Source organism: Sphingomonas sp. SORGH_AS_0950 (assembly GCF_030818415.1).
Classification (GTDB): Bacteria; Pseudomonadota; Alphaproteobacteria; order Sphingomonadales; family Sphingomonadaceae; genus Sphingomonas.
Genome location: NZ_JAUTAE010000001.1, coordinates 3,556,585 through 3,610,121, shown reverse-complemented (window position 1 = coordinate 3,610,121; position 53,537 = coordinate 3,556,585). Strand labels below are relative to the sequence as shown.

Annotated in this window: 61 protein-coding genes and 5 pseudogenes (2 of these 66 only partly in view); 20 read left to right on the top strand and 46 right to left on the bottom strand. The window is 62.1% G+C overall.

Annotated elements, in window-relative coordinates; all coding sequences use genetic code 11:
- Window positions 1-1,892, bottom strand: the 5' portion of a protein-coding gene (locus QE385_RS16400; RefSeq protein WP_307103651.1) for a conjugal transfer protein TraG. Its footprint begins 145 nt before the window's first position; 1,892 of the gene's 2,037 nt are visible here — the first part of the coding sequence; it begins with the start codon at window positions 1,890-1,892; its stop codon lies beyond the left edge, outside the window.
- Window positions 1,893-2,123: 231 nt separating this feature from the next.
- Here QE385_RS16400 and QE385_RS16395 point away from each other — a divergent pair, with 231 nt between their 5' ends.
- From QE385_RS16395 to QE385_RS16380, 4 genes are all read left to right on the top strand, one after another.
- Window positions 2,124-2,795: a GntR family transcriptional regulator gene (locus QE385_RS16395; protein WP_307103649.1), complete on the top strand. Its 672-nt coding sequence runs from the start codon at window positions 2,124-2,126 to the stop codon at window positions 2,793-2,795.
- A gap of 175 nt (window positions 2,796-2,970) precedes the next feature.
- Window positions 2,971-3,090 carry a benenodin family lasso peptide gene (locus QE385_RS16390; protein ID WP_307103646.1) on the top strand — a complete coding sequence of 40 codons (120 nt, stop codon included), beginning with the start codon at window positions 2,971-2,973 and terminating at the stop codon, window positions 3,088-3,090.
- Between the two features lie 72 nt (window positions 3,091-3,162).
- Window positions 3,163-3,822, top strand: coding sequence for a lasso peptide biosynthesis B2 protein (locus tag QE385_RS16385; RefSeq protein ID WP_307103644.1), 660 nt, complete (start codon window positions 3,163-3,165; stop codon window positions 3,820-3,822).
- Window positions 3,822-5,582 carry an asparagine synthetase B family protein gene (locus tag QE385_RS16380; protein ID WP_307103642.1) on the top strand — a complete coding sequence of 587 codons (1,761 nt, stop codon included), beginning with the start codon at window positions 3,822-3,824 and terminating at the stop codon, window positions 5,580-5,582. The genes QE385_RS16385 and QE385_RS16380 overlap by 1 nt, the downstream gene beginning before the upstream one ends.
- Here the strand turns inward: QE385_RS16380 and QE385_RS16375 are convergent.
- From QE385_RS16375 to QE385_RS16360, 4 genes are all read right to left on the bottom strand, one after another.
- Window positions 5,530-7,668, bottom strand: a complete 2,139-nt coding sequence (locus QE385_RS16375) for an Atxe2 family lasso peptide isopeptidase (RefSeq protein ID WP_307104776.1) — start codon at window positions 7,666-7,668, stop codon at window positions 5,530-5,532. The genes QE385_RS16380 and QE385_RS16375 overlap by 53 nt on opposite strands.
- Window positions 7,669-7,679: 11 nt before the next feature.
- On the bottom strand, window positions 7,680-10,265 hold the full coding sequence (locus QE385_RS16370) for a TonB-dependent receptor (RefSeq protein WP_307103640.1): 2,586 nt from the start codon (window positions 10,263-10,265) through the stop codon (window positions 7,680-7,682).
- Between the two features lie 78 nt (window positions 10,266-10,343).
- Window positions 10,344-11,381 carry a FecR domain-containing protein gene (locus tag QE385_RS16365; protein ID WP_307103637.1) on the bottom strand — a complete coding sequence of 346 codons (1,038 nt, stop codon included), beginning with the start codon at window positions 11,379-11,381 and terminating at the stop codon, window positions 10,344-10,346.
- A complete protein-coding gene (locus QE385_RS16360; protein ID WP_307103636.1) occupies window positions 11,378-12,052 on the bottom strand; it encodes an RNA polymerase sigma factor in 675 nt (224 codons plus the stop codon). Before QE385_RS16360 ends, QE385_RS16365 begins: the two co-directional genes overlap by 4 nt.
- Here QE385_RS16360 and QE385_RS16355 point away from each other — a divergent pair.
- The 4 genes from QE385_RS16355 (at window position 12,044) to QE385_RS16340 (ending at window position 14,462) form a co-directional block, all read left to right on the top strand.
- Window positions 12,044-12,655 carry an antitoxin Xre/MbcA/ParS toxin-binding domain-containing protein gene (locus QE385_RS16355; protein WP_307103634.1) on the top strand — a complete coding sequence of 204 codons (612 nt, stop codon included), beginning with the start codon at window positions 12,044-12,046 and terminating at the stop codon, window positions 12,653-12,655. The genes QE385_RS16360 and QE385_RS16355 overlap by 9 nt on opposite strands.
- Complete coding sequence (locus QE385_RS16350) at window positions 12,652-13,098, top strand: RES family NAD+ phosphorylase (protein ID WP_307103632.1); 447 nt, start codon at window positions 12,652-12,654, stop codon at window positions 13,096-13,098. Before QE385_RS16355 ends, QE385_RS16350 begins: the two co-directional genes overlap by 4 nt.
- A gap of 473 nt (window positions 13,099-13,571) precedes the next feature.
- A complete protein-coding gene (locus QE385_RS16345; RefSeq protein ID WP_307103630.1) occupies window positions 13,572-14,027 on the top strand; it encodes a hypothetical protein in 456 nt (151 codons plus the stop codon).
- 129 nt (window positions 14,028-14,156) lie between these two features.
- Complete coding sequence (locus tag QE385_RS16340; protein ID WP_307103628.1) at window positions 14,157-14,462, top strand: hypothetical protein; 306 nt, start codon at window positions 14,157-14,159, stop codon at window positions 14,460-14,462.
- A 40-nt stretch (window positions 14,463-14,502) separates the two neighbouring features.
- Here QE385_RS16340 and QE385_RS16335 read toward each other — a convergent pair.
- From QE385_RS16335 to QE385_RS16310, 6 genes and pseudogenes are all read right to left on the bottom strand, one after another.
- Window positions 14,503-14,581: pseudogene (locus tag QE385_RS16335) on the bottom strand.
- A gap of 429 nt (window positions 14,582-15,010) precedes the next feature.
- A complete protein-coding gene (locus QE385_RS16330) occupies window positions 15,011-15,934 on the bottom strand; it encodes a HEPN domain-containing protein (protein WP_307103626.1) in 924 nt (307 codons plus the stop codon).
- 10 nt (window positions 15,935-15,944) lie between these two features.
- On the bottom strand, window positions 15,945-16,961 hold the full coding sequence (locus QE385_RS16325; RefSeq protein WP_307104774.1) for a nucleotidyltransferase and HEPN domain-containing protein: 1,017 nt from the start codon (window positions 16,959-16,961) through the stop codon (window positions 15,945-15,947).
- A 63-nt stretch (window positions 16,962-17,024) separates the two neighbouring features.
- Complete coding sequence (locus QE385_RS16320) at window positions 17,025-17,621, bottom strand: hypothetical protein (RefSeq protein ID WP_307103624.1); 597 nt, start codon at window positions 17,619-17,621, stop codon at window positions 17,025-17,027.
- Entirely contained in the window at window positions 17,618-18,049 is a 432-nt protein-coding gene (locus QE385_RS16315) for a PIN domain-containing protein (protein WP_307103621.1), read from the bottom strand. The genes QE385_RS16320 and QE385_RS16315 overlap by 4 nt, the downstream gene beginning before the upstream one ends.
- Window positions 18,039-18,269: an AbrB/MazE/SpoVT family DNA-binding domain-containing protein gene (locus tag QE385_RS16310; protein ID WP_307103619.1), complete on the bottom strand. Its 231-nt coding sequence runs from the start codon at window positions 18,267-18,269 to the stop codon at window positions 18,039-18,041. The genes QE385_RS16315 and QE385_RS16310 overlap by 11 nt, the downstream gene beginning before the upstream one ends.
- A gap of 134 nt (window positions 18,270-18,403) precedes the next feature.
- Here QE385_RS16310 and QE385_RS16305 point away from each other — a divergent pair, with 134 nt between their 5' ends.
- Both QE385_RS16305 and QE385_RS16300 read left to right on the top strand, forming a co-directional pair.
- On the top strand, window positions 18,404-18,661 hold the full coding sequence (locus QE385_RS16305; RefSeq protein ID WP_307103617.1) for a hypothetical protein: 258 nt from the start codon (window positions 18,404-18,406) through the stop codon (window positions 18,659-18,661).
- Window positions 18,662-18,820: 159 nt separating this feature from the next.
- Entirely contained in the window at window positions 18,821-19,495 is a 675-nt protein-coding gene (locus tag QE385_RS16300) for a hypothetical protein (protein WP_307103614.1), read from the top strand.
- On the opposite strand, the gene rlxS is transcribed toward QE385_RS16300, so the two are convergent.
- The 5 genes from rlxS to QE385_RS16275 all read right to left on the bottom strand — a co-directional run bounded on the left by rlxS (window position 19,490) and on the right by QE385_RS16275 (window position 23,709).
- Window positions 19,490-21,454: a relaxase/mobilization nuclease RlxS gene (gene rlxS / locus QE385_RS16295; RefSeq protein WP_307103612.1), complete on the bottom strand. Its 1,965-nt coding sequence runs from the start codon at window positions 21,452-21,454 to the stop codon at window positions 19,490-19,492. The genes QE385_RS16300 and rlxS overlap by 6 nt on opposite strands.
- Window positions 21,455-21,766: 312 nt before the next feature.
- Window positions 21,767-21,937 carry a hypothetical protein gene (locus QE385_RS16290; protein WP_307103610.1) on the bottom strand — a complete coding sequence of 57 codons (171 nt, stop codon included), beginning with the start codon at window positions 21,935-21,937 and terminating at the stop codon, window positions 21,767-21,769.
- A 255-nt stretch (window positions 21,938-22,192) separates the two neighbouring features.
- Window positions 22,193-22,849, bottom strand: coding sequence for a lytic transglycosylase domain-containing protein (locus QE385_RS16285; RefSeq protein WP_307103608.1), 657 nt, complete (start codon window positions 22,847-22,849; stop codon window positions 22,193-22,195).
- A 28-nt stretch (window positions 22,850-22,877) separates the two neighbouring features.
- Window positions 22,878-23,492 (bottom strand): S26 family signal peptidase, encoded by a 615-nt coding sequence (locus QE385_RS16280; RefSeq protein WP_307103606.1) that lies wholly within the window; start codon window positions 23,490-23,492, stop codon window positions 22,878-22,880.
- Window positions 23,485-23,709 carry a helix-turn-helix domain-containing protein gene (locus tag QE385_RS16275; protein ID WP_307103604.1) on the bottom strand — a complete coding sequence of 75 codons (225 nt, stop codon included), beginning with the start codon at window positions 23,707-23,709 and terminating at the stop codon, window positions 23,485-23,487. Before QE385_RS16275 ends, QE385_RS16280 begins: the two co-directional genes overlap by 8 nt.
- A gap of 247 nt (window positions 23,710-23,956) precedes the next feature.
- Here QE385_RS16275 and QE385_RS16270 point away from each other — a divergent pair, with 247 nt between their 5' ends.
- Entirely contained in the window at window positions 23,957-24,343 is a 387-nt protein-coding gene (locus QE385_RS16270; RefSeq protein WP_307103602.1) for a thermonuclease family protein, read from the top strand.
- A gap of 73 nt (window positions 24,344-24,416) precedes the next feature.
- Here the strand turns inward: QE385_RS16270 and QE385_RS16265 are convergent, their stop codons facing one another.
- The 5 genes from QE385_RS16265 to QE385_RS16245 all read right to left on the bottom strand — a co-directional run bounded on the left by QE385_RS16265 (window position 24,417) and on the right by QE385_RS16245 (window position 28,471).
- Window positions 24,417-24,602 (bottom strand): hypothetical protein, encoded by a 186-nt coding sequence (locus QE385_RS16265; protein WP_307103601.1) that lies wholly within the window; start codon window positions 24,600-24,602, stop codon window positions 24,417-24,419.
- 58 nt (window positions 24,603-24,660) lie between these two features.
- On the bottom strand, window positions 24,661-26,502 hold the full coding sequence (locus tag QE385_RS16260) for a ParB N-terminal domain-containing protein (RefSeq protein ID WP_307103599.1): 1,842 nt from the start codon (window positions 26,500-26,502) through the stop codon (window positions 24,661-24,663).
- Between the two features lie 93 nt (window positions 26,503-26,595).
- Window positions 26,596-27,012 carry a DUF2958 domain-containing protein gene (locus tag QE385_RS16255; protein ID WP_307103596.1) on the bottom strand — a complete coding sequence of 139 codons (417 nt, stop codon included), beginning with the start codon at window positions 27,010-27,012 and terminating at the stop codon, window positions 26,596-26,598.
- The gene (locus QE385_RS16250) at window positions 27,009-27,971 is read right to left on the bottom strand and encodes an ArdC family protein (protein ID WP_307103595.1); all 963 of its coding nucleotides are present in this window, start codon (window positions 27,969-27,971) and stop codon (window positions 27,009-27,011) included. The genes QE385_RS16255 and QE385_RS16250 overlap by 4 nt, the downstream gene beginning before the upstream one ends.
- 65 nt (window positions 27,972-28,036) lie before the next feature.
- Complete coding sequence (locus QE385_RS16245) at window positions 28,037-28,471, bottom strand: DUF736 family protein (protein ID WP_307103593.1); 435 nt, start codon at window positions 28,469-28,471, stop codon at window positions 28,037-28,039.
- Between the two features lie 998 nt (window positions 28,472-29,469).
- Here QE385_RS16245 and QE385_RS16240 point away from each other — a divergent pair.
- Complete coding sequence (locus QE385_RS16240) at window positions 29,470-29,961, top strand: MucR family transcriptional regulator (RefSeq protein ID WP_307103591.1); 492 nt, start codon at window positions 29,470-29,472, stop codon at window positions 29,959-29,961.
- 30 nt (window positions 29,962-29,991) lie between these two features.
- On the opposite strand, the pseudogene QE385_RS16235 reads toward QE385_RS16240, so the two are convergent.
- From QE385_RS16235 to QE385_RS16200, 8 genes and pseudogenes are all read right to left on the bottom strand, one after another.
- Window positions 29,992-30,357, bottom strand: a pseudogene (locus QE385_RS16235) (SOS response-associated peptidase family protein); the annotation flags it as partial.
- A gap of 289 nt (window positions 30,358-30,646) precedes the next feature.
- Complete coding sequence (locus QE385_RS16230) at window positions 30,647-30,985, bottom strand: hypothetical protein (protein WP_307103587.1); 339 nt, start codon at window positions 30,983-30,985, stop codon at window positions 30,647-30,649.
- Window positions 30,986-30,990: 5 nt separating this feature from the next.
- Entirely contained in the window at window positions 30,991-31,179 is a 189-nt protein-coding gene (locus tag QE385_RS16225) for a DUF6771 family protein (protein ID WP_307104773.1), read from the bottom strand.
- A 32-nt stretch (window positions 31,180-31,211) separates the two neighbouring features.
- Entirely contained in the window at window positions 31,212-31,808 is a 597-nt protein-coding gene (locus QE385_RS16220; RefSeq protein WP_307103585.1) for a hypothetical protein, read from the bottom strand.
- Window positions 31,798-32,049: a hypothetical protein gene (locus tag QE385_RS16215; protein ID WP_307103583.1), complete on the bottom strand. Its 252-nt coding sequence runs from the start codon at window positions 32,047-32,049 to the stop codon at window positions 31,798-31,800. The genes QE385_RS16220 and QE385_RS16215 overlap by 11 nt, the downstream gene beginning before the upstream one ends.
- Window positions 32,050-32,195: 146 nt before the next feature.
- Window positions 32,196-32,654 (bottom strand): helix-turn-helix domain-containing protein, encoded by a 459-nt coding sequence (locus tag QE385_RS16210; protein ID WP_307103581.1) that lies wholly within the window; start codon window positions 32,652-32,654, stop codon window positions 32,196-32,198.
- Window positions 32,655-33,133: 479 nt separating this feature from the next.
- Window positions 33,134-33,469, bottom strand: coding sequence for a hypothetical protein (locus QE385_RS16205; protein ID WP_307103579.1), 336 nt, complete (start codon window positions 33,467-33,469; stop codon window positions 33,134-33,136).
- A 26-nt stretch (window positions 33,470-33,495) separates the two neighbouring features.
- Window positions 33,496-33,936: a helix-turn-helix transcriptional regulator gene (locus tag QE385_RS16200; protein WP_307103577.1), complete on the bottom strand. Its 441-nt coding sequence runs from the start codon at window positions 33,934-33,936 to the stop codon at window positions 33,496-33,498.
- Window positions 33,937-34,022: 86 nt separating this feature from the next.
- Between QE385_RS16200 and QE385_RS16195 the strand changes: the two are divergent.
- A pseudogene (locus tag QE385_RS16195) lies at window positions 34,023-34,181 on the top strand (oxidoreductase); the annotation flags it as partial.
- Window positions 34,182-34,382: 201 nt separating this feature from the next.
- On the opposite strand, the gene QE385_RS19885 reads toward QE385_RS16195, so the two are convergent.
- The 9 genes from QE385_RS19885 to QE385_RS16150 form a co-directional block, all read right to left on the bottom strand.
- Window positions 34,383-34,610 (bottom strand): transposase, encoded by a 228-nt coding sequence (locus QE385_RS19885; protein WP_373424689.1) that lies wholly within the window; start codon window positions 34,608-34,610, stop codon window positions 34,383-34,385.
- A gap of 586 nt (window positions 34,611-35,196) precedes the next feature.
- Window positions 35,197-35,790, bottom strand: a complete 594-nt coding sequence (locus QE385_RS16185) for a hypothetical protein (RefSeq protein ID WP_307103576.1) — start codon at window positions 35,788-35,790, stop codon at window positions 35,197-35,199.
- 216 nt (window positions 35,791-36,006) lie between these two features.
- Window positions 36,007-36,204, bottom strand: coding sequence for a hypothetical protein (locus QE385_RS16180; RefSeq protein ID WP_307103574.1), 198 nt, complete (start codon window positions 36,202-36,204; stop codon window positions 36,007-36,009).
- Between the two features lie 179 nt (window positions 36,205-36,383).
- Window positions 36,384-36,782, bottom strand: a complete 399-nt coding sequence (locus tag QE385_RS16175) for a hypothetical protein (protein WP_307103572.1) — start codon at window positions 36,780-36,782, stop codon at window positions 36,384-36,386.
- A 327-nt stretch (window positions 36,783-37,109) separates the two neighbouring features.
- The gene (locus QE385_RS16170; protein ID WP_307103570.1) at window positions 37,110-38,024 is read right to left on the bottom strand and encodes an endonuclease/exonuclease/phosphatase family protein; all 915 of its coding nucleotides are present in this window, start codon (window positions 38,022-38,024) and stop codon (window positions 37,110-37,112) included.
- A 55-nt stretch (window positions 38,025-38,079) separates the two neighbouring features.
- The gene (locus tag QE385_RS16165) at window positions 38,080-38,529 is read right to left on the bottom strand and encodes a hypothetical protein (protein WP_307103567.1); all 450 of its coding nucleotides are present in this window, start codon (window positions 38,527-38,529) and stop codon (window positions 38,080-38,082) included.
- A gap of 28 nt (window positions 38,530-38,557) precedes the next feature.
- Window positions 38,558-39,016: a hypothetical protein gene (locus tag QE385_RS16160; protein WP_307103565.1), complete on the bottom strand. Its 459-nt coding sequence runs from the start codon at window positions 39,014-39,016 to the stop codon at window positions 38,558-38,560.
- A 45-nt stretch (window positions 39,017-39,061) separates the two neighbouring features.
- Complete coding sequence (locus tag QE385_RS16155; protein WP_307103563.1) at window positions 39,062-39,415, bottom strand: hypothetical protein; 354 nt, start codon at window positions 39,413-39,415, stop codon at window positions 39,062-39,064.
- 37 nt (window positions 39,416-39,452) lie between these two features.
- Window positions 39,453-39,956 carry a helix-turn-helix transcriptional regulator gene (locus QE385_RS16150; RefSeq protein WP_307103561.1) on the bottom strand — a complete coding sequence of 168 codons (504 nt, stop codon included), beginning with the start codon at window positions 39,954-39,956 and terminating at the stop codon, window positions 39,453-39,455.
- A 356-nt stretch (window positions 39,957-40,312) separates the two neighbouring features.
- On the opposite strand from QE385_RS16150, the pseudogene QE385_RS16145 reads away from it, so the two are divergent.
- Window positions 40,313-41,502: pseudogene (locus tag QE385_RS16145) on the top strand (IS3 family transposase).
- A gap of 29 nt (window positions 41,503-41,531) precedes the next feature.
- Window positions 41,532-41,753: pseudogene (locus QE385_RS16140) on the top strand (methionine synthase); the annotation flags it as partial.
- Between the two features lie 26 nt (window positions 41,754-41,779).
- Here QE385_RS16140 and QE385_RS16135 read toward each other — a convergent pair.
- A protein-coding gene (locus tag QE385_RS16135) for an IS3-like element ISGbe2 family transposase (RefSeq protein WP_307103557.1) occupies window positions 41,780-42,987 on the bottom strand; the annotation gives its coding sequence in 2 pieces (ribosomal slippage) (window positions 41,780-42,663 and window positions 42,663-42,987; 1,209 coding nt in all).
- A 289-nt stretch (window positions 42,988-43,276) separates the two neighbouring features.
- A complete protein-coding gene (locus tag QE385_RS16130; protein ID WP_307103555.1) occupies window positions 43,277-44,005 on the bottom strand; it encodes a UTRA domain-containing protein in 729 nt (242 codons plus the stop codon).
- A gap of 65 nt (window positions 44,006-44,070) precedes the next feature.
- Between QE385_RS16130 and QE385_RS16125 the strand changes: the two genes are divergently transcribed.
- Together QE385_RS16125 and QE385_RS16120 are read left to right on the top strand one after the other, a co-directional pair.
- On the top strand, window positions 44,071-44,991 hold the full coding sequence (locus QE385_RS16125) for an ornithine cyclodeaminase family protein (RefSeq protein ID WP_307103553.1): 921 nt from the start codon (window positions 44,071-44,073) through the stop codon (window positions 44,989-44,991).
- 42 nt (window positions 44,992-45,033) lie between these two features.
- The gene (locus QE385_RS16120; RefSeq protein ID WP_307103552.1) at window positions 45,034-46,014 is read left to right on the top strand and encodes a threonine/serine dehydratase; all 981 of its coding nucleotides are present in this window, start codon (window positions 45,034-45,036) and stop codon (window positions 46,012-46,014) included.
- Here the strand turns inward: QE385_RS16120 and QE385_RS19880 are convergent.
- Together QE385_RS19880 and QE385_RS16115 are read right to left on the bottom strand one after the other, a co-directional pair.
- Complete coding sequence (locus QE385_RS19880) at window positions 45,990-46,307, bottom strand: integrase core domain-containing protein (RefSeq protein WP_373424729.1); 318 nt, start codon at window positions 46,305-46,307, stop codon at window positions 45,990-45,992. The genes QE385_RS16120 and QE385_RS19880 overlap by 25 nt on opposite strands.
- On the bottom strand, window positions 46,217-47,116 hold the full coding sequence (locus tag QE385_RS16115) for a LysR family transcriptional regulator (protein ID WP_307103550.1): 900 nt from the start codon (window positions 47,114-47,116) through the stop codon (window positions 46,217-46,219). The genes QE385_RS19880 and QE385_RS16115 overlap by 91 nt, the downstream gene beginning before the upstream one ends.
- A gap of 167 nt (window positions 47,117-47,283) precedes the next feature.
- On the opposite strand from QE385_RS16115, the gene QE385_RS16110 reads away from it, so the two are divergent.
- Both QE385_RS16110 and QE385_RS16105 read left to right on the top strand, forming a co-directional pair.
- Window positions 47,284-48,498: an MFS transporter gene (locus QE385_RS16110; protein WP_307103548.1), complete on the top strand. Its 1,215-nt coding sequence runs from the start codon at window positions 47,284-47,286 to the stop codon at window positions 48,496-48,498.
- Window positions 48,499-48,524: 26 nt separating this feature from the next.
- Entirely contained in the window at window positions 48,525-49,718 is a 1,194-nt protein-coding gene (locus QE385_RS16105) for a serine hydrolase (RefSeq protein ID WP_307103547.1), read from the top strand.
- A 178-nt stretch (window positions 49,719-49,896) separates the two neighbouring features.
- Here the strand turns inward: QE385_RS16105 and epsC (QE385_RS16100) are convergent, their stop codons facing one another.
- Both epsC (QE385_RS16100) and QE385_RS16095 read right to left on the bottom strand, forming a co-directional pair.
- A complete protein-coding gene (gene epsC / locus QE385_RS16100; protein ID WP_307103546.1) occupies window positions 49,897-50,865 on the bottom strand; it encodes a serine O-acetyltransferase EpsC in 969 nt (322 codons plus the stop codon).
- Window positions 50,862-51,494 (bottom strand): peroxiredoxin, encoded by a 633-nt coding sequence (locus QE385_RS16095; RefSeq protein ID WP_307103543.1) that lies wholly within the window; start codon window positions 51,492-51,494, stop codon window positions 50,862-50,864. The genes epsC (QE385_RS16100) and QE385_RS16095 overlap by 4 nt, the downstream gene beginning before the upstream one ends.
- Window positions 51,495-51,673: 179 nt before the next feature.
- Here QE385_RS16095 and QE385_RS16090 point away from each other — a divergent pair, with 179 nt between their 5' ends.
- Window positions 51,674-52,846: an aminotransferase gene (locus tag QE385_RS16090; RefSeq protein WP_307103540.1), complete on the top strand. Its 1,173-nt coding sequence runs from the start codon at window positions 51,674-51,676 to the stop codon at window positions 52,844-52,846.
- Window positions 52,847-52,916: 70 nt separating this feature from the next.
- Here QE385_RS16090 and QE385_RS16085 read toward each other — a convergent pair whose 3' ends face one another.
- Window positions 52,917-53,510 (bottom strand): alpha/beta hydrolase, encoded by a 594-nt coding sequence (locus tag QE385_RS16085; protein WP_307103538.1) that lies wholly within the window; start codon window positions 53,508-53,510, stop codon window positions 52,917-52,919.
- A protein-coding gene (gene epsC, locus QE385_RS16080; RefSeq protein ID WP_307103536.1) for a serine O-acetyltransferase EpsC crosses the window boundary here: on the bottom strand, window positions 53,507-53,537 show its end. 935 nt of this gene lie beyond the right edge of the window; only the last 31 of its 966 coding nucleotides appear in the window; its start codon lies off the right edge, out of view; its stop codon occupies window positions 53,507-53,509. The genes QE385_RS16085 and epsC (QE385_RS16080) overlap by 4 nt, the downstream gene beginning before the upstream one ends.

The window sequence follows — 53,537 nt, the reverse complement described above, 5'->3', positions numbered from 1 at the left end:
ATGGGGGCCGCGTCCGGCTCAACTAGGCTGGCATGTTCGGCGAGGCCGGGATGACGCTGTTGCTGGAGCCCGCCTTCAGCTTCATCGAGCCCGAGGCTGTCGTCCTCACCGGCAAGTAGCGCTTCATGCGGACTGCGGGTCTCGGTGCCCCAGTCATCGGGCCGCGGGCGGGGACGATCGACATATACGCCGTTGTCCAGGCGGGGCGGCGGCATCACGCGCGACGTGAAATTGCGATCCTCGTAGTAACGCAGCTTCTTCGCCCGGATCGGTGCAAGGCCGGACACCAGCACCAGTTCGTCGGCGGGTGGTAGCTGCATCACCTCGCCGGGAGTCAGCAGCGGACGGGCCGTCTCCTGTCGGCTGACCATGACGTGGCTGAGCCACGGCGCAAGCCTGTGCCCGGCATAGTTGCGCTGCGCGCGCAGTTCGGTGGCGGTGCCGAGCGAGTCCGAGATCCGCTTCGCCGTGCGTTCGTCATTCGACGAAAACGCGATGCGGACATGGCAATTGTCGAGGATGGCGTTGTTCTCGCCGTAGGCTTTGCTGATCTGGTTCAGCGATTGCGCGATCAGGTAGGCGCGGATGCCGTACCCCGCCATGAAGGCGAGCGCCGTCTCAAAGAAGTCGAGCCTGCCCAACGCGGGAAACTCATCCAGCATCATGAGGAGCTGATGCTTGCGGCTCTTGCGCGGATCGCCTTCAAGCCGTTCGGTCAGGCGGCGACCGATCTGGTTAAGCACCAGGCGGACCAGCGGCTTGGTGCGCGAAATATCGCTGGGCGGAATGACCAGGTAGAGGCTTACCGGAACCGGGCTGTCGACAAGATCGGCGATGCGCCAGTCGCAACGCGATGTGACCTCCGCCACCGTCGGGTCACGATAGAGGCCGAGGAACGACATGGCGGTGGACAGCACGCCGCTGCGTTCATTCTCGCTCTTGTTGAGCACTTCCCGCGCGGCCGAGGCGACGACTGGATGCACTTGCGGATGCTCCGGGGTGCCGAGATGATTGGTCGCCATCATCCGGCGCAGCGTGTGCGCGAACGACCGCTGCGGATCGGAAAGGAAGGTGGCGACCCGTGCGAGGGTCTTTTCCTCCTCGGCGTAGAGGACATGGAGGATTGCGCCGACCAGCAGGGAGTGAGACGTTTTTTCCCAATGCGAGCGACGTTCCAACGCGCCCTCGGGGTCGACCAGAATGTCCGCGATATTCTGGACGTCGCGAACTTCATCCGGTCCTTTGCGGACCTCCAGCAGCGGATTGTAGCGGGCTGACCGCGGATCGGTCGGATTGAACAGCAGGCAGTGCGAGAACCGCGAGCGCCAGCCAGCGGTCAGCGTCCAGTTCTCGCCCTTGATATCATGAACGACGACCGAACCGATCCATGACAGGAGCGACGGCACGACAAGGCCGACGCCTTTGCCCGAGCGGGTCGGCGCAAACGCCATGACATGCTCCGGCCCGTCGTGACGCAGATAATCGTTGCCGAGGCGGCCGAGAAACACACCGGCGTCGCGGAACAGCCCCGCTTGCGCAATCTCGACCCGGGTGGCCCAGCGCGATGAGCCGTAGGTCGTGACATTTCGGGACTGGCGCGCGCGCCATATCGACCCGATGATCGCGGAGGCGCAGCCCAGGAAGCCGCTGGCCCCGGCGAGCGCTCCGGCCTTGTCGAACACCTTCGGCGCATAGGCGTCGTAGTGATACCACCAGTCGAAAAGCTGCCAGGGTCGATAGACAGGCACGCGGCCAATGACCGCCCATGGTGCTCCGAGTTGCGCCTGATAGCCGAGCATCGCAGCGGCCCATTGGGTCGCAGCCCACACACCCGCGATAACGATCCCGAAAACGACAATGATCTGGCCGACAAGCAGCTTGGTAGGGGTCATGGGTTCCGGTCCGACTCGCAATCCGCACGATGCGGAGCGACCGGACACAAGCTGCGTCGATCCGATACCTCACTGTTATGACCGTTATTGTCCCGGAAGGTCCCGGTATGTCCCGGCGGCAGGGCTATCTAAATAAGGTTCATCTCAGCGTAGCCATGGACCGATGTTGGACCGAAATTTCCGTGACCTGTCGGCACCGAAATCATATCTCGCCGACATACTCACCTCGTCATGTTCGCCGACATGGATAGTCAAAAGCTTGCAGACTGGCTCGAAGATTTTTTGCCGGATGTTGATGGTGTCGAGAACATAGCATCACGCGCGTTCGGCCGCGCCTACATCGCGCTACGGATGCAGCTATTGTCCGGGACGCTGAAGCCTGGACAGCATCTTGATATAAATGCGCTCGCCAAGTCGATCGGTGTCAGCAGTTCGCCCGTTCGGGAGGCTCTCTGCACACTAGCGGCCGAACGGATGTTGCGTTCGAACAAGGGCAGCGGCTTCCATGTACCGGATTTCCGCTTCGCATATACAAGCGATTTGCTGCATTGGAGCGAGCATTTGGCGCTTCAGTGCGTCAAAACTAGAAATGGCCGGCGGATCGAAGTCCGCGAGCACTTTCGAGGTGATCATCTGGCCCGCATGCTGTTTCTCTTTCGGGCTATCAGTGATATGCCGCCAAATCCCGAATTATCGCGCGCCCTAATGAGTGCCACAATGCGCTTGCACGTTCTCTATCGTGTCGAACCTACCGTTCTTCTCGATGGGGCGACCGAAATCGACAACATAGAGGATGCATTAAAGCATAATCGACCAACACTGACGAAAATGCTACGCACCTTCCATCGTCGTCGTATCAACGCTCTTCCGAAGATCATTCGAGTCGCACGCGACTCTCGATGAGGCCGTTCATTTTCAAGAATTTATGGCTGGCTGCAAGATAACAACTAGCTGCCTGCTGCCATGTAATTGTGATTATTCATTTCTCTTCAATAAGAAATATATTCTGAATGCACAATGCTTCCAGGTTATATTCGCGATGCGGCAATCCCGCAAATCAGTTGAAGGAGTGAAGATCATGGAACGTGAAGACGATGTGATCGACCTCGGCGTCGCCTCCGAGGACACCAAGGGTCCCTTCGGTGTGATCCCGGACGAGGCCAACGGTCTGTCGGCGATGGGGCTGACCGACGACTAACCTCGCAGGCGCACGCTTTTGCAGAGCGCCCACGCTTTACTTGAGCGTGCGCCTGACTCTTGGGAAGCAACGATGGGATACAAACTTCGATCCGACCTCACGTTTTGCAAGGTCGGTGATCGGGCCGTATTCTTAGATATCAATTACGATCGCTATTTTTGCCTAGGCGCTTCGGCCAATTCGGCTTTTCTGCGGCTTTGCGCCCGAGAAGCGCTGAATACAAGGGAGAAGCTGGCGCTATCGTCTCTTTGCGACCGTGGCATTTTGCTTGCTGACGATAGCCCTGGTGCGCCTCTTCCATGCCCGAGCTTACCACCTGCGGAGATCAGTTGCCTCGATGGTGACATGCCTTCGAAGGCAACTGCGGTCTTCATTGCGGCCGGATGGCTTCTTCGAACAAAATTCGAGTTGAGGCATCGCGGACTCAAGAAAATGGTGGAGCGCCTGATCAAAATACACTGTACCAAGAGCGAGGCGCAGGACTGCAATGATATTCGTACCGCCAGCCTCCCGTTCCATCGGGCCGGCTTATTGATGACCCCCCTCGACCAATGCCTCGTCCGGTCATTTGCACTCGCCTTAGCGCTCAGGCGGTTGGAGATAACGTGCAATCTGGTGATCGGTGTCAAGGTCCATCCATTTGCCGCACATAGCTGGGTCCAGAGTGGTTCGGTTCTACTGAACGACCGGATTGATACCGTGCGCGATTTCACTCCAATTTTAGTGATCTGATGATAAATCGCTATCTACTATCCGTCGCCAGCCATAGCAAGCAAGTCTTGTCACAGGCAGGTCTCTATCATCAAAAGCCCGCGCATTATGACAGCTTCACTTCAGATAGCGATCTGGCTTGGAACATTCTTCATATCTCCTCTCAAGGCTCCGATTCTATAATAAGGAGTCGGCATGGTATAATCATTGGGTCTATTTTTGATAGAGAAACAGGCAATCCAGTAAATTTGATAAGCGAAGCGATTTGGAGTGAGCTTTCTCGCTCACAGGGCGACTCAATTTTTACCTCGTTCTGGGGTAACTATGTTGCGCTACTTTTCTACGAAGAGGAACGATCAATTGCGGTTCTACGCTCTCCGCTGAGTGACTATTCGTGCTACTTTTGCGAGCTCGATGGCATCACGCATGTATTCTCCGATCTCAACACGCTGACAGAGCTTGTTGGTAAAAGACTCGAAATCGACTGGAATGCACTCACGCGTCAGTTGCTTTTCGGTGACTTACGAGAAGCTGCAACGTGCATTCTCGGTGTGTCGGAACTCCGGGGCGGCGAGCGATTGTTCATCGGCCCAAACAGCATACGGAAGGATATTGTTTGGACTCCATGGGATTGGGCCAAGCCGAACATAACGGACGCAGCCGAAGCCACGCAGTTACTAAAGTCCTCAATTATTTCGAGCATTGCTGCCCGTGCGTCCCAACATCCTCGGATCATTCTAAAGCTTTCGGGTGGTCTCGATTCGTCCATTGTTGCCGCAGGACTGGCGGCCGGTGGCAGCAGGTTCGGCTGCCTTGCCTTGACGACGGATGACCCTAGCGGCGACGAAACCCGTTATGCCCGACAGGTCACGGAAAGACTGGGTGTGCCGCTCATCGTTGCTCGGCGGAGGATTACGGATGTCGACGTGACTGCGTCGGCGGTGAGTCGTTCGTCCCGCCCATCCGCCCGATCGTTTCTCCAGGCGTCCGATAGGCTCGCGTTGAGCATGGCCTCCGACATGGGGGCAACGGCAATCTTCGACGGAGGCGGAGGTGATAATGTCTTCGGCGCGATGCAATCTGCGGCGCCACTTGCGGATTGCATTCTCGATAGTGCCGGAAGGCGAGAATTCTGGCGGTTGGCACGCGATATCGCTGAGCTAACGGATTCGAGCCTTTGGTTGGTGTTGCGACGAGCAGTTGGGCGCGCCCTTGACCGGCATAGACCTTTTCGGTGGCAGGTCGATTCTCGCTTCCTCCTGCCGGCGCAGGTGCAGTCGGTGGGCACGACGCCAGATCATACCTGGTTGACCCCTCGTTCTGGCACAATGCCTGGTCGGATGGCCCATGTCGCGCTCGTCGCGGCTGGCGAAAGCTATCTGGCCACATTGGACGCGCTGCGAGCTGCCCCAGCCGTTGCGCCCTTGCTTGCGCAGCCGGTCGTCGAGGTCAGCCTGCAGATTGCGAGTTGGCTGTGGTTTCAAGATGCGCGAAGCCGCTATATTGCCCGAGCGGCGTTCGCTTCCGATCTCCCGTCCGATGTCATTTGGCGTCGATCCAAGGGCACTCCCGGTTCATTCGTCGCGCAGTTGTTCGAGCATAATCGACCTGTGCTCCGTGATCTGCTTTGCCATGGCGTTTTGGCCCGTAGGGGGCTCGTCGATCGAGACTCGCTCGCACGAAAATTTGACGATCCTCGCCCAGTCATCGGGCACGACTATATCCGGATCATGTCCCTCGCTGACGCAGAGGTGTGGGTACGTTCCTGGCAAGACTACTAGTTTTGGGATCATTGGTCATTTTCCGCCACTCCTGGAATGCTGCGGCGCCCCGTCGCGGTTCGCGCCCCTCAGGCCGAAGCCAGTAAGAAAACCATTCGACGTTTCTCTTGTAGATAGAAAGTCGATGAACTGGCTGCCATTTGTAATGATACTCGTTTGGGTAAACATACATCTCGACTGGCGCGCCTTTCTCCCTCAGCGCTTCGAATGTTTCCAATGCAAGCACGTATTCATCGTCGGCAAGCTGCATAAGAAGTGGCACCGTAATAGACGAGGCGTTTGGGACGAACGAAAACGGCTTCCAGAAATCGGGACGATCTTCGCTTGCAAGCGGGAAGCCCATCCGGCGATTATATTCCGCCCAAGCGATTCCGCCGTAGGTCATCACTGTTTTGGGGTCGAGGCAACATGTGCTGATGGAGGCTGCAACAAATCGTCTCGGCTCGTCGATGATGGCGAATCTGGTGGCGGTTGCGCCATCGCTGAGGCCTGAAATTCCGATTCGATCGCCGTCGACGAACCCCGTTGCCAATGCGGCTGCGATCCCTGAATTGAGGGAGGACAGTAAACTGCGGCGCTCGGACCAATTGCGATACTGATAGGCCACGATGTCGTCCCAACTCGTGAGGTTCGGGACCGTCGACGTCACCAAAGGGGGCCGTTCGAGCGAAAGGACGGCTATGCCACGCGACGCAAGCGCATAGATCGGATATTCGTCGCCCGTGCCGCCTCTCAGAAAACCGTAGCTGCGGTACTGGACGATGACCATTGGTAGTGGCGCTGCTCCCCGGTATCCGGGCGGGAGAACGAGATCCCCCCACGCCTCCAACCCACGTTCGTTCTTCCACTTGATCCGGACTACCCTACCAAGCCGTATTTGACGGAACTCAGGGTTCGGGTCGAAGATGACGCTACTTCGTTGGTGGATCAGATCGAGCGCAATGATGTGGCGAGGTGTTGTTGAGTTTTCTGAAAGGCAAATGAGGCGACCCTTGGTTGGCTCGCACCCCTGGATCACATCGGTTGTTCGCCATAGAGGCTTAGGTGCTCCTTTGCCGGGACGCCATAGGTAGAAGGCGGACGCTTCACGGTTCCAGCCCTCTCGCCTTTGATAAAGGATCGACTCGCGATCATCATACCACCAGAGTCCGCTTATCCCGTCCTTACAGGAGGGATAGTCGCAAAGTATCTTCTTGCCGTTCGCATCAGCAAAGAGACGTAAGGCAGCATCGGGCCTGACTTCAATCCTCTCGGTCCATGCTCTCCGCCCACCCGGCGAAACCACGCTGACCGGCTGAGCGAGATACGCTGGCGGCGTCAGCGACGCGGCTTCGTCAGTCGACGCCCGACGCGTGATGCCGGATGCAACGTCCGACGACAGCACCACCAAAGGCGCGTCTGCCCGAATTTGAGGTCGTGGACCGGAGTTGGTGACTACCCGGTCATCATAATGATAACCGGAATCACCTTCCCGCTCGATCTCGATCTTCTGCGACACAATGCCGGGGCGCGTCGAATAGAGGATTCGGCGGCCGTCCTTTGTCCAGCCGACCGCCTCGACATCCCCCTGCAAGGGCGAAACCATCTCCGCGCGTGAACCGTCAATTCGAACGCGCCAAGCCTGGGTTTGGCCATTCATGCGCTTGAGATACGCGATCCACTTGCCATCAGGCGACCAAACAGGTGTCACAACGGCAGGGAAGCCGCCGGGAACGTACATTCCTCGCAAGATGTTTGGAAGGGTGATGAGTTCGCCGCCGCTGTCGATGATTGTGGCCGCTTCAGACGGCTGGGTCGGCGCGACGACGAGCGCGCGGCAGTATGCATTGGTCTCGGGGTCGGCCTGATTGATGAGAAACGCCACACTGCGCCCGTCGGGAGAGATCGCTAACGGACTTGAAGTAGCGATTGCTGCGTCCGGAACGCCTATGTCGCGAAGTGCCACAAGATCGCGCAACGTCAGGGCTCGCAGAACGCGCGTAGATACAGTCTGTCTAGGCAGCTTGGGGGCACATTCGGCGCGAACATCCGCGGACCAGGAGACGCATGTCACAATGGCCAGAAGTGCGCCGCAACGTGCGGCCATCCGTGCGACCGTCACCATGACTTCGACACCGACAGCGAAATATAGCGTCCGATTGGATTGTAGTTCGTCGAGTCGTAGGGTGTGTCAGTATAGAGGGAAGTCGCAATCATCGGTGGTTTGGTATTGAACGCATTCAGGACCGAGAGGCCGATTTCAAGACCTTTGAGCGGACCAGACCTGTCGCCCGTGCGGTAGCCTACCGAGAAGTCGAACGTAGCCGTAGAGGCGAGACCAAGGGGGGGCGTCTTGCGTATATCATCCAGAGGACCAACATAGTTCGCGATCGTGGTGACGCGGAATGCCTTATGTTTCCAGGTCAGACCTCCCCTCGCCCGAACATGCGGGGGATTGAACAGGGTGCCAGCAAGAACAACAATTGGCTGCGATGCACTAAGTTGCTGTTTGCTAACCAGATAGGTAGCATTCACGAAAATCGAAAGAGCATCCCCGGTTTCCGTTGCAAGCAGCTTGTAGGTCATTTGGCCATCGACGCCATGAAGAGTCTGCCGCCCGGCATTGACATTGTTGTTACGGATGATCGCTACGACCTTCGATGGGTCATAGGCTGCGCCTGCTGCGTTGATGAAAGTTCCTGCACTCGCGATAATTGCAGCCTGTTCCGTGCTGCTCGGGTAGCGGGTGATCTGGTCCGCATAGATGGGATTGCTGAGAGCGACCGAGGTCAGGCTGATCGGGGACACGATCCGGTCAACATAGCGTGTCTCGAAATAGCCGAGTTCCGCCCGCAATCGGGGAAGCGCCGCCGGGTGGAAAGCAACAGTCCCCGACCACGAACGCGCCCGTTCGGGTAGCAAATTCCCATTGCCGCCTGACAGATAGAGGGCCGTCGATCCAGCAGGTAGGCCAAGCCCTCCGAAGCTTGTTGCGCGTGCGAGCGCGACACTGTCCGGTTGATAGCGTTGTAGCAACGTCGGTGCCCGAAATGACCGGCCCCAACTGGCCTTCATATCAATATCCCTTGACAGCCCGACTATAATGCCGAGCTTCGGCGTTGTGATCGCACCGACGCCGGGGTAGCTCTCGTATCGCAGCGCCCCACTGACATTCACTCGATATAGGCGAGGCACATCCTGCTCGGGTGAGACGATCGGGATATTGATCTCCGCATATCCGTAGTAACTGCTCTGCGATTGAGTGAAGTTCTGAAAGCTTCCTAAGCCCTTATAACTGGTGAGACGGTTCGATCTAAAGCCTGTTCCGATCGCCAGTTTCGCCGCGCCTGCGGGAAGACTGAGCAGCGATCCGTTGCCCCCGACCTCGATAGCCGACACGCCATTCGTGTAGCGTCCATTGCCAGCGTTCGACGTTTTCCCTGATACTGTGGTTCTGGTTGCGTAATCGACTCGATCGTCCCCATAGGAACCTGTGAGAAACAACTCCCAAGTGCCCGTCGAGTAACGCACTGATGGTGCCAACAGCCAGGATTGCGCCTCTGAGGCGCTGTCGGCGCGGCTGACACCGAGATTTCCTGTTGCATTGAGCGGGAAGGTCGATTCTGACCAGCGCACATTGTAAAGAGCATCAAGATCAAATGACACGTTGGACGTGAGCTGTTGATAACCGCTTATGATCGCATTGTGATGCTTGAGCGCGGGAAAAAGAGTCAGTCCAGGTGATCGCCGAACAGCATAGGAGCGTTGATTGGCATCAATCGCAGTGCTGCGTGCGAACTCGTAAGCCGCGAAGACGCCACCATTACTCCATCGCTCACCAGCAATTGCGCCGTACCTTTGACTGAAGTTACCGCCGTCGGTGGAGCGGCCGATATTGGCACTTGTCTCCAATCCATTCAAATCGTGCCGAAGAATTATATTGGCAACGCCCGCGACAGCATCTGAGCCGTAAAGCGCGGATGCGCCATCAGCAACGATCTCGATCCGATCTACGGCATCTAACGGTATCGCCGAGACATCGACACTTTGCCGGGACGAACTGTAAGAAAGTCGGTGGCCGTTAAGCAAGGTAAGCGTTGCATCGCTGCCCAGACCACGTAAATTGATAGACGATCCGCCACCGACGTCGACGCCGCCGGCAGCAGGTACGTTATATCCGACACCGGGATTTTGACCACCACCGAAACTCTGCGGAATACCACGGACCACCTCGCCCAGCGTCGATTGGCCAGCATTACGCATGTCTTCGCGCTTGATCGAAATAATTGACGAAGCAACCGGGACGCCGGAGATTCTTGAACCCGTAATTACGATATCGCTCGGAAGAACGTACTCCTGCTCGCTTTCCGCTGCGGCCGTCTTGCGTCCCCTTCGTATGATAATCGCGCTTGCCGACTTCTCGGCAATCAGGTCGGTGCCAGCGACCAATCGCCGCACCGCTTCTTCCACCCCCAAGTCGCCTTGCATTCGCGGCGCTGACAGGCCGGACACATCGTCTGGCGAGAACATGATCTGTGCGCCGGTTTGTCGCGCTATCTGCCGCAACGCTCCTGCCATCGGCTGGGCCGGCATGTCGAAGTGAAAGGCTCTAGCCGTCTGCGCCACCAGCGGCGTCGGTAGCGCAATGGCAGCGCTTGCAAGAAACGTGGAACGCAGCCCGATAGCCAGTACGCGATTGTTCACCTCAATCCCCCTCGACAGTCTCATCAAGGGGTTCGACGTGAAACGGCCGCGTTCTCCTTAGGGGGCAGCTCGGGGATGCTACATTTTTCTTGCAAGAACGATCTTGTCCGGCTGGTCATGGTTGATCGTGAGGCCGAACAGGTCGGCTAGGTTGCGGGCGAGCATGTCGGGTTGATCGATTCGGAAGCGGCCCGACACTTTCAACGCGCCGATGTCCGGCGAACCCGCAGTCAGTGGAACAACGGCATAGCGGTTTGCCTGCGCCAAGAGGCTCGTCAAGGGCGTGCCTTCGACGTCCAGAACCCCGCTCGGCCAATCCGCCTTGGCTGCGGAGATCCTTTGTATCGGCACGCTGAAACCGGAGGGGGTGTAGGCCGTCTGCTCATTCACGCTCAGTCGCTTCACCACTCGGACGCGGTTCGTGCCCTCACGCACATCCACGTCGATTGCCCCACGCAGAAGCGCGACCTGAACCTGACCGCGATTGCTTGTATCGACGTCGAAGATGGTCCCCCGTGCCGTGATCTCACCATTACCGGCGGCAACGACGAACGGCCGCTTCTCATGAGCCACCTCGAACCGCGCTCGGCCGCTGGAGAGGGTCAGCCGCCGCTCGTTGGCACCAAAAGCGACGGCAAGCCGCGCGTTGGTGTCTAGAACCACCTTGGAACCGTCCGGCAGGGTGAAGGATTGAATCTCGCCGGTGCGAGTGCCAACGCGATAGGCTTTACGGTCTGCGAGACGGGCGCGCTCGGCGCCAGCGCCAGGGCGGGGCTTTTCGGTCAAGTTCTCGACGGCGTGTATGGCGGTAGAGACCGCCGCGATCATCACGGCTGTCGAACCTAGCCCGCCAGCGATCCCCAGGAGCGTCAGCTCGACCATGCCGAGCCTTTGCCATAGCCGCGGTCGAGCGGTCGGCTTGCGAAGCCCGGACCATGCCAGGATACCGGCGCGATCATAGCGGCGCATGATCCGCTCATAGGCGTCGCGATGCGTCCCGTCCCCTGCCAGCCATGCCTCCAGCTCGGCTCGGTGATCGTCCGCATCGGAACGCATCATGCGCGCGGACCACGCCGCGGCCTGATCGCGTATCGACTGTGAATCTGTCCCGCTCACATTTCCTCCAGAACGCGATCGAGATGGGCAAGGGCCCGCATCATGTGGTATTCGACGGTTGCGGTACTGATACGCAATTGAACGCTGATCTGTTCGTAGGTCAGCCCTTCGAGTCGTTGAAGAAGGAACACCTGCCGAGTCTTCTCACTGAGTCCGCGAATCGCCTCTTCGTATCGACTAATTTCCTCTTGGAACGGCGGAAAGACCAGATCGCATTCGTCTATGGGAACAGTCTTCTCATGCGCTTGCCTCCGCCGTGCCCGAAATAGGTCGACCAACAGGTTGCGCGCAATCCGTTGCAGATAAGCCGCTGGGTTCACAATGCGCGTGTTCGTGGAGGTGGTCATCTTGAGGAAGGTTTCTTGCACCAAGTCGGCCGCGACCTCGGTGTCCCCCGTCCTGCTCCTGAAATAGTGGCGCAGGCGCGGTGCTTCGGTTCGGAACAGGTGCTCCAGGGCATCGGCTTCGCGCGATGGCCTGCTGGCGGAGCGGCGACGCAGAGGAACCGTCATGGTGCGACGTGCCGCAGCCGGCACGCCGGATCGAACGGCAGATGTTTCAAGACAATCATGGACGCACGAACCGACGCGGCAGTACCAAACGCCCCGCCCATAGCGGAGGAACGGTTTTGCAAGGTAAGGCGCCAGACCCGAGGCGTCGGCGTGCATCATGCTTGGCAGGACAAGCCCTACGGTGTGGTGCCAGCTCTTCCAGACCGCACCGCCATTGTGCCGATCCGCGGGGCGGGATGCAACATGCTGTCGCCAGCATTGAACAATCGCCGCTCCGAGCATATCTTGCAATATGCCGAAGATGATTCGGCATATTGTCGAGGGGCGCTCATGACAGGAATGACGACGATCAGGGACCTTCTCGGCGGAGAGGCCGTCGTCGGTCCGCTGCGCGACGATGGCGATCTGGTGCGGCTCGTTCGCCGGGGCGTGCCGACCAGCGCGGTCGATCACTTCCTTGCAGCCGCCGGCCTGTCGTTCAACGCCATTGATCGTAGTGTCCTCAACCGCCGCACGTTCAAGCGCCGTCAGGACGCCGCCCAGCCGCTCGACCAGGGCGAATCCGACCGGCTCATCCGGCTGGTGAGCGTCGTGGCGACCGCGAACGACGTGTTCGGCGATGCCGACAAGGCGAATGGTTGGCTCGCCCGTCCCAGCCGCGCGCTCGACGGCGAAACCCCGCTAGCGATGGCGGATACCGATCGTGGCGCGCGAGCGGTGGAAGCACTGCTTGGCAGGATAGCGCACGGCATCGCCGCGTGATTTTCTATCGGTTGTGCAAGCGGGCGCATGTCGCGCTCGATGGCGAGGGCGCGCGCCTGTACGGCGGCCGGTGGAACAGTCCCGGCCGCCCGATGGTCTACGCGGCAGCGACTGCCAGCCTTGCCGTTCTGGAAGTGCTGGTCCACCTCGACCTGCCGCCCGAGCTGGTGCCGGACGATTATCGGCTGCTGTCGATTGATGTTCCTGACGCCATCGCGGGCGAGGCGCTGGATAGCGTACCGGAGGGGGACGCCGATTGCCGGGCGATCGGCGACCGCTTTCTCGATGATTGCCGCACCGTCGCGCTGCGCGTTCCCAGCATCGTCGTCCCGCAAGAACGCAATGTCCTGCTAAACCCCCGTCATGCCGATATGGCGCGGGTCAGTGTGGCCGCCGACGAACCGTTCCGTATCGATCCCCGTTTGCTCGGCTCGATTCACTAGGCATCGGTCGATCCATTCGGCAAACGGATCGCCAGGTTGTAAGGGCGGTACGCCCTCGACGATATCGATCGCCGTTTGAAGGTAGATCGCGCTGAGGTCCGCTTTGGCATCGTCGAGCAGTTGCAGGGCGGCGTGCATGTGGGTGAGCGCCTTGGTGATAGGCATGGTGGAGAGTCCGGTCGGGCGGCGATGACACGGAAACGGGGCAGCCGCCGCGATGCGGCGGCGCGCGATGGTTCCGATCCTCTACGGCCGATCGTCACGAGCTGCGCGCGTATGATGGCGCGCAGAGCCGTTCTGCACGCTCTGCGTCGTTGCTCGATCGGTTGGCACCCGGCAACGCCAGATGTACCCATTTCGGATCGACGTCACGGGCTGGCCGGAAGCAGAATGGCCGAAACGGGTGGAAAGCCGTCAAACATTCTGGCAGCGTCGATGCTCCCTCAGACGAGGAAAGCGCGGTGGAGAGGAAGATGCCGGCGATGATTCTGTTGCTAGGTGGTCTCTCCACAAGCGGCGGTACTGCTCCAAATCCAAGCCAGTCCTCCACGATCTGTCTGGCAGCTACAGCGGCAGCCCTCGCTGCCGGCCGCTTCACCGGGCCGCTCGTTTGCTCGAGAAAGCACGCCACGTTCGTGCTGGCTGGCCGCACCCGCGGCGCCCAATTCACGATCTTTGATTATCGCTACCGCTATCTCCCGGACGGCGGCAACGTCATGCACGGCGGCCAAAAGATTGTGGTGTTCCGTCGCGATAAATACGTCGGACAGTATGCGCTCTCTCCTCCGCCCTATGCGGGCGTGACTGTGAAGGGCGCACAGGTTCGAATTCGGATTGGCGAAAGTCCAAAAATCACGACATTGGATTTCTCGCGTGCGCCACCTCAGCAGGCTCTGCTCGACGGCTATGTCGTAGTGTTTCACCCATAATCGAGCAGTCCCTATTCAGAGGCAGGCTTCGGTCACTTCTTTCGCGAAAGAAGCTCTTATTGGGCGATAACGGACACTTTATGCGAGTGCCATCCGCGTCTATCGAGATCGGCTACGATGGAGGCTCATTTGGCGACGGTGAACATAGCCGGCGGTCTCGCGTGGGAAGCGCTGATGGCCACAATCGGCGACCAGCTACTCACGGGGTTCGGCAGCTTTGAAAATTTGGGACAGCTTGAGGAGGCGCTCTACATAGCGCTTGAGAGGGACGGCCCGTCGGAGATCATTCACACCGGGGCACTTGCCGTCACGAGTGACCAACTGGCCTTATACCTCGACGTGCTCGCATCCGTAGCCGAAGGGGAGCCGTTAAAAGTTAGCTTCATGGCCGGAGCGGTGGGAGCATTGCTGCCCCGGCATCATCAGCAGGATTAAGCTAAAAACCGACACGTGGCGTCCATAAGTGGGCGAAGATTGCCAACGGCAGGGGATCGAACCCGCACCCGTTTCCAGGACCGCTGTAGCGATACGTCTACCAATTCCGTCACGCTGGCTCAGGCGACGTATCGTGCGACCAGGCTGCGAGCAATGCCGCTATGGGACCATAGCCGAATGTTCGATTGGGGTGGATAACGGTCGGGCGGCTAGTAGCGCTCCCGCTCGGGAGCGGTCATTCGGCCCCGGCGGCGGACGACAACAAGTAAAAGCGGTGTGATGTAGAACCATGCCGCGAAGATCGCCCAGATCGCGATGCCTTTCCGTGTGCTCTCCGCCGAAAAGGTCGGCCAAAGCGGAAGTTCTAAGGTGAATAAGCTAAAGAGCGGGATCGGAACCGCTGTTGCCAGCCAGACGATGAACACGAGCCAAAACAGCCGGTTGCGAAGGGCAGGCGACCTATCAGACATGGTATGAGAATGTCCGCTACAAGCGTGTACGTCTAGATCGTCAAGCGTCCAAAGTTGGGGCGGAACCCGCCGCGTTGCCTATTGCCCTGCGGCAAGCGCCAGGGTGGTGAGGTGTTCGCGGCAGGATTGCTCTACGAGTTGCGTCAGGATCGCGGCGCGTTCGCCGAGCCATTCCAGTTGGTCGCGCTCGACGTGGAAGTCCTTGATGTAGCGGGCCTTCACATAGGCTTCCTGTAGCTTTTCATAGGCGTCGACGTCCCATTGGCGCTGGCGCGGCCATGCCTCGATCAGCCGGGGGTCGATCTGTTCCGCCTGACCGCGCAGCTTTACGAGGTCGTGACTGTGCGGCGTGTAGAAGGTTCGGACCAGCATCGTACCATGATACAAACGCTCGACGCACTGATGTAGTTGAAATGCCGCGTTCTTGAGCCGTTGCTTTCCCATCCCGAACTCGAAATTATCGTAAAACTCGCCGGCACTGGGAATCCATAGATCGTAGTATTCCTGCGCCATTTTGAGCGCCTGGGCAGGCGTCTTGGGCTGCGGGTCAGCCAGCGGGGTATCATCGGACTCGTAAAGAACGATCCCCTCACGGGCGATATCCATGAAGAAATAACGGCCATGCACGAGCATGTCATTCACCTGATCGAGCGAATGCACGAAGAACTGGACCGGGGCTAACAGCTTGTGCGTTATCAGATATTCCAGGTTGAGGCGCTTGCTGAGAGACGACCAGTAGGTTTCCCAATCGGTCAGCCGGTCGTCGTTGACGATGATAAGGATATCATAGTCGGAGTGCTTGCCGACCTTGGTATGCGGTTCATAGACCCAGGTGCCGCGCGCATGGCTACCGAACAGGATGATCTTGAGGATTTTGGCGCGCTTCCTCCAATCGGTCTCGGCGGTGGCGAGCGCATCCTCGAACTCCTCGAAGATGATCCGCACCGCACGATGGACCTCGTTCTGCTTCCAGCCCGGGAGATGGTCGATACCCGTCTTCATGATCGCTGCCCTATTCCGCGACTTTCGTTGGAGCCGTTGCGCCGGTGGACGGGGACGACTGACCCCCGCTCGTGGCCGCGGCCGCCGCTTCCAAGTCGGCGATATGCTCGCGGCACACTGTCTCGACCACGCGTGCCAGTTCCTGCGCCTGTTCGCCGAGCCAGCGGAGTTGCTCGGCGGAAATGGCATAGCGCTTGGAGTAGCGCGCCTTCACATACGCCTCGCGCAACAGATTGAACGCCGCGCGCTGCCAATGCTGGTCCTCGATCCAGACATGCACAAGCCGCCGGTCGATCTTGCCCGCTTCATCTCGGAGGTAGCGGATATTATGGACATGGGGCGTGTAGAGCGTCTTCGTCAGCAGCAGCGTATGATAGAGGTGTTCGACGCACTGATGTAACTGGAAGGCACCATTGTTGGCTCGCCCCTTCGTCAAATTGAACTCGAAATTGTCGAAAAATTCGCCAGCCGTGACATACCATTCAGAAAAATATTCCCGCGCCATGGCCAATTGTGATTGCGGCGTCTGTGGCCGGGGCTTGGGCAGCGGCTTGTCGTCATCCTGATAGAGCATCACGCCTTCGCGCGCGACGTCCACGAAGAAATAGCGGCCCTGCGTCAGCGACTGGTGCAAATCCTGCCGGGTGTGGACGATCATCCCGACCGGGGTTTTCAGGTGGCGCGCCGCGCGCATCCGGTTGAATTCGTCGCGCAGGCCGTGCCAGAAATCGCCGTGATCGGCGACCTGCTTGTGATTGACCACGATCATGAGGTCATAGTCGGAGCAATAGCCCTTGGCGGTATGCGGCTCGTACACCCAATCGCCGCGCGCATGGCTGCCGTACAGGATGATCTTGTGGATGCGCCCCTTCTTCTTCCACTGCGTGGCCTGGCGGGTGTGAGCTTCCTCGAAGCGGTCGAGGATGATCCGTACCACCTCGCGCAATTCGCGCTGTTTCCAGTCCGGCAGATGATCGATGGTGGTTCGCATCAGCCAGCCACTACGCGCTGCATCGCAGGCCCGCACCTGCAAAGGCGCAGGGTCTCCGGGCGGTCACGATATGGGGCCATGACGCGTTCCGGGGCTCGCTCAATAGCTGAAGCCCGACGGCAGGTTGAACATGGCGTCGAAGCGCTTGACGCCTTCCGTGCCCCGTTCGCGGCCCAATGTGACATGGTAGGTCTTGGGCTCCGTCGACAGGTCCGTCGGGTCGAGCACGCGCTTTTGAATGGCGGGTGTCCGCACCCAGGCGGCGACGGGCTTCTGGGCGATGGACAGCGTGACCGTCCATCCCTTGTCCGCGACCTGCCCGAGCTGGGCGTCGGGAATGGGGGCGACGTCGAGGACCTTCACGATCTGGTGGCCGGCCGAGTAGCAGAAGCCTTTCCGCTCCGGGTTGAACGCCGCCTTTCCGGCGGGCGTGAGCGCATAGACCTTGCCGGTCTTCGTCGCCAGACCGGCGGACACCAGCGCATCGAAATCCCGGTGGCCGTTGCCAAACAGCGCCGGAGGCGGTTCGACGGGGAAGGATGTGAACGCCACGTCCGTCATGCAGGACGGGCGATCAAGCGCATCGGCGAGCGCCTTGTGGATGTCATCTTCCGACAGGCCGGAGGAGCCGCCGGCCGAACAGCCCGCCAGCGCGATGGATACCGCGACACCTGCCATCATCAACTGCTTCGTCATACTCCTGCCTCGCTCCCATGATCTCCCTCCGGCGCGAACGGATTGCGGATCGTCAACCGCCCGTCCACGACAAGCCCGTCCTGCATGTCCTCCGACCAAAGCGTCTGGCACCGCGCCCGCAGCGCCGCCGCGACGATCATTCCGTCATAGACCGACAGGCGATACCGTTCGGCGATCCGCAGGCCCTCGTCATGCGTCTCGATGGTCAGCGGCGTGACCTTCGCAACGGCGCGCACCGTGGCGAGGAAATCGCGCACCTCGTCCCAGGTGAAGGCCATCTTGCGCCGGGCGACATGGGTGAACTCGTTGAGCACCTGCACGCTGATCGTGCAGCCGGTCGCCAGCACGCTTTCGGCCCGCGCGGCTTTCCGTGCGTCGCCGGACGCGAGGTAGATCAGGATATTGGTGTCGGCGAAACTACCGCTCATTCGCCTCGTCCCGATCGAACTTGAAGTCCGCGGGCAACCGGCCGCGATAGGCGCGCAGCCGTTCCAGCATCTCGGCTCGCCCGGCCTTGCGCGCGACGCCCATCGTCCGGGCGTCGGCGACGTGGAACTCGATATCGTCGCCCTCGCGCAATCCCAGCGCCTCCACGATCGACGTGGGCAACCGCACCGCGAGGCTGTTGCCCCATTTCGAAACCTGCATCGCCCGACTCCCGATGATAGCCACCGGAAATGTATATCTCCGGCCGGGCAGCGGCAAGCCTTCATCCCTTCAGCCAAGCCCGCATGTTGCGATCCACGCGACCGATGACGATATCATTTTCGAAGGAGACGGACATGGCAGTGGGTGACGTGATGGGGACCGATCCGGGGCCGTGGTGGTTCGACATGGACGGCAGCGGCACCAAGTCGCGCCGTTTCGCGACGAAGACGGCTGCCGAAGAGGCTGGGAAGGCCTTCAAGACAGAGTATGAGCGTGGTCCGGCCGCTCGGCAGGCCGCGATCGACGCAGAGAACGCCGCCAAGGCGGCCGATGGCCTGGACGCTTCCGTGCTGGCGGCTGCGTACGCGCAACGGACGGGGCAAGGCCGCTAGTGAACCTGCGGCTGTGCGGGGTTCCGGGACTTCCCGGCCCCGCCGACCCGCGCAATCGACCGACGCGCCCATCTCTTGAATCGACCGCATCGCTCGTTGCGTGGTGCGGTCGACCGTCAAGAGCTATACGCCGCCCATACAAGGGAGGCTCGCGGATCGATGGCATTGGAAACAGGCGGCGTGGTCGCCCTTCTACTGGGTTCGTCGGTGCTGTCGGCGGTGATAAACCAGGTGTGGACGGCCATTCGCGACCGCCTGAAGCTGACCAAGGATGCCGGCTTTTCCGCGCTCTACCTGGCGATTGCGCTGGAAGCCTATGCGGGGGAATGTGCAGCACTTGTTGGTGACAGTAGGAACTATCACGCCTCGGACGGCAACGCCGGTACGGTGCGCGGCAACATTGCTGAACTGCCCGACTTTCCGGCCTCGATCGACTGGAAGGCGCTGGGTCTGAAAGCAACGACGAAAATCCAGAGCTTTCGCGTCGAGGTCGAGACGACCAGGGCGATGTTCAAAGGACTCTGGGAGTTTGCCGATGGAGAAGAGATTTTTCCGCAGGTCCGCGAAGAGGCTGCGCGGCTCGGGCTTCTGGCCGGTGTGATCGCGGCTGAAACCCGCAAGGCCCACAAGATCACTGCCGTCGATTACGGGAGCGGCTGGAACGTGCCGGACTATCTGAAAGGCGAGTACGACCGGGAAGTCGCTAACCGAAGACGCTATGAAGAGCAGCAACGACGCCTGAGCGAAGAGATGTGGGCTGTTGCCGAACCGACCGAGCAGAGCGACACCGGGCCGACGCCGGATGCTCCAGCCTCGCCGCCGCAGACCTCATGAAATCGACGGCCCGGACCGCTCCCGCCCGATCGTCCAGTTGATCGCATCGCCGCGCATGATGCCGGAGACGGGTTTGTCGATGTGGCGGTCCAGCACCGGCCGCCACGGAACGAGGGTAAAGTCGCGCGACCGTTCGACCAGCGCGAACCGCCCCGAGGCGAGGTCCACCGGCCGCCGGTAGATGCCGTCGATCCGCTCGCCCGACCGGGCTTCGGCGTAATCCAGCCCGAGTTCGTCCGAGAGCTGGCCGGCCGCCCGATTCAATTCGCGCTGCCGGAGAACACCGAGCAGGTTCGCCCGCATCATCACGCGTCCCTGTTCCTCCTGTGCCAGTCCTTCCGCGATCAGCCATTGCCGCCGGCGGTCGAGCGCATCGCGCACCTCTCGGCCGAAACCGGCGTCTCGCAACGCCTCGCTTCCACCCGAAGCCAATTCCCGATCGAGCCAGGTCGCCCCCTCCGTGGCCAGTTGCCGATCGAGCGGGATCGCGGACAGGGTGTCGATCGTCATCGGCGCGGCGCGCGCACGGCGCGCCTCGAACGCCGCCGCCCGTTCGATATGGTCGGGCGCAATGATCCAGGTGCCGTCCGGTTCACGTTCGACATTGCCCATGGCCCTGCGAATGGCTTCGAGCCGGCGGACATGGGTTTCGGCAAAGGTCTGCGTCGCGCCGCGATCGTGCCGCAGATGAATGTCGATGCTGTACCGGCCACCATGGGCGGCGGCGATCTCCGCGACGGTGCGATCGGCGGCGCGCGGCTCGGTGGACCGGGGTGCAATGCGAAGGACGCTGCCATGGGGGAGGAATGGCGTGGCGTCGCCCTTGCCGATCTCGACATAGTGGCTGCGTCCGTCGGTGCCGTCCACGATGAGATAATGGCGGTCGTTGAGTTCGTCGGACAGGCCGCGGTCGACCAGGCGCCCCACGATCGGGGTCATGGTCGCCGGATCGGCCACGGCATAATCGAACGCCGCCCGGTCGAGGTCGCGCTTGGCGAACGCCTGCTGCATGGTGCGGATGATATCGCCGCGCGTTCCCATCGCCCGGAGCGTAGCTTCCATATCACCGGACAGACGCCAGCGGCCGGGTTCGGCCTCTTCCGCCAGGCCGAGTTGCGCCAGCTTCTGCAACCGGCCGGCGCGCACCGATTGCCGGAACGGATCGAGGGCCGCTGCCGACACGATATGGTCGGCGTCGTGCTCGCGCAGGAAATCGCGATCGATGCTGGTCAATCGCTCCTGGCCGACGTCGCGGGAAAGCTGCTCCTCGATCTCCTGCGCCGTGCGTGGCCCCAGGTCGAGCGATACGAGTTCGATCGCGCGTTCGCGCAAGCCCCGCGTCAGATAGTCGGGAGCGATGACCAGATCCTGCCCGCGATCGTTGCGCCCGCGCACGACGATATGGGTATGCGGATGGCCGGTGTTGTAGTGATCGACCGCGACCCAATCGAGCTTCGTCCCCAGGTCCTGCTCCATCTGCGTCATGAGCCGCCGGGTGAGCGGCTTGAGGTCGTCATATTGGTCGCCATCTTCGGGCGAGACGATGAAGCGGAATTGATGCCGATCGCCATCGGCGCGTTCGAGAAAGGCGCGACCATCCGCGCGATCACTATCCGCCGCGTAGAGTTGCCCCGGCTCGCCCTCGCGGGTCACACCGTCGCGCTGGATGTAACGCAGATGGGCGCGCGCGGCGTCCAGACCCTTCGCATTACGGATCGGCGTGAGGCGATATTTGACGACCACGCGACGATGCCGGAGCCCCGATCGATCGCGGATGCCGAGTTGCCGTCCGGCGACGGCCCCGCGTCCGATCCGCGCGCCCGTGAAGTGCCCGCGCGCGGGCTTGCCACCTCCGGCGAGGGATGCGGCGCGCAACACCTTCTGGACATAGCTGCGGGGTGCCTTGGGTGGCCTGGCGCGAATACGACCAAGTTTCGGTTCGAAATCATCGTCAAACATGATGATCCGTCTCTACGGGCTTGTTGCCGTTCCATTGAAACGCAAGCCTGCAGGATTATCAATAAATCTCCCGTTCGCGTGATTATTATCAAATGCTTACCTCATGGCAGCCTCTATCCTAGACCTTCCTATCTCCACAAAAATCGATGTGCAGACAATGTTATAACCTCAGTCGGGAGACTGAGCTTTAATCTTGCCCTCCAGCAGTACCCCGCCTCCCCGGCCTGCCCGACCATGCCCCCTCATTCCGGTCTGAAAGAGGCTGAATGCCAGCAGGAAGCGGCACCCGTCGGGCACCGCTTCCCTTGTCCGTCACCGGCCTTGGGCAGCCTCGGCCTGCGCCTTCCATTCAAGGCTGAGCAGCATCAGTTCGCAGAGCCGGAGTTCCTCCAGAATGCGTTTGCGTTCGCGCTTGCTGGTGGTGTTCAGGCCCTCGGCACGGAGTTCTGCCATGTGCTGTTCGATGGTGATGTGAGTCGTCATCGTCGCCTCCTTCTGGTGAAAGACAGAGGCGTCGCCCGCTATGGATCGGGCCGGGTCAAGGAGCGCGGAGCGACCGCGCCAGCGGCGATGCCGGGCGCGATTTTTTCCGGCGCGGGGCTGACCTGGCGGCAAGAAAGCCGACGCTCGATTGCCGGAAAAAATCGTGTCCGGCGTCGTCCTTGAGGCGACCCGATCCATAGCGGATACTGGGCGGGACTGAGCGGATATTTCCCCTCTCCGCACGCGCAATGCCCTTCAGCGGTCGCGGCTGGGAGCAGGCGTCAGAGGCACGAACAGCCCCGTTGACGGCCCATTATGCGGTTCGGTTTCGCCCGTTCGCGCATCGGGTTTCGTGTGACCGAGCGGGAAGAACAGGCGTTCGCCGAACAGCGTCGCGGGTGGCATCGCCGGGGTCGCGGGCCGGCTCGCCAGCCTTGCAACATAGGCGCGTGTCTCGGTGGGTAGCGGCGTTCGGGTCGCCAGATGATCGGCATAGCGACGCGGGCCTGCATTATAGGCACCGAACAGGCCGGGATATCCGAACCGATCGTACATCAGGCGGAGATAGGCGGTCCCGGCAAGGATATTGTCGTGTGGGTCATGCGGGTCGCCGCCCAAGCCATAACGGTTTCGCATGTCCGTCCACGTCGCGGGCATGAGTTGCATCAGCCCCATAGCGCCTGCGCGGCTGACGATCGGGCGGCCATCGCGCATGGTTTCGCCGCCGCTCTCGGCGGCCATGATGGCGGCGATCCAGTCGATGGGGACGCCGAACCGCTGCGCCGCCTCCTCGATATAGGGCTGCCAGCGCGCCACCCCGGACGGTATCGCGGTGGGGGGTGCCGCTGTGTCCGTTGCGCGAATGGGCGGCACTGGCACAGCGGCCCCGAGGGGCGAGGCCGCTAAGACCATGAGCGGCGTGACCCGATAAGTCGCCCGCCTAATCATCGCGGGAATCCTTAGCCGGATCGGTCCAGAGCGGGGCGGCGCGCCCAATGATGGCGGAGGCTTCGACCGGCCCGAAATAGCGGCTGTCGAACGCGTCATGCACGGGCGAAAGCAGGAATATCCGACCGTCGCGCAACGTCGTACAGCCACGCCACCACGGTAATGGGCGGTCGCTGCGATCGCGCGGCAGGCGGGTAGCGACCGGGCGGCCATTGATGGTGACCATCGCCCCGATGGCACAAATCCGGTCGCCCGGTACGGCCCCGACGCGTTTCACCAACGGCACCCCGATTGGGAGATAGCGGCGCTTCGCGGCGAGCATGGCGATGCCAACTGGCAAGCGCGCGACGACCATATCGCCGGTGCGGATCGGCGTGAACGGGGCGAGTGCATAGAGGCCGACCGGCGCGCTTGCGGAGGCATTCCATATCAGCCGGGGGGCGGGTTGCAGGACGTTTTGCAACAGGATTCCGCCGCCAGTGAAGGCAAGGCCCATCGTTGCGGCGATCAGGAGCGCGCGGCGATTGGTGCGGCGGGTTGCGGTGGATGGATGGCCTTCGTGCGGATGATCGGCGTAGCGGCGCGAAGCGGACAGGCGCTTACGCATCGTACTTTCTCCCGCTGTCTTGCGACCAGCGGTCGAGGTCATCGATATGGTAGCGCACGAAACGCCCATGCTTGCGGAAGGCCGGACCGACGCCATCCCAGCGCATGTTGCGCAGTGTCTTGGGGGTCAGTCCGAGGTAATGTGCGGCCTGTTTGGTATCCAGAAACGGACTGGCTTTCCGCGCGCGCTGGGCACGCACGGTCTCGTCGTCATCCATGGTGGTGGCTCCTGTCAGGATCGCGACAGGGCGGGGCCTGTCCGGGATCCAGGAGGACGATGGCGGGCTTTGGTGGGACGCGGAACGGATGAAACCGGCCTCTCCCGTGATTCGGGCATGAAAAATCCGGGGCGGCTTCTTAGAGCGCGGGAATGATGAATACAGGGTCGAGGACAAGCGGATTGGGATGGCGAGGGATGCCGGTCATGCTGCCGCGATGGTCGTGCCAAGCGGCGGGGCTTGGGCCATGCCTGAGCCCGAGACGGCGCGCATCGTCTTCGTGACGGATGGCGACACGGTACGGCTGGAGGGTGGCGAACGCATCCGCATCGCGGGGATCGATGCGCCGGAAACGCATGACGACCAGGCCCATGGCCGCGCCGAAATCGCGATGGGTCGGGCGGCGGCGCAAACCGCGCGGGCGATGCTGCTGGGCGAGGTCGTGACGATCGAGCGGGTGGGACGCAGCTATAACCGCACGGTCGCCCGGCTGACGTTGGGGGGGCATGACGTGGGCACGGAATTGGTGCGACAGGGCGCGGCGCGCTGGTGGCCGCGATGGGAGCGCAAGCCCGACTGGTGCGGCGCGGGCGAAGCGATGCGCCGCGCCAGACGCGGCATCAGGAACCCGTAAAAAAAAGGCCGCCCGCGTCCCGTGAGGGGCGCGGGCGGCGCGATTTTTCCCGCTGCCGCTTGCGGAGTGCAGGTCAGAAGCCGCCGACTTTATCTAGGGCAAGCGGAGCGAGATTGAGGGTCGCACCGTCTTGATGCTGGCGGATGATACCACCTTCGACCGGCTTGCATTCCGGGCCGAAGGTGACGGGAATGTCGGCGCTGCGCGGATTGAGAGCGACGATCATCCGAAGACGTTCGAGCAACTGTCCGATGGTCATGATCGATCCCTTTCCCGGGTGGAAAGGATCGGTGGCGATGCCACCGATCCCCGTTTCATCAGGCCGCCAGCGGATAGGCGGGGTGGTTCACCGCGCCGTCCGGCTCGGTGGCATCCGCCGCCGCAGCGGGCGGCGCGGCGTCGAGGGGAGCCGGCAATGTCTTCGCCAGCGTCGCCACCTCGCGCCAGCGGTCGAGCGTCGGCAAGGGCCGTCCGGCATAGGCGGCGGGCGGAAAGGCCAGCCATTTGGGCACCCAGTTATCGACCTTCTTGCGCTGGTTCGCGCCCGCCAGACAATCGCGGATGATCGCCTTTTGCGTCTTCACCTTCTCGATCAGATTGGCGTCGGATACCTTCTTGCCTGCCACCTGGCGCAACATGGCGTTGACGATTTTCCGGTCGCGAAGCTGGTCGAGAAAGGCGTCGTCGGCCTGCCAGAAGTCGGCCATATCGACCTTCAACCATGTGCCGAGCAGGTCCACCATCGGGCTGGTGACGGCAAGCGTCTCGCCCATGACGATCGCCGCCACGTCCAGCACCTGCGCGTCCTCCAGCGCCAGCAATCGGGCGAAGACCGTGGCAAGGTCGGTATCCCCGCCGCCGGTGACGGTGAGGTCGTCGGGCGAGAAACCGAGCAGACCCAGCACCGCGCGCCGCCGCGCATCGAACAGCGTTTCGGCAAGGCTGGTTTCAAGGCTTTCGTCGGTCGCATCGCTGCCGCTGCGCTGGTCGGCGGCCTTGACCGTCCAGAGCACCGACCCATTGATCGCGTGGGCGACCATGAGCCGCAAGGCCGCGCCCGGATGGTCGAGCAGCACGGCGCGAACGGCGGCGTGGCGGTGAAGATCGACATAGCGTTGCAGGCCGCTGGTCGTCTCCGGCCGGTCCGTGTCGGCGGGTTTGAGGTCGGCCCCCGCCGCCGTGCCGTTGATGCCGCTGGCGGTTTTGGCACGGGCTTTCTTCGCGTCCTTGCCGGTCAGATAGCCCTCGTGAAACTCCACCTCGCCATTGTGGTGGACGGTGACGAACACCTTGCCGCCATCGGCCTTTGCCACTTTCTCATGCTCGTAGCGATGGAAGTACCGGCCCGGTTCGAGCAGTTCGACGTCGCGCCAGCCATCGGCCTTGTAAGCGTCGATCCGCGCGGCGATGGCCTCATTCTGCGCCGTCCAGAAGTGTTCGGCATCTGCGAAATAGCCGTTCTCGCCGAACAGGTCGGCGATGATCTTGCCCTTGTAGCCGTCGAGCGGGAACAGCGCCGATGTGACCGGGATCGCCGCGCCGCCGCACACCCACGACTTGAGTTGCGGGCCGGTCGGGCAATAGTCGTCCTCGCTGTCGAACAACGCCAGCCACCGTTTTTGCTGTGCCTTGGTCGCGAGGGTCAGGTGACGGACGGAGGCCGCATCGATCTTCTCGGCGCGGTACAGGTCGCGGATGCGGGGCAAGAGATTGCCGAGCGCGAGGATGCGCCGGACATAGAGGTCGGTCAGGCCGAAGGTCTGGCCGATCTGTTCCACGCTGCGGCCCTCCTTCACCAACCGGGTAAAGGTGGTCCACTGCGTCACTTCGTCGGGGTCGAGCCGCGCGATATTCTCGATCAACGACGCTTCGAGCGCGGCGGCATCGTCGCCCGGCGCCATGATCGCGCACGGCACGGGGTCAGCTTCGCCGCTCTCCTCGGCGGCCAGCGTGGCGGCGCGAAAGCGGCGCGCGCCCGCGATGATCGCGAACGAGTCGGGCCTGCCCTCGTCGTCTCCGCGTCGCACGATCAGCGGCACGATGATGCCGCGCGCCTGCACGGTGGGGAGAATGTCGGACACATCCGGGGTCTTGTCGGCGTGGCGCATGTTGGTCTTGCTGACGAACAGCTTGCCAAGATCGATATTTGCGAGTTCCATGGTGGTTCACTCCGTTCGAGGGGTGGACCGGCTTCGCCCGGTGTATTGGAAAGCGGCGGGCGAAGCCGGGGTAGCGCCGAAAGAGCGGCGCGCTCATCCGTCCGTGGCGGGCGGAATGGGGTTGGCGCGTTCGATGCCGGCGATGACGGTTTCCGCGTCGCGGATCGAACCGAGACGGCGGGCGGTATCGGCCCAAACCGTCATGGGCGTATGCGACTCAAAGCAAAGGTCACGCTCGATGCGCAGCCCCCATGAGAGCCGGAGGCTTTCGATCTCGAACAGGCTGGCATAGCCCAATTCCGGGCAGCCAAAGCCGAGGTCGCAGAGGCCGAACAGGGCGTCGCCATCGGCGTCCAGTTCGCTGAAAAGCCATGTCGCCGCGCCGACCGGATTGAAGAATTTGACGACCGGGGCGGCATCGGGTTCGCGTCGGCCCTCGGCCTGTGCGGCGTGGTGGGCGTCGGCATTGGCTTGAAGCTGCGCGCGGATTTCGGGGGTCAGGAGGATCATGCTGCGATCCTCTCCGCCTGCGCATCGGCGTCCGCCTCGCGCGGATCGAACGCGAGGATGTAATCCGCCGCCTTGCTCGCCTGGCTGGCGGCGCGAAAGATGGCGCGGTTGTCCTCGCGCAACACCCCCAGCCATCCGCCGATATAGTCGGCGTGGCGCACGGTCGGGACGATCCCTAGCGATGCGCAGACAAAGGCGGTGGTCATTTCCGCCACCAATTCCTCGCGGGCATAATCCTTGCCGCCGCGTCCGGTCGTCAATTTGCGGTCTAGGCGCTTGGCGTGTCCGGTCCAGTGTCCCAGTTCGTGGAAACAGGTGCGATAATAGTTGATCTGGTCACGGAAGGCCGGTTGCGGTGGCACCCGGATGAAGTCGGGACCGGGCGCATAAAAGGCTTCACTGCCGCCAATACGGAAGTCCGCGCCGGTCGCCGCGATCAATGCCTCGGCGTGGGGGACGATCTCGCGTTCGGGGAGCGCGACGGGTTCGACCACGAGGCCGGGGCGCAACCCCTCGCACTGCTCGACCGCAAAGACGGTGTACGTCTTCAAGAAGGGGACGGCGCGGGCGTCCTCGCCGGTCTGTGCGGCGCGGGTCTTCTCCGCCTCGGGCACGAAGCGGTCGGCGTAGACGACGGTGGTGCCCTTTTCGCCCTTGCGAACGTTGCCGCCTGCCTCCAGCGCCTGTTTGAAGGTCAGCCAGTGTTGCGACGCATAGCCGCCGGTGATCGCCGCGCCCCAAAGGTAGAGGACGTTGATGCCCGAATAGTGACGGTGGGTCAGTGCGTTCATCGGCAAGGCGGGTGCCGGGCCATGGCAGGCATTGGCGTTCCACGGCTGCACCCATGGGAAGCGGCCCGCTTCGAGTTCGGCGATGATCTTGGCGGTTGTCTCGGCATAGATGTCGCGCGGACGTGACGGATCGCCACCGCGCGCGCGACGCGCAGTTTCCTTCGTCATCGCGAAGGCTCCTTCAAAGATGGTGGGGGGAAATGGGGGAGATTACGCGCTCCCCCGCGCGTGGTTCAGGCGGCCTGCTGGTCGTCGGTGGTGGCGCGCTGCCGCCGCTGCCGCCGGGGCGCTTGGGCTTCCTCCGGCTCGAAGGGTTCGGGCAGGTCGATCGCATCGCGCTCCTGCCGGCGGCGTGGATTGTGCCGCGCGACGACCCAGACATTGGTGTCCTGCGTGGACCGGAAGATGCGGATCGGCACCATACCGGATTGCACGGTGTCGATGTAGCCGCCGAAATAGACTTCGCCCGTCCCCTTCGCGGTGCGTTCCCAGATCGAGCCGATGCGGACGTCACGCCCGCGCGGGCTCTTGGCCATCAGGTTGAACCCCGGCGCATCGGGATTGTCGGACACGACGCGCTGAAAGAAAAAGTCGAAATCAAATGCTGCTTCGGCGACATAACCCGAAACCCTGCCATTCTCGCTGCGGATGATTTCACCGATATCCATCGTCTTTACTCCATCCTGTTGGTTCATGACTGTCGTCATTGGAGCGTTTATTCATCCCCTCTGACAGTTACACTTATACAGGCTTGACAGAAAACGGACCATGCCATTGTTTTCTTGACAGAAAACCCATCGTGCCTGGTGTGTCCGAGCACGCAAAAGGGACGCGACCAGCGGCCCAGCAAAGGACAAGGACGCATGGGCCGCACCAGCGGACCATTCCGCTTCAACAGGGAAAGGGAGCGTGCGCCGGCTCCGATCCCATCGCACCCGGAGCCGTCCTCGCAGCCTCCCAAGGGCCACGCGAGCGGACTTGGCGGCAACAGGCACGGGAGGGGCCTAGCGCAGCCTGGCGCGCGCGGGTCGGCGCTGCCGCGAAAGCGGCCAGACGCCGCCGACCCGCGCACGCCTGGCGGAGCTTGGCCCCGACGCAACTCGTTGCCGCCAAACCGCCGGGTGGCACGCCCGGGAGGCTGGGAGACGGTGGAGGGGGCGATGGATCGACCCGGCGCACGCTCCCCCATCGCGCGCCAGCGCGATGCCATAGCGAAGCTGCAACGACGGTCGCCGCGTGCGATGCAGATCGAGGATCGCGGGCCGGTCGCCGCGCACCCTGCGCCAGTCGATCGTCGCCGTCAGGGCGAGACGCCGCACGGCGGCTCGACGGAGCCTGCACAGCAGGCGGAGCAGAGCGCGGTCCGGCGAAGCCGGAGGCGCAATCAAGCCTCGACGATGGCGGCGGAAATAGCCGATCGCCGTCGCTCTTCCCCTGCCGTTTGTCGGGCTATTCACGAAGGGGGCCGTTACCGTTACTTGCTCCAACGATAACGGCCCCGCCGGTGGGAGTGGCGGGCGCGCCAGTTCCGTCGCAACCCTGCCATGGTCGATCATAATAGCGCACCACGCGCGTGCAAGGTTGGCGAATGGTGACAGACAGGGCAGAACAGGACCTTCGTCTGGCCGTGGCTGAACTGGCGCGGCTTCGAGAAGGGGGAAAACACATGGACGACACGTCGAGCGCGGTCGAACTGGCGACCGAACTGACGATGGCGTGGCTGAGCAATCCGAACACGCGCGCGGATGCCGATGCGGTGCCGGCGTTCCTGAACGCCATGCACGCGGCGGTGGTGGGTCTTACCGCGCCGGCGGCGGAGGCCAACGAGGAACCGACCACTGACCATATCCCGGCGGTGAGCGTCAGGAAGTCGCTTGCGTCTAAGGATCACATCATCTCGATGATCGACGGCAAGTCGTACAAGACGCTACGCCGCCATCTGGCGACGCACGGTCTGACGCCGGAGGAGTATCGGGCGCGCTACAACCTTAAGGCGGATTATCCAATGGTCGCCGAAGCCTATTCGGAAAGCCGCCGCACGATGGCGAAGAAGATCGGGCTGGGCCGCAAGCCCGGAACGGTGGTCGCACCGACGAAGCCGAAGGCAGAGCGCAAGCCGCGCGGGGGGAAGCGTTCGCAGACCGTGTCTGCTGATTAACAGGCAAGGGGAGATCGCTTCGGCTTCCCCTTAGTCCGACGACGGACGCAGGATTGTAGTGGTCGTGCCCGCCTGTAGCCATGTATCATAGTTCTCGGGGTGGAGGATCACCGGACAGGCTTTGGGATGCACGCGGCCGACGACATGGGCCGCCGCTGCGGCAGTTTCATCGTCGGGATTGCCACTGTCGCAGTAACCGGAGGTGAGAAAGGCATAAACGGCACCGCCCTCGGCCGGTCGCCAGATGCCGGCGAATGCGAAGATCGGCGCGGAAGGCAGCGAGAACCAGAAGGGCCGCTTCTTGCCCGATACGGGATCGGGTGTCGCCGACCGTTCCTGAAAGCGGGTGACGGGTACCAGGCAGCGTCGTGCCGGGTTCACCAGCGCGGAGCGCCAGAAGGGCGAGGTGTAGTTGCGGACATTGACGACCGCCTTGCCATCGGGTCGCGGAAATCCCCAGCCCCATCACGTCGACGACGCGCCGCCCCTCGGTCTCGCGCACGACATAGCCTGGATTGCCGGGTTTGCCCGGTGACGGCGCGGCGACATAATCCTTCTCGACCGCATGACCGGTAGCTGGCCCGTCATCGGTACCGAACGACTGAGGATTTCGGAACGCGCCGCCCGGATCGTATGGAGATTGCAGATGGTCGCCTCCTACGTGGCTGGACGTGCCGACGAACGGCTATCCTCGAAAGCGCGAAACGAGCCGCTTCCATTCAAGCTCCGGCGGATAGGGAAATTGCTGCCCCGCCGGGGCGGCATCGGTGATCGCGTATCGCGGTCGCGCCGCATGATAGCGCCCGTGCCAACACGGCGCGCAATAGAAGCGCCGGGCGGCTTTGGCCAAGCGATCGTCCCAGCCCTTGCGGCTCCAGAGCCACCAGAGCGGCACCGTGTCCAACAGCCGGGCACGCTGGCAAGTCGTGCAGGTCAGCTTGAGCGTCCGGCGCATCAGTGCGGCATGGGTGAGCGTCGCGATCTTCCGATTGAGGTGATCGCGTTCCGCACCGGAGAGGACCATGACGGTTATAGCGGGAGCGTGATCTGGCGAGCGTCGTGAGACGGAGGCGGCCGGTCCAGTCGAGCCGCGATGGTCTGTGCCATGTCACGGGCGGCGCGCTCACGCATGTCCGGGTCCGGCATGGTGATGCCGACGCGCGCAAAGCCGCTACTCGATAGTATCGCTTCCGCAATGATTTCAGGGTCGCAAGTCATGCTTAGAACAAAAACGGAACGAGCGAATCGTGTCAAGTACGGTTCCAGCGTACTCCGATCGGCGATCCAGGAGGATCGTCGAGAAAGCGGCGATGCGCCAATCCGACCCGGCGCGTTGCGAGGTCGAGCAACCGCGCAACCCGCTTGCGCATTCGGTCCATCGTTTCGGCATCGACGCTGGCGGCCCCGAACAGGGCGATGGCGATCTCGATCTGCGACGCTTGATCCTCTTTCAACGTCCACGCTTTCAGGGCGTTCATCCAGCGGAAGGCCAAAGGATCACGGTCGTAGAGGCCGGTTGGAAGGCGGCCCAACCGCACGACGGCTTCGAGACGGCTGAGGGCCACGAGACGCTCGCGCAAGCGGTGGAAGTCGCCAAGGTCGTAATGAAGCCGCACCGGGCCGCTGGTCAGGCTATCGCCTGTCGATTCGAGGCGTAGATGGCGCGGGCCGTCGGCGATGATGACATATTCGCGCGAACCTTCACGAAGGATGGTGGCGGCTACCGGGAGGTTCAGCAGGTCGAATGTGTCCGGCCTGCGGCACTCCGCGACAGTCGCGCGAACGGGCAGAATGGCCGGATCATCGGTTGCAGGCCAGAACAGACCGAGCAGCGGGTCAGCCTCCATCCCCTGTTCGGCGAAATCGGAGACGGGTGCCGTATGGGGGTGGTCGGGCGATATCTGCCACCAGCACGGTCAGCGGCGGATCGGCGCGCAGGATGCAGCGCTCAATCAACGGAACGGCATGGTGCCTGGTCATGCTGGCATGACGGGTGGCGAATAATGCGTCCAGGCCAGCGCGATCGATCCAGAGGCGTGCGTGACCGGCGTCGCGGTAGAAATCGAGGCGGTGCGAGATACGCGGCAAGGATCTGCCCATCGTCAGTCTCCGCCGGCGCTATCCGGGCGAGCGGCGCGTCGGCCAATCGGAGGGCAGCCGCCATTCACGAAGGAACGACGCTGCGAGGAGAGTCGGCGGGAGTGCTCGCCACTCGCGCCATATGGCGGGCCTGTTCAGGGTGGCCCGATCTCGACGGCCAGATTCATGGTATCCAGCCACCGTTCCGTCTGTTCGCGCAACGCGTCGTTCGGCAACACGTAGACGCGCCGTGTGTCCACGGTGTCCGGCTGGCGACGGACAAGCCCGCACTCTACCAGCCGGTCGAGGTGGCGTAACGCCGAGGTCTTGGGGATGCCGGTGGAGGCGCAAAGGCTCGACACGTCGACCGCCTGCCCAGCGTGATCGGCGACGTAGATCTGGAGGATCATATCCCAGGCCGGCTCGCCGAACGCGACCGCCGGGAACATTTCCTGTCGACGCTGCCTGTTCTTGAGGATGATGCGCGCCAGCCGGTTCCGCTGGTCTGCCCTGTCACCCGTGTCCCGCCGTGCGGAAAGGATTACGGCTTCGACGAAGGTTCGTGGCAGTTCGACTCTGACGCTGATTCGGTCCTGTTCGTCCGCGAGTGGCATGGTGGCCTCGCTCCCGATCGCGTAAGTTCATCGGCATCTGCCGGGAGCCGCGCGCAACCGAATACGAGGACGAACAGGGCGAGATAGGCCCAGAGGCCCAGCCCGTTCACGTAGCCGATTATGAAGCGGCCCGGCAGAAACTGACCTATGAAGCTGGCGTAAATGTCGATGAGAGCGAAGCTCATCGCCCAGATCGGCCAGAAGCGGGTTGTCGTCGTGGCAAGGCGATAGAAGCCGAACGCCACACCGATATCGATCACAAGGACCACCCATTCCATGGGTGCCCATGTCGCGACCCCGCATAACCTCGCCGCGCTCGTCAGCAACGAACCGGCGAGGTTGATGCAAGCCCCCCAGCGCTCCGGGCGGCCGCCCCGAACGAATGCGTAAGCACATACCGCTGCCAGCGTAACATCATAGACCATCGCAAGGAGAACCTGCCTTGTCACGACGGACTCAAGCTCCCCTGTGCTGGCTTGTCAGGCGGAGGCGTGCTCCGGCTCGATTCCTGCCGCTGGCTTGGGATCGCCCGCTCCCCAGTCGGTTTCGGTCAGGCCAAGCGCCTTTCCGGCCTTTTCGATCGCAAGATGCGCGCGCACGCCGAGATGATGCTGACTCTCGACCAACGCCGAAAGGGCATTCACCGTGGCCTTTGCGGTTGCATGGATGCTTCCCGGAGCAAGTCCGTGTCCTTCGGTGATATCGCATGTGGTCACGAGCAATTGCGCCGTGTCGCGCGTGGCCCGCACGATCGAGTGTTCGGCGCGACGCAGTTCGTCGGCTGCGATGCGGCTCGACTTCGACAAGATATTCATGAACCCTCCCTGGGCAAATCGCCCGGTTACACATGAGCGCCAAGGAGCAGGGCGATTGCCAGGATGAGCATGGCAACGACGGTCATGCCCATGGGGATTCCGATCGTTATGATTGCCCCCCAGATGACCACCTGCTGCCGCGACATGATGTTCAACGTCCCGAACCTGCTTGGCACGGGCCAGGGAAGCGGCCAGGGGTTGGAAAGTCGAGAGCCAGACTCTGGACCCCTGGGGTCCAAAAATTGGTCCTGCGCGATTCGTAACTCATAACCATGAAGCCGGCGGGCTGCTTCGGTACGCCCACTTGCCCCGATCTTCTGGTAAGCCTTCTTGATCTGGCCATCGATGGTCGTTTCGGATTCGCCTGTTTTAAAAGCGATTTCCTGCGTCGTGCAGAGGTCGTGGACCATACGAAGGTACATACGTTGCCGCTCGCTGAGCAACTCAAACCTGCTGTCGTCGTCCATCCCTGCCCCGTCGTCCCGCCAAATCCCCAAGCATTTTAGGCACGGACCAGTATCAATCCGAAGTTCGAGATTCGTAAAGGACGGATATCCGCGATGCCTTTGCCGATGCGGCATGGCGCGCCGCCCGGATCGGCCTGGACGCGATCCAGATCCACGCCGCGCACGGCTATCTCCTGCACGAATTCCTCTCGCCATTCTCCAACACGCGCGAAGATGAACATGGCGGCGATCTTGCCAATCGGATGTCCGTTCGCGTCGGCGACCGCATGGAGCTTGGTGTTCATGCCGCCCTTGGTGCGCCCGATGAGGCGGCCCAGATCCCCTTTTTAACCCGCAGGCTCGATGCCGTTCGGTGCATTTTCAGGTAAAGCCTGCCCCGGCGAAGGCCGGGGTCGCGTCGATCATGACCGTCTTCGGCTCGGCTTCCGCCGCAGCCAAGCCCTCCATCATCCGCGTGAACACGCCTGCCTCACCCCAGCGCTTCCAACGGTTATACAACGTCTTGTGCGGGCCGTAGTCCTTGGCGCATCTCGCCAGCGCAGCCCGTTGCGATTGACGAACACGATACCACTCAGCACCCGACGATCGTCCACGCGCGGCTTACCATGGCTCTTGGGAAAGAAAGGTCGCAGGCGTTCCATCTGATCGTCCGTCAGACAGTACAGGTCACTCATTCCAGTCTCCTCTCGAAGCCTGAATCAGATCGCACGCCTCATATCGATGGGTCCTGATCCTAGCTGGGGCGCAGTTCCGGCGGATGGGAGCGATTGCCGCGCGGTCGCTCGTCAAACAGCTTGGCGGCCGACTGGAATATCGTCTGCGGCTCGCGATCAAATCGTGCCCGGTTACACACTCGCCCATATCACCGCCGAGCTATTGCCAGCGTGGCAGAACGTGCCGGGCGAGCCCTTGTTTCCCCAGGGGCAGGATAACGCGCCTAGACCCCGTATCGCTTATTTCCCCCGCTGGTGATGCAATAGCGCCCACCACGGGGGCCAACGCAGACGTTGCCGCCATTGCACGGGCATGCCCCCTCGGTGGTGCCTCGGGCCGGATAGAAATTAAGCCCCCGGCTTCGTTTCACCCGCTTGGTAGAATGGGATGATCGGTAGCGCTTGGCATCAGCGTGATCGGCCGCAATGCCAGAGGCGACGAGCGCGAAGCATGAAAGAGCAGCAAGGATTTTCATTCGATCTTCCCTCGACCATGAGGCTGACGGTTGAGGGGGCCGGAGTGAATGAGCACCCCAGCCCCGCCCACTTACTTCGCGGGCTGCGGCGCAACCGGAACGGCCGCGTTAACCGCAAGCGGAGGCGGCGCGGTGGCAGCGATCGAAAGCGGCACGTCCTCATCGACGAAGCTCTTTACGATCGACCCAGCCGGGACCTTGGCACTGGTGCCGGTCATCAAGAAGCCTGCCACCGGCACCAGGGCGATCGCCCCCACGACGCCAGCCGTCCCGGTCACGCCCTTGTCGTCGAACGCACCCGACATGCGGATCTGGCGACCATTGACCGTCAGGAACAGGACGCGACCCGCAAGGTGCCCCGACTTACCCCACATGCCCTTGTTGCGGACGTCGGTGATCTCACCCATCGCAGGGCTACCCGCCGGAATGACCGTTACGCCGTTCACGACAACAGGCTCGGCTGTTTCGAGATGAAAGCGCTGTCCGACGCGGAGTTGCTTACCCTTGGTCGTCAGCTCTTCGGAGAGGCGAAGAGGAATCTCGGTTCCGACGCGCAGGACGGCAGCGTTGGAAACAGGAGCAGCGATCGGCGTGGGTTGCACAACCTGAGCATGTGCAGCGACAGAAGCGAGCGCGATGGCGCCCGCCAGGCAATACTTGAACATCAGACATCCCCCGTTTCTGATTCGCGGTTCGCGAAGCATTAAGGAGATTAGGATTTAAGGGTGCGATTTAGTCAACTGACCAATGCAGCCACTATGACCGGAATGGCACGCCTGACGTAACCGGCAATTGCTGTAAGCACGGGCAACGCCATGACCAGCGCAAGGGCGCAAGTCTGAACCCGATCCAGAACGCTGCGCCACCTGCTGACCGGCGAATTACTTGATCGGCTTCGCACCGGGTGTTCCGCACTTGGCGAACTTCCCATTAGCAGCCTTGCAGCGCGTGGCCTTCGGTGCGGCCGCCTCAGGACACTTCACAAATTTGCCCTTCGCGTCGCGGCACGGCGCTGCGGTCGATGGCGTAGCAACGGCGATGAGCGAAAGAGCGGATGCGATAACGGCGAGCGAGCGCATGGGTCTTCTCCTACCCGTGAGTCGGGCGGGCGGATGCTATGCCCTGCTACGATCCTGTGCCAGAGGTTGTGGAATCTTGCTGGCGTAATGGTTGGAAGCGCCCGATTGAGGACATGCGGCTCATGCCAGATTATGGATGTTTTTGGTCGACATGCCGCTTACTGATCGCGAACAGGCGTTCAGCAAACTGGCTCTATCCCGAGATCAATTCCTAGGCGGGCCATGTCTGCGATGAGATCAACGTCGAAAAGCTCGCCATGGTCACCAGGGAACCAAGACACATAATAGTTGACCTTACCGCCGGTCCTTCGCAGGTCGTTTATGAACTCGGCTGCATTTTCTAGATCCACGAGTGTTCGACGGAGGAAAGAGGCAAGCTGACCGTCTTCGCTCCCGCCATGGTCGAACACGCAATAGCTCTCCTGATAGGTGCCGGATAGCGGTTCACCTGTAAGCGTCGTCCGCGCTTCACCCACTTTCCAGTAACGACGGGCTGCACGACCTATCGCTGCAACGATCTTCTCAGGATCCGCGTCAGGATGTCTGACTTGGAGAGTGACACGGTAGCTGAAGGCCATAAACTTTGATAGCCGATCCGATGATAAACTGCCAACGTCTGCCGATTTTCCGGCGCGGCTGATACCAGACAGCCCGTTTTTCTCCTAAACCGGATGGCCGTTCTCGCCTTATTGCGTTGAAAAACTCCAGCAGCGGCAGATTATCCGAGCCAACGCGAAACATCCATCCCGCTTTAAACGAATATTAAAGTGTATATAGTCTATTTTTTAATGCATATTCCCGTCCATGTTGCAGCATTATTTCACAAAATTGCCCGAATGGAATTTTCAACACAATCCACCAATGCTAGCCATTCGTCAGCTATGGCAGTCGCCTGGCCCCGTAATCTAGCCAGATATGAGCACGCTGACCGGGCAGTGGTCCGAAACGTGCTTCTGCCCAGGTGCATAGGTCGTCTCGGCAAATCCGCTCGCCTGTCCTGCCGCCCTACGATCAAAGACGATGTGATCGATGAAAGAGCGATACCGGGGATCGCAACGTGGCGTCACACCTTCATCGGCCAGCCGCAGATCGGCGTTGGCAGGATTGCCATCGTCCAGTTCAGTCCAAACTGGATCGGCAGGTTCAGCAAGGCGACGGTTCCAGTCCCCCAGGACAATGAACCGATCAGAACCAACAGCCGCTCGGTCTATCCAGTTCTCCAACATCGGCACCTGCTGTTGCAGGACGCCGCAGGCCTGAGCGCGGTCACCTTGAAAGCAGCCGGACTTTAGATGAACCGCGAGCAGCCGCGTGGGCTGGTGTCCCGGCGCCCGCACACGAATATCGACCCCCGAGCGCAACTGCGGGTTGCCGAGTTGTAGCGCCGTGACGTCCGGGTTGCGGTCGAACGCGATACCCTTCCTGATCGCGAAGCCGACCGCCTGACGGATGAACCGCTGGTCAGGGTGCTTGCCGCCACAACTGCCCGACGCGGCGCCGGGGCGGTGCTCCATCACGATCGTGTAGCGGCTCGGATTGAACACGCGCGCCGCCGCCGCTTCGTTCTCCGCCTCTTGGAAGGCGATCACGTCAGCATCTAGCGTATCGACGATCTGACGCATGGCAGCATAATCCGCGTCAGTTCGCGGCTCGCATCCTGCGCCGTCCTTCTCCGCCAAGAACTCCAGGTTCCAGGACGCGACCTTGAGTGGGCGCGTTGCGATAGTACCCTCGGCGCCATTACGGGGAGCGACCTGCGGAACGGTGCAGGACGCCAAGCCAGCGAGTAGCAATGCGAGGAGAACAGAACGGATGGTCATGCCCGATGTGTGCCAAGGCATGCCTCGAGACACAAGACGCGGTGCGATACCGCGTTCAGGGGCAGTCCTGCAGATACCGGATCATCTTCTCTACACCAGCAGGCGTCAGGCCAAGCATACGGTATCGGCCGTCTCGTTTGCCAGGCCACGAATGCACCAGTCCTTCCCGCTCCAACACCGCGATCCATCGCAATCCGGTCGTTTGAGGCACGCAGGCGCCAATACACGTCGTGCTAACCGACTGTGGCTTCCCTTTTTCATAGGCAATGAACAAATCCAGAAGGATGTCCCATCCCGGCTCACCGAATAGGACTCCACCGTTGGCGAAATGTTTCTCACGACGCCTTCGTTCGGCATAAAGCCTGCGCGCCTTGACGGATTCATGCTCGCCATACTCGACAAGGCGGTTCTCCACCCGAGCCGTTGCCAGTTGAAGTAGTAAAGCGGTTACGGCCTTGTGAAGTTCAGCCACCTGGGTTGCCAGAGGCGCACCTATATTGGACATCACGCCGCCTCGAACTGGCAGGGGCCATTCACCTGCGTGAGGCTTCCCATTTCCAGGACACGTCGCGTCCGACCAGCCGCTCGCGACGGACATGGCGCCAGGTGCCAGCGGCGGTCAAGAGCAGCATTCCGTAACCCCAAAAGCGGATTTGAAAGCTGTAACCGATAGGCAACATGTCGGGGACCATGGCTTTGGCGACGTGCGCCATCACGGTTGCGGCCTGTAGCCCAGTGACCCAAACTGGCCAGAAGCGACGAGATGCTATGGCTAGCACGGCAAGCGCCATCAGAAGTACCAGATCTATCGTGAAAAAGCCCCACGAGACTGTAGTGTGAGCATATAGGCGAGGCAGCTTGGGAACTGCGAAACCCGCAAGGAATGCCACCAGTTGCAACGCCATCGCAATCCTTTCGACCGCGCCGCCCCAGATCGAGACGTAGATCAAACATAACACAAAACCTGTGACGAAGATCATGAAGGTGTTCATGCCGACCGAGCGCCCCCTGTTTTGCGCTCAGTCGGCCGAGACAATTCAGGCGTCAACCGCGTTACGATCTGAACTGCGCATACTCGCAGGCGTCGGCGGCTGGGTGTCGCCATAATCACCGTAGGAAACCGCCCCCAGGCCAATTTCGTACTGAGCTTCACGCAGGTCGTAATGCGCTTCATGGATGAGGTTACGCGCTTCAATCAGCCGGACGTTCGCCAACGCGACGTTTTCCAGGCTCTTCTGAGCAGTCGTAAGTGGAGCTTTTGCGCGGCGGCGGCCCTCGATCATAGCCATAGTCAGCTTGGCGTTACGAATGATCGCAGCGTCTAATTCCTGCTCGTAAGGTATCAGTTCGCTCGCGATTGAATGAGCGACAGCAAGGCGTTCTTTGCGCATGAGGTATCTCCGCCGAAGGCGGATAATCCACCCCCAGCTATCCGGTACTTTTTACGAGGTGCCAAATTGGCCGGAAGAACGTGTTGAGTCCCAGCCCCATAGAGATGGAAAGGGTCAACGCCGCCATGGCCGCGATGGCAATTGCGAAAATCCAGAAAACGGTCGCTAAAGCAGATAGGTCATTTCGGTTCTGCCCCCTGGTCGAGAGCGGCAACCCAAGCCCGAACGCAGGAGGCTGCTGAGGCTGTGGAGCTACCGGCTCAATTGCTGGTGCTTCGACGTCACCCGATTGGCCCAGTTGATCCACCCGTGCCGGATCACCCCTGACCTTATCAGGGGGCGTATCCGCGAATACTATGGCAGCGGCTTCACGCCGGTCCTTAGCGCCAAGGGCCTGTACTGCTTCAGCTATATACCCATCAACGGTTGTCTTGGAGATACCGAGTTCCCGGGCAATCTCCTTCGAAATGCGGCGCTCCCATACGAGGCGCAGGCATTCGAGCTGGCGTGGGCTCAATGATTCGGCCGATTTTCGATCCATTTCCGATCTGTTAACCGATTATTGACTTGTGCCACTCCCCCTAATGCGCTCCCGCGATCAGCATGCGCAAATCCGATCACATACCTGACATTCAGAGGCTGCGGCGATTGATAACTGAGGCTTTGGAGATCGCGGATCGGCACGATCTTTTGGATGTCGGCATATGTCTAGATGGCGCGTTAGTGCGCCTCTCAGAGATCGATAGGCATGGCTTGGAACCTGACATCCACCCGCCTTTGGAAGAGGCGGACTGGACCGATAATTGATCAAGCCCTTCCATTCCCGATCGGGCACAATGAGCTGCTGCCGGTTTCGTGGACACCGAGATAAGGTGTTTTTGGGACCGGAGGGTGTGAATGCAACGACGGAAGTTCAGCCGGGAGTTCAAGCTCGAGGCGGTGAAGTTGGTCCGGGAGCGCGGGGTATTGGTGTCGCAGGCTGCCCGGGATCTGGACCTTCACGAGAACGTGCTGCGCAAATGGGTGCGTGAGCAGGCGGCGGATCCTGGGTCGGCCTTTCCCGGTCACGGGATAATGAAGCCCGAGCAGCAGGAGATTGAGCGGCTACGCCGCGAACTGGCTCGGATGAAGGCCGAGCGCGACATCCTAAAAAAAGCGGCGGCCTACTTCGCCAGGGACTCGATATGAGGTTCGAGTTTATCGCGAAGCACCGGGGGATGAGGAGGATCAGACGATGATCCGGGGGATCATCGACCCGACGAATGCCGGTATCGTGGATCTGCGAAGCGCTCGGTGTTTCGCGTAGCGGCTTTCACGCCTGGCTGGTTCGTGCGCCCAGTGCCCGCGCCCGCAGCGACGAGGAATTCGGCACCAGGGTCCGGTCCAGTTTCATCTCCAGCTATCGGACGTACGGTGCGCGCCGCGTCTGGCACGACCTTCTGGCCGAAGGCCTGTCATGCGGCTTGCATCGCGTCGAACGGGTGATGCGTGTCCACGGTCTGAAGGCGCGCCCGCGCCGTCGTGGCCTGCCAAAAGACGACGGCCTGCGGTCGGTCATCGCCGACAACATCCTCGATCGCCAGTTTACGGCCGAGGCGCCCAACCAGAGGTGGATCGCGGACTTCACATACATCTGGACCGCCGAGGGCTGGCTGTACGTCGCCGTGGTCATCGACCTGTTCTCGCGCCGCGCGGTTGGCTGGTCGATGAGTGACACCATGACCGCCCAGCTCGTGACCGATGCGTTGATGATGGCGATCTGGCGACGTGGCAAACCCGATGCCCTGCTGCATCACTCGGACCAGGGCAGCCAATACACCAGCGAGCAGTTCCAGCGGCTGATGACGGACAATGGCGTCACCTGCTCCATGAGCCGGTCGGGCAACGTCTGGGATAACGCGGCAATGGAGAGCTTCTTCTCGTCGATGAAGACCGAACGTATCGGCCGGAAGACATATCGAACGCGCAATCAAGCGAAGGCCGACGTGTTCGATTACATCGAACGCTTCTACAATCCGACGCGACGCCACTCGACGCTGGGCTCTCTCAGCCCCATCGACTTCGAGCGGCAAGCGCAGGTAGCTTAACTTCGTGTCCGCGAAACCGGCAGAAGCTCATGATCCGCGGCAAAAAGGTCATGGTCGGCGCGATCGACGTTGCGACTGACACGGTCGAAACACCGCAGCAGGTCGCCGACACACTACGCAACGCGCTGCAATACGTGGACGCCGACAAACTATATCCCGCAACGAATTGCGGCATGGCGCCGCTTTCGCGCGATGTAGCGAAGGGCAAGCTACAAGCCTTGGGGCTAGGCGCGGAAATCGTTCGCAAGTGATCTGGCCCCCGTTTCACCGGACGGGTTCAAGCGGTTGCAGAAACCAATGCGCGATGCTCGCGCGGTGAGCGCATTTTGAGCCCTGAATGGGGGTGGTTGTCGTTGTAGTCCTCGATCCATCCGGCAAGCGATGTCAACGCGGTGGGAGCATCAGGCAGCGGCGAGACGCGGACGTAATCGCGCTTGAGGGTATGAACGAAGGCCTCGGAGATGCCGTTGGACTGCGGGCTGCGAACGGGCGTGAAGCAGGGTTTGAGGCCCAGCTGCCGGGCAAAGGTGCGTGTTTCGCGGGCAGTATAGGCCGAGCCGTTATCGGACAGCATCTCGACCGGCACGGGCGCGCGCATACCGCCGAAGCGGGTTTCCACGGCTTCCAGCATGATGTCGCGCACGTCCGAGCCGCCGATGCCCGCATTGGCGATCGCGCGCCAGGCGATGATCTCGCGGTCATGGGCGTCGATGATGAAGGCGCCGCGCACGACCTCGCCGTTCCAGCAGGTGAACTCGAAGCCGTCCGAGCACCAGCGCAGGTTCGAGCGGATCGCCACCACGACGCCGTCATGGCCATAGTCGGCCCGCTCGGTGTAGCGCCGCGCCAGCAGCAGGCGGTCCGCTGCCATGATGCGGTAGACGCGCTTGTGGTTGACCGGCGCCAGTCCTTCGGCGCGAAGCTGTCGATTGAGGACCGCCGCGATGCGGCGGTAGCCGTAGGTGGGCCGCTGCGCGGCGATCTGGCGGATGCGGGGCAGCAGGTCCGCGTCGTCGGCCTTGGCGTACGGCCCGCGCGTCCGGGTGCGGCCGGTCAGGCGGTCGTACACCGTCGAGCGCCCGACCCCGAGCGTCTTGGCGACCAGGCTCACCGGATAGTCTCCGGCAACGGCGAGTGCATGAGCAAGCTCGCTTTTTTTGGGCGCGAGCGCTCCAGCGCCTCCTTCAGGATCTCGACCTCCAGCGTCTTGCGGCCGAGCTGGCGCTCCAGTTCGCGGATGCGGGTCTCCATCTCGCGGACCTGGCGATTGCTGGTCACGTCGTCGTCGCCGGCAACCGCGACGCTCCCGCCCTCCAGCATCAGCCGCCGCCAGCGGTACAGCAGGTTCGGCGCCACGCCGTTGCGGCGCGCCACCACCGATATGCTCTCGCGACCATCGAGCGTTTCCTCGACGATCCTCAGCTTCTCAGGCGTGCTCCAGTGACGGCGACGACCGCCGTCTGTGATGATCTCGGACACGGACATAAGCCTATGCTTAGGGGATAGCCCCAAGCCTCCTTCTTAGGCTTGAATCCGTCCGGTCGAAATGGGGGCCAGCTCACACGCATGGATGATCGGCGGATCGTGAACGGCATCATCGTAGTGATCCGCAACGGCCTGCGTTTTGTCTTCTATGCGGAAGTCGAGAAGCGGCCGGACGCTGACGGCCCCCCTTGGTCGAACGAAAACCAGCGGACTGTCGGAAAAGAGCGTCCTGCGTCAGCCCGTCCCGACGGGTCGGAGAACGTAAAAGGCTCTCGCAGCAGAAGTTCATCTAGTTTCGCCCAACTGGTCCGATCCGGCCCACCATGCGAGCTTGTTCACCGCTCCGCAGCATCCGTGCGATTGTCACGACGCCCTCGGTAGACCAGGTGCGCCGGGTCACTTCGAGACAGGGTATCGTGCCATCGACGGCGAGAAGCGCACACTCCTCACTCGAACCCAAAATCGCCCGGACCGTCTCGCTTCCTTCGCGATAGGGGCGCACCAGCATCAAATAGGAGAACAATGTCCGGTGGGACAGGTCGATCGCCATCGCGTCGGGCAGGAAGCGTGGAGCGATCAGGCGATCTTCAAGCTCCACGGGGCGGTCATCTTCAAAATGGAGGATAACCGCATGGAACACGTCGTTCCCGTCAGCCGTCCCAAACTGGACGCATTCATCCACCGTCATCGGTCGTATTTCACGGCGCAAGACCTGGGCGCGGTAGCTGCCCCCGCGACTGACGACCTCACTGAGGATGTCGAGATGGTCGTACACGGCAACATAGGCGCTCGGCTCCGCGACGAAGGTGCCCGAGCCACTACGCCTGACGAGAAAACCACGCGTGGTCAGGTCGCGCAGAGCATGATGCACGGTCATGCGGCTGACGCCGAATTGTTCGGAGAGGGCGTGCTCCGACGGAATCCGATCGCCGGTCGCCCATCGACCCGAGGTTATGTTCGCTATCACATGCTCGGCGATCTGGTCGCGGCGGGTGACGGCAGCAGCATTACTGGTCATGCCCATTCCATAGCACAGAGCGTGGTGAATAGACAGGTGGCAAGAATCTGTATATACAGCTTGCCATGCAGTTCGTACCCGAAGATCAATCCGCTGCGCTCATCACGTTCGAGATCGCCTTTGCCGCAGCGCGTGAAGCACTGATTGCGGCAACTGACGACGGCACCACCGTATTCCCGGCGGTACTGGCCCATGGCTCATCACCGTTGAACCGGTTTTCGATCAAGTCGGGCAGTTCTGCCGACCTTGCGGGTCTGAAAGTGGGTTCCTACTGGCCTGGCAACACCGAGATCGGCCTGCCCCGCCACAATTCCCTGATCCTGCTCATCGACCAGCATGTCGGACGGGTCGAATGGGTGATCGAGGCGGGCCGAGTGAACGCCTATCGTACGGCCGCGGCAGATGCGGTGGCCGCCGATGCTCTGGCCCGCACCGATGCCAGCGTACTCGCGATCTTCGGCACTGGTCACCAAGCCCTTTACGAATGCCGCGCCATCACGCGCATCCGTCATATTAGCGAGGTGCTGGTGATCGCGCGCGACAGCGCGAAAGGCGAGAGCTTTGCCGCCAGCGTGGCCGCCCACGGGATGGCCGCCCGTATCGTAGATGGACGCACCGCGTGCGAGCAGGCCGACATCATCGTCACGGCCACGGGAGCGCGAGCACCGCTGTTTGATGCCGCCTGGGTCCAGCCGGGTACGCATATCGCCAGCATGGGATCGGACGCCGTTGGCAAGCAGGAGTTACCGCCAGCCTTGTTCGACCGGGCGGCGCTGTTTTGCGATCAGCCGGCGCAGTCGGTCGCGATCGGAGACCTCCAGCACTTCGCCGGCGACCGCAGCCGCATCGTCGCGATCGGTGACGTACTGTCGGGCCGCTGCCCAGGCCGTCGCGCTGATGATGACATCACTGTCTTCGACAGTTCGGGCATTGCCCTCCAGGACCTCTACATTGCCCGTCACCTCATCGCCGCTCTCGACCGCTGAGAGCATGTCTTCAAACAGCGCCGCTACTTTGAGGAAAAGCCGTTGACCGATTTTGCTATCTCTGCTGCCGATGTCCACGACGCCGCGCGTCGCATCGAACGGGCTGCCGTTCGCACACCACTCCTGGAGTACGCATCGCTGAACGAGCGTGTCGGGCACCGCGTGCTGGTCAAGTTCGAGGGCGTGCAACACACCGGCTCATTCAAATTCCGCGGCGCTTACAACCGCTTGTCGCGTATTTCGGAAGACCAGAAGAGGCACGGGGTCGTTGCCTGGTCGTCGGGCAACCACGCCCAGGGCGTCGCGGCGGCGGCGCGCTTGCTCCGTATCCCCGCGACGATCGTGATGCCGGCCGACGCGCCCACGATCAAGGTCTCAAATACCCGGTCGCTCGGTGCCGAGGTCGTTCCCTATGACCGCTATACCCAGTCGCGAGAGGAGATCGCTACGGCGATATCCGTCGAACGCGGTGCGGTGCTCGTGCCGTCCTTCGACGATCCTTACATCATCGCGGGCCAGGGGACTGCGGGACTGGAAATCCTCGACCAAGCGGCCGATGCTGGGGCATCGATCGGCCGCGTCCTCGTCTGTTGCGGCGGTGGCGGGCTTGTCGCGGGGATCGCCACCGCCATCAAGGATCGGGCACCCGATATTGCGATCTACAGTGTTGAACCGCAGGCCTTTGACGACACGGCCCGCTCGCTGGTGAGCGGCACACGCGAAACCGTACCTGCCGACGCGCGCTCGATCTGCGATGCACTGATGGCCCCCAGCCCTGGCGCGCTCACCTTTCCGATCAATCAGGCGCTTCTCTCAGGTGGCCTCACCGTCACCGACGATCAGGTGCGCGCGGCCATGCGTTTCGCGTTCCAGTCCATGAAGCTCGTGGTCGAGCCAGGGGGCGCAGTGGCGCTCGCTGCGGCGCTGGAAGGACTGGCACCGCCTGCGGAGGGCGCCACGGTGGCGGTGATCTCGGGTGGCAATGTCGATCCCGACGCCTATGCCGCAATCCTCCAGGGCTGATGACCTGCGAGCCTCGTTTCTGCGAGGCCAATTGCGCTTGAGTCTCCCCTCATCTCTGGTCCCGTCTTTATGAGGAAACCAGCTCTCCTTCCCTCAGCACAGGTGTGCCTGCCCTGAGGGATATCGCGCTCCACCGGGGTTTGGTTGCCGAGGGAGCTATGGGGACGGTGCTCGTTATAATCGCGCTTCCGTGCCTCATATTTTACCCGTGTATCGCCCTTGCGAAGAGATGCTCGGCCATGAAGTCCACGAAGACGCGGATCTTCGGGGCGAGCTGTCGGCTGGAGGGCCAGAGGATGCGGAAGGTGCCGGAATGGGCGAGCACGCCGTCCATGACGCTGACCAGCGTCCCCGCCTCGATCTTGTCGTGAACAGCGAAATCCGGCAGGCAGGCGATGCCGAGGCCACGCTCGACCATGTATAGCAGCGGTTCGATGGTGCTTGAGGTGGCTGCGGTCGGTACATCGATCGCAGGAAGGTGACGTCCGCCCGCAAACAGCCAGTCCTCGAGTTTACCATTGGTCGGGTAACGATGTCGCAGGCAGCGATGGGCGGCGAGATCGGCGGGCTTTTGCGGCACACCATGCTCCGCGAAATAGGCCGGCGCACCGACCAGCTGCAGAGAATAACTACCGAGCACCCGCGTCATCAGCCGAGAGTCGCTTGCCTCACCGGTTCGGATCACCGCATCAAACCCCTCGTCGATCACATCCACCAGCCTGTCGGTGAAATCGAGATCGAGTTCGATCTCCGGCCAGGCCCGCATGAAGGCGGAAAGCGTCGGCATCATCAACATCCCGACCAGCGGCAGGCTGACACGCAGTTTGCCACGCGGCGCGCTTCGCGTCTGGGCCAATTCCATCTCGGCCTGCTCTATCTCGCAAAAGATGCGCCGGCAGCGCTCGAGAAAAAGCGCACCTTCCGGCGTCAAGGTCACGATGCGCGTGGAGCGATGGAACAGGCGCACGCCCAACCGGTCTTCTAGACGGGCGATGGCCTTGCCAATCGCCGAGGGTGAGACGCCAAGTTGCTTGCTCGCCGCGGTAAAGCTGCGGGCCTCCGCCGCTTGGACGAAAGCATTGAGTGAACCAAGATTGTCCATCTACCGAACCTATTGCGGACATCAATGTCGCATATGTTCGGAATTATAGCCCAATTATCGCCGGGTGTCAGCCGAGGTAAGTTTGCCGCCAGACCTTAGGCCGGCGACAGGAATATGTGCCGTCGCGGCCATATCCGTTCATCGCCCGAACAAGACAAGGCGCTCCTATGACGATAACAACGACATCCTCATCCTTAGACGGCAACGATAATGCCGTCTCAGACCATTTTCCGCTTGCCGGCCTGCTGGCGCTCGCCATGGCAGGTTTCATCACCATCCTGACCGAAGCATTGCCCGCAGGGCTGCTGCCGCAGATCGGCAATGGGCTTGGCGTGTCGGAGGCGTTTGTCGGGCAACTCGTCACCATCTATGCGGTCGGCTCGCTCGCCGCAGCCATTCCGCTGACGGCAGCGACTCAAGGGATGAGACGAAAGCCGCTGTTGCTGCTCGCGATTGTCGGCTTCGCGATTGCCAACACGGCAACCGCACTCTCGGGCGACTTTCGGTTAACCTTGGTCGCGCGCCTGATCGCCGGCGTTTCGGCCGGTCTCCTCTGGGCAATGTTAGCGGGTTATGCTGCGCGGATGGTGCCGGGGCACCGACAGGGTCGCGCGATCGCCGTCGCGATGGCCGGCACGCCACTGGCGCTATCGCTTGGCATTCCCGCCGGCACCTTCCTCGGCACGGTGATCGGCTGGCGCGCCTGCTTCTGGCTGATGAGCGGCCTGACAGGTATCCTGATCGTCTGGGTAACAATAAAGCTGCCGGACTTTCCTGGGCAGACGGCGGACAGGCGACATTCCTTACGCATCGTCTTCAACATGGCCGGCGTGCGCTCCGTGCTCTTCGTCACACTCGCCTTCGTCCTCGCACACAACATCCTCTACACCTATATCGCGCCGTTCCTTGCCGCCGCCGGCATGGCTGAGCGCACGGACGTCGTTCTTCTCATCTTCGGCTTGACATCACTCATCGGGATCTGGGGCGTGGGGAGCCTCATTGATCGTCGGCTGCGCGAATTGACGCTGATCAGCATCGCGCTGTTCGGCCTTGTCTCCGTTGCGCTTTGCCTCCGTCCCCATGATCCGGCCGTAATCTATGCGGCGATTGCGCTCTGGGGCCTCGCCTATGGTGGTGTCGCAACACTGTTCTCGACAGCGCTGACGCGGATATGCGGGGAGGCCACGGATGTCGGATTGTCGATGCTCGTCACGGCCTGGAACATGGCGATCGCGGGCGGCGGCATCATCGGCGGCCTGCTGCTGGAAAAGATCGGCGTCGCGGCTTTCGCCCCTGCCTTGCTCTGCCTTCTCGTGCCGACCCTGATCGTGGCCTGGACGGCACGCCGGCATGGTTTTCCTGCCGCCGACACCTCCCATTGACCCAACCTGACACTTTGGAGCCTTCCATGTCTCTTATCTCGGGCGATCGCCCTTCCTTCTCTCCGGTCGCACAGATGAAAGACCTGAGCGACCGCATCGATGCCGTGATCGACACAGCCCTTGCCCAGCAGCGCGTCGTGGGTGCCGTCGTCCTCGTCGCGAAGGACGGCGATACCGTCTATGCCCGCGCAGCCGGCTTTGCCGATCGCGAGGCAAACCAGCCGATGACGCCGGATACACTGTTTCGCCTGTCCTCTGTGTCGAAGGTCTATGCCTCGGTGGCGGCGATGGCGCTGGTGGGACAAGGCCGGCTCGCGCTCGATGCGCCGGTCACGGATTGGCTGCCCGATTTCAGGCCGACGTCGCCGGACGGCAGTGTATCCGACATCACCGTTCGCCATCTGCTCAGTCATATGGCGGGCTTGAATTACGGCTTCCTCGAACCGGCGGATGGTCCCTACCACCGTGCGGGTGTCTCTGACGGTATGGACATCGCCAACGTGACGCTGGAGGAGAATGTCCGCCGCATCGCCACCGTGCCGCTGCTGTTCGCGCCGGGAATGTCGTGGAATTACTCGCTGGCGACCGACGTACTCGGGCTGCTCATCGAGCGCGCCACCGGGCTTCCACTCGCCGACGCCGTCCGCACACTGGTCATGGAGCCGCTCGGATTGACCGACACGGGCTTCACCATTGCCGGCCCCAACCGGCTGGCGACCGGTTATGTCGATGACGGCGGCACGCCACGCCGCATGGCCGATCTCGAAATCATCCCGCTGCCCTTCATCGAGGGTTCGGAGGGACTGCGCATGTCGCTGACACGCGCATTCGATGAGAACGCTTATCCCTCCGGCGGCGCGGGCATGATTGGCTCGGCCGGTGATCTGCTTGCCGTGCTCGAAGCCCTGCGCAAGGGCGGCGCGCCGCTGCTCTCCACCTCGCAGGTGGAGGCGATGGTGACGGACCAGACGCCGGGCATGGATCTGCTGCCCTGGCCCGGACGCGGCTTCGGTCTCGGCTTCACCGTGTTGCGCGATCCCGTCGCGGCCAATTCGCCGGAGGCGGTGGGTGCATGGCGCATGGGCGGCGCCTATGGCCACTCCTGGTTCGTCGACCCGGCCAACGGGCTGACGGTCGTTGCCTTTACCAATGCCGGGCTGGAAGGCCAGTCGCCCGGAGGCAGGTTCCCCGACGAACTGACGCGGGCGATCTATGGATGAGGGCCTCGAGACAATCAGGCGACATCGCTCACATCGATGGGTCCTGAGCCTAATCCCTTGAGGCCGCGCCACGAGCCGATGTCGGCTGAATTAACTGACACCAAGGCGCTCGATGGCTTTGATCACGATGTTCGATGGGCGAATGTGCGCGGTAAAGGATGCCAATTGCCGTACAACGTTACGCACCTTGGCGGTCGCCAATAGGACGGAAGATCGGCAGCGGCGCTTCGACCAGCGTATCGGGCGGCACGTCGTTTCGCAGCCACACGTTGCCACCGATCCGCGATCGGGCGCCGATAGTCACCCGGCCGACGATGGCGGCGTTGGCGAAGATCACGACGTCGTCGCCCACGATGGGGTGGCGCGGCGTACCCGGCGGCGCGTCGAACAGATCAGGATCGCCGCCCAGCGTCACGCCTTGGTATAGCCGCACTCGATCGCCGAGCACGGCTGTTTCTCCAATCACGACGCCGGTGCCATGATCTATGAAGAAGCCCTGGCCGATCTGTGCCGCGGGATGGATGTCGATCCCGGTCTGATCGTGCGCCAGTTCGGCAATGATGCGAGCGACCAGCGGAACGCCCAGGCGATGCAGCAGGTGCGCCAAACGATGGTGGATGACGGCGGTCAGCGAGGGATAGGCCGCCAATACTTCGTCCACGCTGCGTGCAGCAGGATCACTGGCGTAGGCGGCCTCCACATCACGGTCGAGCAGCCGACGCAGCGCAGGGAGATTGGCGGCGACGCTGCCGATCAGTCTCTCCGATGTTGCGGCGATGGCCCCGCCGTCCGCCGTCTCCGGCGCGGCATAGCGCAATTCTATATAGATCTGTGCTTGCAACTGCGCCAGCAACGGCTCGAGGGACGCGGCGACGAAGGCATTCTCGTTGGACGCCGTGATCTCCGCCGGACCAAGCCGCAACGGGAACAGCGCGGTGCCGAGCTCGCGCGTGATGCGCTTGAGCGCCTGGCGCGAGGGAAATTGCGCGCCTTGCTCAGCATGGGCTGGGTGCGCCGTGCGCCAATCCTCCCGGGCGACACGCAACCGGTCGATGACGAGATCGATTTGCCCGGGAAAATCGATGGACCGGTCGGGATCGACCTGCATGCCCTCAATATCCGTCACGCTGCGTGACACATCGCTCATGCGGGTTGCCTGACCGTCCGCAGATAGGGCTTTACCTCGGTCCAGCCGTTCGGAAACAGTGCTCTGGCCGCGTCATCGTCGACCGACGGCACGATGATGACATCGTCACCCTGCTGCCAGTTCGCCGGTGTCGCCACCTTGTGCGTATCGGTCAGCTGCAAGCTGTCGATCGTCCGGAGGATCTCGGCGAAATTGCGCCCAGTGGACGCCGGATAGGTGAGCGATAGGCGCAGCTTGCGCGCGGGATCGATCACCAGAACGGTGCGCACCGTCGTGGTATCGGACGCGGCGGGGTGAATGAGATCGAGCAGCGTCGCGACATGGCGGTCGTCATCCGCGATCAGCGGGAAGTTGAGCGCGTGTCCCTGGGTTTCGGCGATGTCGGACGCCCAGCGCTGGTGGCTGTCGAGCGTGTCGACGGACAGGCCTAGCACCGCCACGTTGCGCCGGGCGAACTCCGGCACGAGTGCCGCGACCGCGCCCAGTTCGGTGGTGCAGACCGGCGTGAAATCCTTGGGATGCGAAAACAGTACGACCCAGCGATCGCCTGCCCATTCATAGAGGTTGAGCGGACCCTGGGTCGATGCCTGGGTAAAGTTGGGAACGATATCTCCGAGCTTGAGCGACATCATCGATCTCCTTAGAAGACTTATAATCTACTCAACCGATAGGAATATAAGCGGGCAATTCTTGCACCCCGGAAAGTTTCGGTTTTCGATGGCGACGGGGGTGCGGACTTCGTGGGGGCGGACGGACTGTCGCGGGATATCCGGCGGCCGGGAGCTACCGACCCGGCAACAAACCGGGCATGAAGGTCTCGATGAACCCAGTCTACGCCAACGCAGTCACCACGATCTTTGAGGAGACCTCGCGCCGTGCGCGCGCATGCGGGGCGATCAACCTGGGCCAGGGGTTCCCCGATACGATCGGCCCACCGGACCTGTTGGAGGCCGCGGCAAGGGCAGTGATGACCGGGCCTAATCAATATCCGCCGTCACTGGGTTTGCCCGCACTTCGTGGCGCGGTGGCAGAGCATTACCGGCGCTTCCAGTCGCTCGACCTCTCCCCCGACGACGTGATCGTTACCTCCGGTGCGACCGAAGCTATCGCCGCAGCGCTCCTCGCCATCGTTTCGCCCGGCGACGAGGTGGTGGTGTTCGAGCCGATGTACGACGCCTATCGACCGTTGATCGAACGGGCGGGTGGGGTACTGCGACCGGTAACGCTCCGTCCGCCGGCGTGGCGCATCGTCGAGGACGATCTGGCGGCCGCCATCGGTCCACGTACGCGGGCAATTCTGTTCAACAACCCCAATAATCCCGCCGCCCGGGTCTTCTCGCGTGAAGAGTTGGAGGCGGTCGCACGGCAATGTGTCCGAAACGATCTTATCGCGATCTGCGACGAGGTGTGGGAGCATGTCGTGTTTGATGGCCGGCAGCACATACCCCTGATCAGCCTGCCGGGCATGGCGACGCGCACGGTGAAGATCGGCTCCGCCGGCAAGATTTTTGGCGTGACCGGCTGGAAGGTCGGTTTCGTGATAGCAGCGCCGCATGTGTTGAAGCCGATCGGCCGAGCGCATCAGTTCCTCACCTTCTCGACTCCGCCCAACCTGCAATGGGCGGTGGCCGAAGGCCTGGGTTATTCCGATGCCTTCTTCGCGGACGCACGCGCGTCGCTCAAGCGGTCGCGGGAGCGGCTGGCGACTGAGCTCCGCACCGCTGGGTTCGAGATACTGCCGAGCGAGGGCACGTATTTCGTCACAATCGATCTGGCCGCCTCGGGCTTTGCCGCGAGGGACACGGAATTGTCGGACCGGCTGATTGCGGAAGCCGGTGTCGCCGCGATCCCACTCTCGCCCTTCTACATGAGCGCGTCGGCGCCTTCCGGTTTGCTGCGGCTGTGCTTTGCCAAAGCCGACAACGTGCTGGATGAAGCCGTCGAACGGCTCGGGAAATGGATAGCAGCCGCGTCCCGCTGATGCAGCAGCATGGCGTTCGGAGCTAGCGCAAACCAGCCGATCGGTCGCCCACGTTGACACCGCGATTTGCCTATCGCTCTAACAACGATGCAAGCAGCGCCTGCCCTTCTTGCCAATCGCCTAGGCCGGACAGCGCGTTGATATGGCCCGCTCGACCGATATCGGCGAACTCCGCCGCAAGATCCTGAGCCAGTTGGCGCGACCGCGTCAGGCTCGCGTAACGATCGTCAGCGCTGGCCACGACGAGCGCCGGGAATGGCAGCGGACCGGCCGGTAATGGCGCGAAGCGGAGCAGGCGCAGGTCGCAGCCCTGCTGCCCAACATCAGGCGGCGCGACCAGCATCGCACCCAGGACCTTCACTCGCTCCGCTGGCCGTGCGTGTGCTGCCCACCAGACGATGGCCAGACAGCCGAGACTATGCCCGACGAGCACGATCGGAGTTTCGGCCTCAGTCACCGCATCCGCGATCGCGGTCACCCAGCCAGCGCGGGTGGGCGATTCCCAATCGCCCAGATCAACGCGAACGCAATCGTCCCGGCATTGCTGCCAACGTGTCTGCCAATGGTCCGGGCCTGAGCCGTTCAGTCCGGGTACGATCAGGTATCGCACCGGTCGAGCGGTGGTTGCGGCTGGAGCAAAAGTGTGCGGCAGATACTGGTTCATGCTGTCTCCCCATGGTTTGCCACGACA

What these genes read in the sequence shown, in the direction of transcription:
- QE385_RS16395 (WP_307103649.1), top strand. Translation starts at nt 2,124, where the DNA reads ATGTTCGCCGACATGGATAGTCAAAAGCTTGCAGACTGGCTCGAAGAT.
- QE385_RS16275 (WP_307103604.1), bottom strand. Translation starts at nt 23,709, where the DNA reads ATGGATGACGACGAGACCGTGCGTGCCCAGCGCGCGCGGAAAGCCAGT.
- QE385_RS16185 (WP_307103576.1), bottom strand. Translation starts at nt 35,790, where the DNA reads ATGTTCAAGTATTGCCTGGCGGGCGCCATCGCGCTCGCTTCTGTCGCT.
- QE385_RS16205 (WP_307103579.1), bottom strand. Translation starts at nt 33,469, where the DNA reads ATGAATATCTTGTCGAAGTCGAGCCGCATCGCAGCCGACGAACTGCGT.
- QE385_RS16300 (WP_307103614.1), top strand. Translation starts at nt 18,821, where the DNA reads ATGGCATTGGAAACAGGCGGCGTGGTCGCCCTTCTACTGGGTTCGTCG.
- QE385_RS16260 (WP_307103599.1), bottom strand. Translation starts at nt 26,502, where the DNA reads ATGGAACTCGCAAATATCGATCTTGGCAAGCTGTTCGTCAGCAAGACC.
- QE385_RS16150 (WP_307103561.1), bottom strand. Translation starts at nt 39,956, where the DNA reads ATGGATCGAAAATCGGCCGAATCATTGAGCCCACGCCAGCTCGAATGC.
- QE385_RS16390 (WP_307103646.1), top strand. Translation starts at nt 2,971, where the DNA reads ATGGAACGTGAAGACGATGTGATCGACCTCGGCGTCGCCTCCGAGGAC.
- epsC (WP_307103546.1), bottom strand. Translation starts at nt 50,865, where the DNA reads ATGAGCGATGTGTCACGCAGCGTGACGGATATTGAGGGCATGCAGGTC.
- QE385_RS16255 (WP_307103596.1), bottom strand. Translation starts at nt 27,012, where the DNA reads ATGATCCTCCTGACCCCCGAAATCCGCGCGCAGCTTCAAGCCAATGCC.
- QE385_RS16175 (WP_307103572.1), bottom strand. Translation starts at nt 36,782, where the DNA reads ATGGCCTTCAGCTACCGTGTCACTCTCCAAGTCAGACATCCTGACGCG.
- QE385_RS16245 (WP_307103593.1), bottom strand. Translation starts at nt 28,471, where the DNA reads ATGGATATCGGTGAAATCATCCGCAGCGAGAATGGCAGGGTTTCGGGT.
- QE385_RS16265 (WP_307103601.1), bottom strand. Translation starts at nt 24,602, where the DNA reads ATGACCATCGGACAGTTGCTCGAACGTCTTCGGATGATCGTCGCTCTC.
- QE385_RS16130 (WP_307103555.1), bottom strand. Translation starts at nt 44,005, where the DNA reads ATGACCAGTAATGCTGCTGCCGTCACCCGCCGCGACCAGATCGCCGAG.
- QE385_RS16375 (WP_307104776.1), bottom strand. Translation starts at nt 7,668, where the DNA reads ATGGCCGCACGTTGCGGCGCACTTCTGGCCATTGTGACATGCGTCTCC.
- QE385_RS16090 (WP_307103540.1), top strand. Translation starts at nt 51,674, where the DNA reads ATGAAGGTCTCGATGAACCCAGTCTACGCCAACGCAGTCACCACGATC.
- QE385_RS16155 (WP_307103563.1), bottom strand. Translation starts at nt 39,415, where the DNA reads ATGCGCAAAGAACGCCTTGCTGTCGCTCATTCAATCGCGAGCGAACTG.
- QE385_RS16165 (WP_307103567.1), bottom strand. Translation starts at nt 38,529, where the DNA reads ATGTCCAATATAGGTGCGCCTCTGGCAACCCAGGTGGCTGAACTTCAC.
- QE385_RS16125 (WP_307103553.1), top strand. Translation starts at nt 44,071, where the DNA reads ATGCAGTTCGTACCCGAAGATCAATCCGCTGCGCTCATCACGTTCGAG.
- QE385_RS16320 (WP_307103624.1), bottom strand. Translation starts at nt 17,621, where the DNA reads ATGACGAAGCAGTTGATGATGGCAGGTGTCGCGGTATCCATCGCGCTG.
- QE385_RS16290 (WP_307103610.1), bottom strand. Translation starts at nt 21,937, where the DNA reads ATGACGACTCACATCACCATCGAACAGCACATGGCAGAACTCCGTGCC.
- QE385_RS16170 (WP_307103570.1), bottom strand. Translation starts at nt 38,024, where the DNA reads ATGACCATCCGTTCTGTTCTCCTCGCATTGCTACTCGCTGGCTTGGCG.
- QE385_RS16085 (WP_307103538.1), bottom strand. Translation starts at nt 53,510, where the DNA reads ATGAACCAGTATCTGCCGCACACTTTTGCTCCAGCCGCAACCACCGCT.
- QE385_RS16310 (WP_307103619.1), bottom strand. Translation starts at nt 18,269, where the DNA reads ATGCAGGTTTCGAAATGGGGCAACAGCCTCGCGGTGCGGTTGCCCACG.
- QE385_RS16115 (WP_307103550.1), bottom strand. Translation starts at nt 47,116, where the DNA reads ATGGACAATCTTGGTTCACTCAATGCTTTCGTCCAAGCGGCGGAGGCC.
- QE385_RS16270 (WP_307103602.1), top strand. Translation starts at nt 23,957, where the DNA reads ATGCCTGAGCCCGAGACGGCGCGCATCGTCTTCGTGACGGATGGCGAC.
- QE385_RS16250 (WP_307103595.1), bottom strand. Translation starts at nt 27,971, where the DNA reads ATGACGAAGGAAACTGCGCGTCGCGCGCGCGGTGGCGATCCGTCACGT.
- QE385_RS16305 (WP_307103617.1), top strand. Translation starts at nt 18,404, where the DNA reads ATGGCAGTGGGTGACGTGATGGGGACCGATCCGGGGCCGTGGTGGTTC.
- QE385_RS16330 (WP_307103626.1), bottom strand. Translation starts at nt 15,934, where the DNA reads ATGAAGACGGGTATCGACCATCTCCCGGGCTGGAAGCAGAACGAGGTC.
- QE385_RS16345 (WP_307103630.1), top strand. Translation starts at nt 13,572, where the DNA reads ATGCCGGCGATGATTCTGTTGCTAGGTGGTCTCTCCACAAGCGGCGGT.
- QE385_RS16160 (WP_307103565.1), bottom strand. Translation starts at nt 39,016, where the DNA reads ATGAACACCTTCATGATCTTCGTCACAGGTTTTGTGTTATGTTTGATC.
- QE385_RS16095 (WP_307103543.1), bottom strand. Translation starts at nt 51,494, where the DNA reads ATGTCGCTCAAGCTCGGAGATATCGTTCCCAACTTTACCCAGGCATCG.
- QE385_RS16240 (WP_307103591.1), top strand. Translation starts at nt 29,470, where the DNA reads ATGGACGACACGTCGAGCGCGGTCGAACTGGCGACCGAACTGACGATG.
- QE385_RS16210 (WP_307103581.1), bottom strand. Translation starts at nt 32,654, where the DNA reads ATGCCACTCGCGGACGAACAGGACCGAATCAGCGTCAGAGTCGAACTG.
- QE385_RS16200 (WP_307103577.1), bottom strand. Translation starts at nt 33,936, where the DNA reads ATGGACGACGACAGCAGGTTTGAGTTGCTCAGCGAGCGGCAACGTATG.
- QE385_RS16230 (WP_307103587.1), bottom strand. Translation starts at nt 30,985, where the DNA reads ATGGTCCTCTCCGGTGCGGAACGCGATCACCTCAATCGGAAGATCGCG.
- QE385_RS16315 (WP_307103621.1), bottom strand. Translation starts at nt 18,049, where the DNA reads ATGAGCGGTAGTTTCGCCGACACCAATATCCTGATCTACCTCGCGTCC.
- QE385_RS16360 (WP_307103636.1), bottom strand. Translation starts at nt 12,052, where the DNA reads ATGATGCACGCCGACGCCTCGGGTCTGGCGCCTTACCTTGCAAAACCG.
- QE385_RS16110 (WP_307103548.1), top strand. Translation starts at nt 47,284, where the DNA reads ATGACGATAACAACGACATCCTCATCCTTAGACGGCAACGATAATGCC.
- QE385_RS16380 (WP_307103642.1), top strand. Translation starts at nt 3,822, where the DNA reads ATGATAAATCGCTATCTACTATCCGTCGCCAGCCATAGCAAGCAAGTC.
- QE385_RS16280 (WP_307103606.1), bottom strand. Translation starts at nt 23,492, where the DNA reads ATGCGTAAGCGCCTGTCCGCTTCGCGCCGCTACGCCGATCATCCGCAC.
- QE385_RS16385 (WP_307103644.1), top strand. Translation starts at nt 3,163, where the DNA reads ATGGGATACAAACTTCGATCCGACCTCACGTTTTGCAAGGTCGGTGAT.
- QE385_RS19885 (WP_373424689.1), bottom strand. Translation starts at nt 34,610, where the DNA reads ATGAGTGACCTGTACTGTCTGACGGACGATCAGATGGAACGCCTGCGA.
- rlxS (WP_307103612.1), bottom strand. Translation starts at nt 21,454, where the DNA reads ATGTTTGACGATGATTTCGAACCGAAACTTGGTCGTATTCGCGCCAGG.
- QE385_RS16105 (WP_307103547.1), top strand. Translation starts at nt 48,525, where the DNA reads ATGTCTCTTATCTCGGGCGATCGCCCTTCCTTCTCTCCGGTCGCACAG.
- QE385_RS16180 (WP_307103574.1), bottom strand. Translation starts at nt 36,204, where the DNA reads ATGCGCTCGCTCGCCGTTATCGCATCCGCTCTTTCGCTCATCGCCGTT.
- QE385_RS16220 (WP_307103585.1), bottom strand. Translation starts at nt 31,808, where the DNA reads ATGGAGGCTGACCCGCTGCTCGGTCTGTTCTGGCCTGCAACCGATGAT.
- QE385_RS16225 (WP_307104773.1), bottom strand. Translation starts at nt 31,179, where the DNA reads ATGACTTGCGACCCTGAAATCATTGCGGAAGCGATACTATCGAGTAGC.
- QE385_RS16285 (WP_307103608.1), bottom strand. Translation starts at nt 22,849, where the DNA reads ATGGTCTTAGCGGCCTCGCCCCTCGGGGCCGCTGTGCCAGTGCCGCCC.